The sequence below is a fragment of the Dyella sp. S184 genome, from assembly GCF_009766065.1.
Lineage (GTDB): Bacteria > Pseudomonadota > Gammaproteobacteria > Xanthomonadales > Rhodanobacteraceae > Rhodanobacter.
Genome location: NZ_LMUE01000003.1, coordinates 1 through 57671, shown reverse-complemented (window position 1 = coordinate 57671; position 57671 = coordinate 1). Strand labels below are relative to the sequence as shown.

49 protein-coding genes and 2 pseudogenes are annotated in these 57671 nt (G+C 60.6%); 25 read left to right on the top strand and 26 right to left on the bottom strand.

From position 1 onward, the window contains the following. Positions 1 to 145 precede the first annotated feature (145 nt). Together GSQ75_RS07780 and GSQ75_RS07775 are read left to right on the top strand one after the other, a co-directional pair. Positions 146 to 910 carry a DoxX family membrane protein gene (locus tag GSQ75_RS07780; protein ID WP_158753999.1) on the top strand — a complete coding sequence of 255 codons (765 nt, stop codon included), beginning with the start codon at positions 146 to 148 and terminating at the stop codon, positions 908 to 910. A 332-nt stretch (positions 911 to 1242) separates the two neighbouring features. Continuing rightward, a complete protein-coding gene (locus GSQ75_RS07775; RefSeq protein ID WP_158753998.1) occupies positions 1243 to 2460 on the top strand; it encodes an NAD(P)/FAD-dependent oxidoreductase in 1218 nt (405 codons plus the stop codon). Between the two features lie 149 nt (positions 2461 to 2609). Here GSQ75_RS07775 and GSQ75_RS19180 read toward each other — a convergent pair. Then, positions 2610 to 2747, bottom strand: a pseudogene (locus tag GSQ75_RS19180) (IS30 family transposase); the annotation flags it as partial. 74 nt (positions 2748 to 2821) lie between these two features. Between GSQ75_RS19180 and GSQ75_RS07770 the strand changes: the two are divergent. Continuing rightward, positions 2822 to 4264 carry an MFS transporter gene (locus tag GSQ75_RS07770; protein WP_158753997.1) on the top strand — a complete coding sequence of 481 codons (1443 nt, stop codon included), beginning with the start codon at positions 2822 to 2824 and terminating at the stop codon, positions 4262 to 4264. Further along, on the top strand, positions 4261 to 4701 hold the full coding sequence (locus GSQ75_RS07765; protein WP_158753996.1) for a MarR family transcriptional regulator: 441 nt from the start codon (positions 4261 to 4263) through the stop codon (positions 4699 to 4701). The genes GSQ75_RS07770 and GSQ75_RS07765 overlap by 4 nt, the downstream gene beginning before the upstream one ends. Positions 4702 to 4729: 28 nt before the next feature. Here the strand turns inward: GSQ75_RS07765 and GSQ75_RS07760 are convergent, their stop codons facing one another. After that, positions 4730 to 5488, bottom strand: coding sequence for a sulfite exporter TauE/SafE family protein (locus tag GSQ75_RS07760; RefSeq protein WP_158753995.1), 759 nt, complete (start codon positions 5486 to 5488; stop codon positions 4730 to 4732). Positions 5489 to 5659: 171 nt separating this feature from the next. Further along, entirely contained in the window at positions 5660 to 7810 is a 2151-nt protein-coding gene (locus GSQ75_RS07755; protein ID WP_158753994.1) for a sensor domain-containing diguanylate cyclase, read from the bottom strand. Positions 7811 to 8430: 620 nt separating this feature from the next. Between GSQ75_RS07755 and GSQ75_RS07750 the strand changes: the two genes are divergently transcribed. Beyond that, positions 8431 to 8724 (top strand): hypothetical protein, encoded by a 294-nt coding sequence (locus GSQ75_RS07750; protein WP_158753993.1) that lies wholly within the window; start codon positions 8431 to 8433, stop codon positions 8722 to 8724. Between the two features lie 679 nt (positions 8725 to 9403). On the opposite strand, the gene GSQ75_RS07745 is transcribed toward GSQ75_RS07750, so the two are convergent. The 4 genes from GSQ75_RS07745 to GSQ75_RS07730 form a co-directional block, all read right to left on the bottom strand. After that, positions 9404 to 12364, bottom strand: a complete 2961-nt coding sequence (locus GSQ75_RS07745) for an EAL domain-containing protein (protein WP_158753992.1) — start codon at positions 12362 to 12364, stop codon at positions 9404 to 9406. Then, positions 12364 to 12729 carry a hypothetical protein gene (locus tag GSQ75_RS07740; protein ID WP_158753991.1) on the bottom strand — a complete coding sequence of 122 codons (366 nt, stop codon included), beginning with the start codon at positions 12727 to 12729 and terminating at the stop codon, positions 12364 to 12366. The genes GSQ75_RS07745 and GSQ75_RS07740 overlap by 1 nt, the downstream gene beginning before the upstream one ends. Before the next feature lie 220 nt (positions 12730 to 12949). Further along, the gene (locus GSQ75_RS07735) at positions 12950 to 13264 is read right to left on the bottom strand and encodes a hypothetical protein (protein ID WP_158753990.1); all 315 of its coding nucleotides are present in this window, start codon (positions 13262 to 13264) and stop codon (positions 12950 to 12952) included. Between the two features lie 44 nt (positions 13265 to 13308). Beyond that, entirely contained in the window at positions 13309 to 14322 is a 1014-nt protein-coding gene (locus GSQ75_RS07730; RefSeq protein ID WP_158753989.1) for a retropepsin-like aspartic protease, read from the bottom strand. A 1126-nt stretch (positions 14323 to 15448) separates the two neighbouring features. Between GSQ75_RS07730 and GSQ75_RS07725 the strand changes: the two genes are divergently transcribed. After that, complete coding sequence (locus GSQ75_RS07725) at positions 15449 to 15988, top strand: VOC family protein (RefSeq protein WP_158753988.1); 540 nt, start codon at positions 15449 to 15451, stop codon at positions 15986 to 15988. Between the two features lie 57 nt (positions 15989 to 16045). Here GSQ75_RS07725 and GSQ75_RS07720 read toward each other — a convergent pair whose 3' ends face one another. The 6 genes from GSQ75_RS07720 to mvaD all read right to left on the bottom strand — a co-directional run bounded on the left by GSQ75_RS07720 (position 16046) and on the right by mvaD (position 23568). Further along, complete coding sequence (locus GSQ75_RS07720; RefSeq protein WP_158753987.1) at positions 16046 to 17170, bottom strand: glycosyltransferase; 1125 nt, start codon at positions 17168 to 17170, stop codon at positions 16046 to 16048. 5 nt (positions 17171 to 17175) lie between these two features. Beyond that, a complete protein-coding gene (gene hpnH, locus GSQ75_RS07715) occupies positions 17176 to 18318 on the bottom strand; it encodes an adenosyl-hopene transferase HpnH (RefSeq protein WP_158753986.1) in 1143 nt (380 codons plus the stop codon). Between the two features lie 135 nt (positions 18319 to 18453). Further along, the gene (idi, locus tag GSQ75_RS07710) at positions 18454 to 19062 is read right to left on the bottom strand and encodes an isopentenyl-diphosphate Delta-isomerase (RefSeq protein WP_254058493.1); all 609 of its coding nucleotides are present in this window, start codon (positions 19060 to 19062) and stop codon (positions 18454 to 18456) included. Then, positions 19055 to 21343 (bottom strand): hydroxymethylglutaryl-CoA reductase, degradative, encoded by a 2289-nt coding sequence (locus GSQ75_RS07705; RefSeq protein WP_158753985.1) that lies wholly within the window; start codon positions 21341 to 21343, stop codon positions 19055 to 19057. The genes idi and GSQ75_RS07705 overlap by 8 nt, the downstream gene beginning before the upstream one ends. A gap of 111 nt (positions 21344 to 21454) precedes the next feature. Next, on the bottom strand, positions 21455 to 22378 hold the full coding sequence (locus tag GSQ75_RS07700) for a hypothetical protein (protein ID WP_158753984.1): 924 nt from the start codon (positions 22376 to 22378) through the stop codon (positions 21455 to 21457). Between the two features lie 161 nt (positions 22379 to 22539). Then, a complete protein-coding gene (gene mvaD / locus GSQ75_RS07695; RefSeq protein ID WP_158753983.1) occupies positions 22540 to 23568 on the bottom strand; it encodes a diphosphomevalonate decarboxylase in 1029 nt (342 codons plus the stop codon). Positions 23569 to 23755: 187 nt separating this feature from the next. On the opposite strand from mvaD, the gene hpnI reads away from it, so the two are divergent. The 5 genes from hpnI (at position 23756) to GSQ75_RS07670 (ending at position 29263) form a co-directional block, all read left to right on the top strand. Then, on the top strand, positions 23756 to 24919 hold the full coding sequence (gene hpnI, locus GSQ75_RS07690) for a bacteriohopanetetrol glucosamine biosynthesis glycosyltransferase HpnI (RefSeq protein WP_158753982.1): 1164 nt from the start codon (positions 23756 to 23758) through the stop codon (positions 24917 to 24919). A 54-nt stretch (positions 24920 to 24973) separates the two neighbouring features. After that, positions 24974 to 26401, top strand: coding sequence for a hopanoid biosynthesis associated radical SAM protein HpnJ (gene hpnJ, locus GSQ75_RS07685; protein WP_158753981.1), 1428 nt, complete (start codon positions 24974 to 24976; stop codon positions 26399 to 26401). 61 nt (positions 26402 to 26462) lie between these two features. After that, positions 26463 to 27302: a hopanoid biosynthesis-associated protein HpnK gene (hpnK, locus tag GSQ75_RS07680; protein WP_216840649.1), complete on the top strand. Its 840-nt coding sequence runs from the start codon at positions 26463 to 26465 to the stop codon at positions 27300 to 27302. A gap of 2 nt (positions 27303 to 27304) precedes the next feature. Beyond that, a complete protein-coding gene (locus GSQ75_RS07675) occupies positions 27305 to 28330 on the top strand; it encodes a lysylphosphatidylglycerol synthase domain-containing protein (RefSeq protein WP_158753980.1) in 1026 nt (341 codons plus the stop codon). 39 nt (positions 28331 to 28369) lie between these two features. Next, positions 28370 to 29263, top strand: a complete 894-nt coding sequence (locus GSQ75_RS07670; RefSeq protein WP_158753979.1) for a ferritin-like domain-containing protein — start codon at positions 28370 to 28372, stop codon at positions 29261 to 29263. Positions 29264 to 29280: 17 nt separating this feature from the next. Here the strand turns inward: GSQ75_RS07670 and hpnA are convergent, their stop codons facing one another. Next, positions 29281 to 30258, bottom strand: coding sequence for a hopanoid-associated sugar epimerase (hpnA, locus tag GSQ75_RS07665; protein ID WP_158753978.1), 978 nt, complete (start codon positions 30256 to 30258; stop codon positions 29281 to 29283). Positions 30259 to 30544: 286 nt separating this feature from the next. Between hpnA and GSQ75_RS07660 the strand changes: the two genes are divergently transcribed. From GSQ75_RS07660 to GSQ75_RS07630, 7 genes are all read left to right on the top strand, one after another. Next, on the top strand, positions 30545 to 31711 hold the full coding sequence (locus GSQ75_RS07660) for a phytoene/squalene synthase family protein (protein ID WP_158753977.1): 1167 nt from the start codon (positions 30545 to 30547) through the stop codon (positions 31709 to 31711). Further along, the gene (gene shc / locus GSQ75_RS07655; protein ID WP_158753976.1) at positions 31708 to 33681 is read left to right on the top strand and encodes a squalene--hopene cyclase; all 1974 of its coding nucleotides are present in this window, start codon (positions 31708 to 31710) and stop codon (positions 33679 to 33681) included. Before GSQ75_RS07660 ends, shc begins: the two co-directional genes overlap by 4 nt. Continuing rightward, positions 33678 to 34442, top strand: coding sequence for a purine and other phosphorylase-like protein, family 1 (locus tag GSQ75_RS07650; protein WP_254058492.1), 765 nt, complete (start codon positions 33678 to 33680; stop codon positions 34440 to 34442). Before shc ends, GSQ75_RS07650 begins: the two co-directional genes overlap by 4 nt. An 11-nt stretch (positions 34443 to 34453) precedes the next feature. Further along, the gene (locus GSQ75_RS07645) at positions 34454 to 34900 is read left to right on the top strand and encodes a copper resistance CopC family protein (protein ID WP_158753975.1); all 447 of its coding nucleotides are present in this window, start codon (positions 34454 to 34456) and stop codon (positions 34898 to 34900) included. 61 nt (positions 34901 to 34961) lie between these two features. Further along, on the top strand, positions 34962 to 36617 hold the full coding sequence (locus GSQ75_RS07640; RefSeq protein WP_158753974.1) for a CopD family protein: 1656 nt from the start codon (positions 34962 to 34964) through the stop codon (positions 36615 to 36617). Positions 36618 to 36732: 115 nt separating this feature from the next. After that, entirely contained in the window at positions 36733 to 37632 is a 900-nt protein-coding gene (locus tag GSQ75_RS07635) for a polyprenyl synthetase family protein (RefSeq protein WP_158753973.1), read from the top strand. A 9-nt stretch (positions 37633 to 37641) separates the two neighbouring features. Beyond that, entirely contained in the window at positions 37642 to 38481 is an 840-nt protein-coding gene (locus GSQ75_RS07630; protein WP_158753972.1) for an NAD-dependent protein deacetylase, read from the top strand. A 7-nt stretch (positions 38482 to 38488) separates the two neighbouring features. Here GSQ75_RS07630 and tadA read toward each other — a convergent pair whose 3' ends face one another. The 4 genes from tadA to folD all read right to left on the bottom strand — a co-directional run bounded on the left by tadA (position 38489) and on the right by folD (position 43180). Continuing rightward, the gene (gene tadA, locus GSQ75_RS07625) at positions 38489 to 38977 is read right to left on the bottom strand and encodes a tRNA adenosine(34) deaminase TadA (RefSeq protein ID WP_158753971.1); all 489 of its coding nucleotides are present in this window, start codon (positions 38975 to 38977) and stop codon (positions 38489 to 38491) included. A 78-nt stretch (positions 38978 to 39055) separates the two neighbouring features. Beyond that, positions 39056 to 40633 carry a glutamine-hydrolyzing GMP synthase gene (gene guaA / locus GSQ75_RS07620; RefSeq protein ID WP_158753970.1) on the bottom strand — a complete coding sequence of 526 codons (1578 nt, stop codon included), beginning with the start codon at positions 40631 to 40633 and terminating at the stop codon, positions 39056 to 39058. A 137-nt stretch (positions 40634 to 40770) separates the two neighbouring features. Next, a complete protein-coding gene (gene guaB / locus GSQ75_RS07615) occupies positions 40771 to 42228 on the bottom strand; it encodes an IMP dehydrogenase (RefSeq protein WP_158753969.1) in 1458 nt (485 codons plus the stop codon). An 82-nt stretch (positions 42229 to 42310) separates the two neighbouring features. Continuing rightward, positions 42311 to 43180 carry a bifunctional methylenetetrahydrofolate dehydrogenase/methenyltetrahydrofolate cyclohydrolase FolD gene (folD, locus tag GSQ75_RS07610; protein WP_158753968.1) on the bottom strand — a complete coding sequence of 290 codons (870 nt, stop codon included), beginning with the start codon at positions 43178 to 43180 and terminating at the stop codon, positions 42311 to 42313. 66 nt (positions 43181 to 43246) lie between these two features. On the opposite strand from folD, the gene GSQ75_RS07605 reads away from it, so the two are divergent. Beyond that, positions 43247 to 43816, top strand: a complete 570-nt coding sequence (locus GSQ75_RS07605; protein WP_158753967.1) for a GNAT family protein — start codon at positions 43247 to 43249, stop codon at positions 43814 to 43816. Here GSQ75_RS07605 and moeB read toward each other — a convergent pair. The 8 genes from moeB to ndk all read right to left on the bottom strand — a co-directional run bounded on the left by moeB (position 43813) and on the right by ndk (position 51839). Continuing rightward, positions 43813 to 44982 (bottom strand): molybdopterin-synthase adenylyltransferase MoeB, encoded by a 1170-nt coding sequence (gene moeB, locus GSQ75_RS07600; protein WP_158753966.1) that lies wholly within the window; start codon positions 44980 to 44982, stop codon positions 43813 to 43815. The genes GSQ75_RS07605 and moeB overlap by 4 nt on opposite strands. A gap of 38 nt (positions 44983 to 45020) precedes the next feature. Then, positions 45021 to 46424, bottom strand: a complete 1404-nt coding sequence (gene der, locus GSQ75_RS07595) for a ribosome biogenesis GTPase Der (protein ID WP_158753965.1) — start codon at positions 46422 to 46424, stop codon at positions 45021 to 45023. A 26-nt stretch (positions 46425 to 46450) separates the two neighbouring features. Continuing rightward, a complete protein-coding gene (gene bamB, locus GSQ75_RS07590) occupies positions 46451 to 47662 on the bottom strand; it encodes an outer membrane protein assembly factor BamB (protein WP_254058491.1) in 1212 nt (403 codons plus the stop codon). After that, a complete protein-coding gene (locus GSQ75_RS07585) occupies positions 47659 to 48309 on the bottom strand; it encodes a tetratricopeptide repeat protein (RefSeq protein WP_158753964.1) in 651 nt (216 codons plus the stop codon). The genes bamB and GSQ75_RS07585 overlap by 4 nt, the downstream gene beginning before the upstream one ends. A 150-nt stretch (positions 48310 to 48459) precedes the next feature. Continuing rightward, positions 48460 to 49467: a RodZ domain-containing protein gene (locus GSQ75_RS07580; RefSeq protein ID WP_343160917.1), complete on the bottom strand. Its 1008-nt coding sequence runs from the start codon at positions 49465 to 49467 to the stop codon at positions 48460 to 48462. 5 nt (positions 49468 to 49472) lie between these two features. Beyond that, entirely contained in the window at positions 49473 to 50261 is a 789-nt protein-coding gene (pilW, locus tag GSQ75_RS07575) for a type IV pilus biogenesis/stability protein PilW (RefSeq protein ID WP_158753962.1), read from the bottom strand. Then, complete coding sequence (gene rlmN / locus GSQ75_RS07570; RefSeq protein WP_158753961.1) at positions 50251 to 51384, bottom strand: 23S rRNA (adenine(2503)-C(2))-methyltransferase RlmN; 1134 nt, start codon at positions 51382 to 51384, stop codon at positions 50251 to 50253. Before rlmN ends, pilW begins: the two co-directional genes overlap by 11 nt. 29 nt (positions 51385 to 51413) lie before the next feature. Next, on the bottom strand, positions 51414 to 51839 hold the full coding sequence (gene ndk / locus GSQ75_RS07565; RefSeq protein WP_158753960.1) for a nucleoside-diphosphate kinase: 426 nt from the start codon (positions 51837 to 51839) through the stop codon (positions 51414 to 51416). Between the two features lie 225 nt (positions 51840 to 52064). Between ndk and GSQ75_RS07560 the strand changes: the two genes are divergently transcribed. The 6 genes and pseudogenes from GSQ75_RS07560 to GSQ75_RS07535 form a co-directional block, all read left to right on the top strand. After that, positions 52065 to 52691: a TetR/AcrR family transcriptional regulator gene (locus GSQ75_RS07560; RefSeq protein WP_158753959.1), complete on the top strand. Its 627-nt coding sequence runs from the start codon at positions 52065 to 52067 to the stop codon at positions 52689 to 52691. Between the two features lie 78 nt (positions 52692 to 52769). Further along, entirely contained in the window at positions 52770 to 55157 is a 2388-nt protein-coding gene (locus tag GSQ75_RS07555; RefSeq protein WP_158753958.1) for a 3-hydroxyacyl-CoA dehydrogenase/enoyl-CoA hydratase family protein, read from the top strand. Positions 55158 to 55307: 150 nt separating this feature from the next. Beyond that, entirely contained in the window at positions 55308 to 56513 is a 1206-nt protein-coding gene (locus GSQ75_RS07550; protein ID WP_158753957.1) for an acetyl-CoA C-acyltransferase, read from the top strand. Between the two features lie 171 nt (positions 56514 to 56684). After that, positions 56685 to 56963: a type II toxin-antitoxin system RelE/ParE family toxin gene (locus GSQ75_RS07545; RefSeq protein ID WP_158753956.1), complete on the top strand. Its 279-nt coding sequence runs from the start codon at positions 56685 to 56687 to the stop codon at positions 56961 to 56963. Positions 56964 to 56971: 8 nt separating this feature from the next. Continuing rightward, the gene (locus GSQ75_RS07540) at positions 56972 to 57271 is read left to right on the top strand and encodes a HigA family addiction module antitoxin (RefSeq protein ID WP_158753955.1); all 300 of its coding nucleotides are present in this window, start codon (positions 56972 to 56974) and stop codon (positions 57269 to 57271) included. Between the two features lie 33 nt (positions 57272 to 57304). Then, positions 57305 to 57586, top strand: a pseudogene (locus GSQ75_RS07535) (acetyl-CoA C-acyltransferase); the annotation flags it as partial. Between the last annotated feature and the right edge of the window lie 85 nt (positions 57587 to 57671).

The following is a 57671-nucleotide window of genomic DNA, read 5'->3' as shown; positions in this document are numbered from 1 at the left end:
CGCCCCTTGAGACTTGCGATTGGCTCTATCGTTTAGTTAATTAGTGGACATTGCGGAGAGTGCATCAGAACGGCAAGCTTGGAACGCCCGCTACCCGTGTTTGCAGCACACTGGCCACGCACTCGCCATTGAAAGGTGGAAAGTCATGACTACGGAAAAAACAACACTAGTCTTCGGCTGGCGCATCTATGGCCTTGGCGTAATGGCGATTGCCATGCTCTGCCTGGCGTGGGGAACCTTCGACACGGGACAGCCGGTGCCCAAGGACTTTCCCTACCGCACTGCCCTGGCCTATGCCATCGCTGCGTTCATGCTCGTCGCTGGCGCTGCCGTCGAGTGGCGCCGCACCGTGGCCTGGGGCGCTGCGGCGCTTACCGCTTACTACACACTCATTGTCATCATCCTGATGAACGGTTACGCCGCGCTCGGCCATTTCACCGAATACGGCACGTACGAGGTCCTTGCAGAGCAGGTCGCGATCGCGGCAGGCGGGTTGATCGTCTACGCCGCCAACGCCAGGATCGATGCGCACCTGGCAGTACGCCTCACGCGGCTGGGTCAACTCGCGTTCGGAGTTTGTGCGCTGATATTCGGCGGAGCGCATTTTGCTTATATGAACCTCACCGCTCCACTGGTACCCAAATGGCTGCCACCTTCGCAAGAGTTCTGGGCTTATGCGACTGGGCTTGGCCATATCGCAGCAGGTGTTGCGATCCTTACGGGTGTGCGGGCACGCCTTGCCGCGATCCTACTGACAGCCATGTACGCGTCCTTCACCCTGCTGGTACACGGGCCGATGCTGGTGGCCAATCCCTCCAGCCATTGGATATTGAGTGAGAACGCGGTGAATATCGCCCTGATCGGCACCGCCTGGGTTGTGGCGGACTCGCTGGCGCGGCCACGTCGCTAGTGGAGCGACTCTAAAGCTTGGTTCAGCGCGTTGGTATGAAGGTGATCCGCTCCGCTTTCACTTGACAAGAACGGTTCTTTTGTCGGCAAGCGTGCTTGTTGCAACGCTAGCGACACATCGGGCGAAACCTGAATATTTCATTCGCTCTCGATAGGCGGCCATATTGACAGCGCACAAATTCGGGTTGGATCATGTGCACTCCGACGCGCAAAAGTCACTGCCTGGTCGGTAGTCTAGGCGACGCAGACCAAGCGTCCGTGCAAGTGCCTTCCCTCTTTATCCAGAGATAGGCCGCCGGTGCGTCTCTTACCATGTGAATGGAAGGGACGACTATGCCTACTCTCAATGTTCTGATCATCGGTGCTGGTCTTGGCGGCCTCACTTTGGCCCAATCCCTGCGCAGCGCAGGGATCGAATTCCAAATCTTCGAGCGTGACAAAAGCCCTTGGGATCGCCCCCAGGGTTATCGTTTGCATCTGGATGGCGATGCCATCAATTCGGCGCGTGAAGTCCTCACGCCTGAACTGTGTGCGGTGTTCAATGCAACCTCTCAACGCACAGCACCTTACACCACCATCCTGAAACCCGATTTGTCGGTGGTGAAACGTCTTTTTACCGATGACGATCTTGGTAAGGATGTCTGGCCACCACACGAGGGTGAGCCCGAGCACTTCAACGTCGATCGCGCCACGTTGCGTCAAATCCTGCTAGCCGGCGTGGAAGATCGCATCCAATTCGGCAAACGTCTCGTACGTTACGAAGAGCACGCCGGTGGTGTCGTCGCGTATTTCGAGGACGGCACTAAAGCCGAAGGTGACGTGCTCGTCGGTGCAGATGGCATTCGCTCGACTGTACGTGAGCAGCGTGCTCCACATGCCGAGACGATGAACTCTGGCGTCATCGCCATCTATGGTCGCATTCCGGTTCAAGCCGCCAAAGACATCGTTCCAGCCGAAACGCTAGGCGACATCTTCACCGTGGCCATGGACGAACGGAAAGTCTTCTTGGGCATGGGCTCGGTTCAATTTCCCGTCCCACCTGATCAGGCGGGGAAGATTGCCAACGTCGAACTTAAACAGCGGGACGACTATCTCGTGTCTATTGTCGGCGGTCGCCCTGAGTTTTTCCCCAAAGATCTCCCCGCATTGCGTATAGCATCCAGCAGCCAGCTTCGAGAGATCGCTCTAGAGACCATCGCTCAATGGCCCGAACACGCCGCGCGCATGCTTCGTCATGGCGATCCCACCTCGTTCTTCCTGGTGGAAATGTATACGAGCATTCCGTGTTCGCTCGATGCACCCGTCAATGTCACGCTGTTGGGCGATGCCATTCATGGGATGACGCCAACGCTTGGGCGCGGCGCCAACGTGGCCATGCGTGATGGCGTGACACTGGGACGTGCTTTGAAGCGCGCTGCTATGGGCGCAACGGCTCTTCAGGACGCGCTTGCATCCTACGAAAACGCGATGTTGAGTTACGGCTTCGATGTTGTTCGCGAAGCTGCTTTAACCGGACAGCAGCGCATGGCTCAAAACCCTCTACCTATTTAAATCACAAGGCATAGCTCTCGACGTCACGCACGTCGAGAGCTGTTGCTGGTTGACAACGGTTTTTCCAGAACCGGCGAAAGCGCCAGCATCAACCAGCTTAGGTGACCAGCTCAAACCGACACACTGTTCACTCCCAACCAGTACCCGCACTGGATGTCTGTCGCCAGAATGAAGCACCGGCGGTCGGCGATCTCCTTGCTGCGATCCGAGGTCAGTAACCTGTAGAGCTCCCGAGAGAGCTTGTGGGCATGGTTGATCAGTACATTGATGACCACCTGCGTATGCCGCCATCAATGAGTTCATGTGCATGACAACGCAGAGACCACTTGACGGTTTATAGTTGTTAATTCACAATTGTTGTATGAATACAACTATTGTCAACACCGGGCGGGCCCAGACCCATCCCAACCTTATTCTCGGTATTTGCTGCCTCAGCCTGTTGATGGTTGCGATGGATGTCACCATCGTCAACGTCGCGCTGCCTTCGATCCGGCACGATCTCGCCGCGTCGATATCGGGGCTGCAGTGGGTGATCGATGCCTACACCATGGTGGTGGCTAGCCTGCTGATGCTGGCCGGGTCGATGGCCGACCGCTTCGGGCGTCGTCGTGTGTTCCAGACAGGCATGGCGCTGTTCATGCTGGGTTCGCTGCTGTGCAGCATTGCCTCGGACATTCATAGCCTGATCGCGTTTCGCATTCTGCAGGCGCTGGGGGCGACGATGCTCAATCCGGTCGCCATGTCGATCATCGCCAACACGTTCCACGAACCAAAAGCACGCGCACGTGCCATCGGTGTCTGGGGTGCGGTCGCCGGCGTGGCAATGGCGCTGGGCCCCGTGATCGGCGGTGCGCTCACCGAAAGCATCGGCTGGCGCTCCATCTTCTGGGTGAACTTGCCCATCGGTGCCGCGGCGATGCTGCTCGCCGCGCGCTTCATTCCCGAGTCCAAGGCACCGCATCCGCGTCGCGTCGATCCGATTGGGCAACTGTTGGTGTTTGTCATCCTTGCTACGGTGACTTATGCGGTGATCGAAGGTCCCCACGACGGCTGGGACTCGACAACGATCATCGGCCTGTTCGTCGCCGCAGCGCTTGCGCTGATCGCGTTGCTTGTCTACGAACCTCGGCGCCACGAACCATTGATCGACGTGCGGTTCTTTCGCAGTGCGCCCTTCAGCAGCGCAACATTGATCGCCGTATGCAGTTTCTCGGCGTTTTCCGGCTTCCTGTTCCTCAATGCGTTGTACTTGCAGGAAGTGCGCGGTCTTTCGGCCTTCCATACCGGTTTGTGCACCTTGCCGCTCGCCTTGGCGACGATGCTCTGTTCGCCGCTCTCCGGGCGATGGGTCGGCACGTACGGCACACGCCCCTCGTTGCTGGCTTCCGGTACAGCCACGGTCGTCAGCGCGTTGATGATGACGCAGCTAACGGCCACGACACCGTTGCCACTATTGTTGTTGACCTATGTGATTTTCGGGATCGGTTTCGGCATGGTGAATGCGCCCATTACCAACACGGCTGTGTCCGGGATGCCTAAAGCACAGGCGGGTCTCGCCGCGGCGGTTGCCTCCACCAGCAGACAGATTGGCGCATCGCTCGGCGTCGCCCTTGCGGGCACCATCCTGGGCGCGCACATTCATAGCGGTTTCGCCGAGGCCTCGCATCCGTTCTGGTGGCTGATCACGGGCGGCGGCGTTACCGTGTTGTTGCTGGCGTGGTTGTCCAACACACGCTGGGCGCGTGACACCACCCGCCACGCGGCACACCTGCTGGAGGAAACATCGGCCGGAGCGACTGCATGATCGGTCACACTAACAGCGGCACCGAAGCCGATCGCATCTGGCAGATGATGGTCGACTTGGTATGGGAAACCCGCGGTGAATGGCGCCGAAAAGTCAGCGATGCCACCGGCCTGCCCTTCAGCCGTGCACGCCTGCTGTGGCGCCTGCTGGATGAGCCGAAGACCTTGAAGCAGTTGGCCTATATGACCAGCAGCGATGCACCCGCCACCACGGTAGCCGTGAACGATCTTGAAGATCGCGGTCTGGTCGAACGCAATCCCCACCCGGACAACCGACGCGCGAAACTGGTGTCGCTCACGCCCTCGGGTCGGCGGCTCCTCGAATTGGTACAACGCACCGTGCACGACGATGCACCAACCGCTGTCCAGCATCTTTCCAAGACCGACCTTGCACACCTTCGCCGCATCCTGGAGCGAATCAATAGCAGCGAGCATTAGGAAAGGATTCCGGTTTCACTTAAACCGCCTATTTCATCACGAACAAACCCACTGTCAGCGCCACACCGATACAGACGATAGCGATGCGTAGCACCTTCTCGTTGATCCTGTGCAATAAGTGGGCGCCAATCTGACCACCAACGATCGCAGGGACAGCCACGCAGGCGATCAACGACCAGGGAAGCACGCGAGCCTGCACCATGAAGATCACCACTGCTGAGGCATTCATCACCCCCGCCAACACGTTCTTGGTTGCACCAGCTACACGCAAGCCCAGGCCCGCCGCGGTGAGCGCTGCCAACATCAGAATGCCGATGCCACCACCGAAATAGCCGCCATAGATGGCGATGCAGAACTGCACAACCATCGCAGAGTTTCTGCCCAATGCCTGTTTGGCGCCTTTGCGAGGCGGCTTTCTGAAAAAGCTACCCCAGGCGAATACGATCGTGGCAAACAACACGAGGTACGGTACGAGCCGAGTAAACACGCTGACCGGCGTCACTAGTAGTAACACAGCCCCAAACGCGCCACCGACCAGGCTGATCCAAAGCAGCATGCGGAACGATAAGCCTTCAGCACCCGCAACGTCCGAGCGCCCGGCTAGTCCCGTAGTCACCTGGCCTGGAAACAGTGCGATGGTGGAGGCGATATTTGCCGCGCGCGGATCAAGGCCAGCGAACAACAGCGCCGGAAAGGTAAGAAAGGATCCCCCTCCGGCCAATGCGTTCTGCACTCCGGCAGCGAACGATGCAAGGATCAATACCAGCAAAGACCATGTCGGGTGCATATAAACTCATCTCTGAAGGCGCATCTAAATCGTTAACGTCCAACGGGCCCGCTCAACAAGTGTGCGTTGCGCAATTATCTTTCGAGCAAATGTGGCACTTCGCGATTGCGAGAAGCGCACCCGGATACCAGCAATGGGCATTCCCGTGAGAAAGCGGCGAGGTACGCCGCGCTACGCCGCCATATGGTAGGTATTGCGTCCATCGGCTTTGGCTTTGTATAACTCAGCATCTGCGAGCTGCATGACCGCATCGGGCGACGCGATGTTCTGGCAAAACGCTATACCTATGCTCAACGTGATCCGCAAGCGAACCGTTCCTACGACGATTTCTGGCTGCATTGCCGTCCATATTTTACGGGCCAACCCTTCTCCAACGGATGGCGCTTCAATATCCTCAACGAGAACAACGAACTCGTCGCCACCAATACGCGCCACCAGATCACTCCTGCGAAGGCAGGACTGAACGCGTTGACTGACATCCCTGAGTACTTCATCGCCGACTCCATGGCCCCACGAATCGTTGACGCGCTTGAAATGGTCGACATCAATCATCATCAGGAGAATGGGTGATCGCTGGCGATATTTACGCAACATCACAGCCGCTATGTGTTCATCGAAGTAGCGCCGGTTGGCAAGGCCGGTCAACGTATCAAAGCGTGCCAGTTTTATCAGTTCCTGCTCCACTTCCTTGATGTGCGTGATATCCGTAGTCAACGCATAGACACCACTTACATGTCCTCCCTGGTCTTGATCCGGCACGAAGTTAGTCTGGAAATATGTGTGCTTTCCTCTGTAGTCAGCCTCGTACTCAAACGTGACGGCATTGCCGCCCAAAGCCGTCGCGATATGTCCCTGAAGGCCACGATAGATTAGATCGCCGCGGACTTCACGCATGGTCTTTCCGATCATCTGTGTCGAGTCTTCACCCGAAACATGCTGAACGTAGGCATTGACGAACGTGTAACGTTCAGACGCATCCACATGGGCAATAACCGCCGGTATGTTATCCGTGATCGTACGAAGTCGCCGCTCGCTGTCAGCCAGCGCCTGCTCTGTCAGCACTCGTTGAGTGACGTCCCGTGCGGTGTAGATGATCTCCATGACACCCTCTACTTCGGGGCTTGGCACCAGCCGCGCCAAGGCTTCAAACCAGACGTAATGTCCATTCTTGTGACGTATCCGATACGTGGTGATCGCTGAACCAGCTTTTTCATGGAGATCGGTGACAGCCTTGGCCACACGTTCGCGGTCGTCGGGGTGGATCAGATCTGGGCGCGGCTCCATGAACTCTTCGACTTCCCAGCCGAGCCGATCCTTGATGGAAGGCGATACGTAGGATCGCTGGCCATCAGGTTTGATGCGCATCACCAGATCGCCGGCATAGTCGGCGAGGATCCGGTATCGAAGCTCACTCTCACGAACTCGAATCGCCAACTGCCGGCGCTCGGCAAGAATCAAGGCCAATGGCACGGTGATTAGACAGGCCGCACCGATGAATAGTTGGGCCAGGAGAGCTCGGTCGGTTCGCGATCCGTTAACAACCAGTTCGAAGGGCCCTACTCCCCAAGCTGTTGCGCTGGAGGCAATCGCGGCAACCAGCGCTATGCCCAACACCAAACCTGCGAAGCGATGCCGGAACACTACCAGCAGCAGCGGTGGGTATACCAAAAATAGCAATGGATATCGCGACTGCGCGAACACAGCGAGCGTCGTACCCGTCATCAAGGCCATATCGCGTAGGAATGGCCACCGCTTGCCAGGTACTCCCAGAAGCTTCCACTTTTCGGTGAGGGCCACGACCGTCATCGTCGCCGTGATCACCATGCCGAGCACGTGAGCGCGGTACCAACCGTTGATGTAGGTGAACAGCGGAGCACCTTGTATTGCATGTGCTAAAAATCCGGCGAATAACGCAGACAGCGCACACGCGATGAGCGTGCTCGTCAGGGCCACCCGACCCAATTCCAGATACGGTGTATTGCTGGTGATTTCCGGAAACTGCCGGCGTACGGCTCCGCTTACGATCAGGATCTCGAGGGTGTTGGCCATCGCTAGGCCCAGCGATACGAATAGCGAGTCATGCAGCAGGAACCGGGCTCCGGCATTTCCCGCCAAACCAAACAGCAAATACATGTACCAGTGGCGCGTTTGCAGGCGAACAAGGGCGCCCACGAGGATGCCATTGGCTATCCACAATGAGGTCGCGCTGCCAGTCGCGCGCGCCGACGCCAGCGAATAGGCGCAGCAAGCGAATACCAGGACGGCGAGCCCGATAGCCTTCCATATAACGTCGAGCGGCATGGTTGGAAGCAAGCGGCGCATGGTCCGTCCTGCGAAAGCGCGAGATGAATGGATACAGCCAGCGAAGGTCCTGATCCGTCGAACCAGTCCGTCAAGAGAGCCGACCGATGGCCACACAATCTGCTGTGAAATTCGCTTCACACGGAAACAGGCATAGACCGTTCCAAACAGGTTGATCAGTTACTGTGACCATCGCTACTGTGACCCACATCACAGAGAACCGTCATGTCCGAGCCCCAGATACTGCCAGCGTCCCTCGTTATACGTCGGCAACGACAGATTTCATCCACATTCGCTCTCTTATGGATGACGGGCTCTGACACAGGCCGTCGGTAAGTGCCTTTGAGCGCGGTTGTCAGCGTTCAAAGTGGTGTGTACGACCGACCGCGCCTATCCATACTGTCAAACCGGTCCACTCCCACAGTGTGCCCGACGTAGAACGTTACATCGGGGTGAAACTCAAGCGTCGTATCCGGGGCGGGTTGCGCTTCCCTTTTCTCTCACGGAGAAGCGAGTGTCAGATGATTCGAAGCCCCCGGCTGAGTACAACTTCCATTTTGCATTCGGCGACAACATATGCATGACACTGGCTTGACGCTCCCAGCACCAAGCTCGGTGTCCTAGGTGCCGCAGGAGCAAACATGGTGAATACTCGCGAAGAATTTGAGCGCAAGCTGGCGCAACCTTCACCGCTGACCCGAGAAGAACTTCAAAGCATGCTGGTGAAGTTGGAACAGGTCACGCCACAACTGATCACGCAGCACCCGGACGATGCCGATTTCATGCCGCTATTCGCTGACCGTGCAGATGCTATCGCACGCATGGCTGGCGCTGGGGATTACGAGTGGGTGATGGATCGCATCGACGCCATTCTCGACAAGAACGGCAAAATGGAAGGCGAATACCTGCCGCCCAACGATTCGCAAGCAACGTAGCAGCTGCCTATGCCGCGTCCGAAGCCCCAGAGGTCCCGCTGCTTACCATGTCAACCTGGACAGGGTCCCGCAATGGCTGGAGCTTAGACACACCGACCTCAGCATGCTCGGCCGCATTATCCAAATTAGTTTTGATCCCTGCGGTCGAAGCATTCGCGGCGATGAGTGGGATTCGGGCGATCGCGAAGAATGATTCACATGACCATGCTTGATTTGCTTCGAAGTGAAGCTGCAGGATCCCGGCAATCTAACTGAGTGAGCGTTTTGTAACGAGCCTGGCAAATTGACGCGAAACTAACAGTTACTTCCTGTTCCATTGTCGAAGCGCCCAATGACAACATGAGCGAGAAAATCCAATACCAGTTGAAGGCTTGGGTAGAGGGCTGTTACGCACGCTACTGTGGCGTGCCTCGTGACAGGTGCTTTTACGAGTGCAATACCGCCATGGCCATCGCGTGGCTTAAAGGGTGGTGTTACCAAGAGCAATCGTTCCACTGATAGCTTTCCCTGCACATTCCTGAAGCGGCCACCTCTACCAGACTGCACGAGGTCACTTCAGGGAAAGCTATGAACGTGACCCGTATGGTTTTCCAGGACGAATGGCTCGCCATACCTCACACAAACGCTTCGCTGCGAATTCGTTTTAGCGCCGCGACGTGCGCACCAAATACGCTCGCATTCACGCAACTAAAGAATGCCGTTCAAGCCAGTGTTCGATCGGTGCGGGGCGACCCAGCAGATAACCTTGCCCCATTTCACATCCCATCGCCAGCAGCACGTTGTGCTGTGCCTGGGTTTCGATGCCTTCGGCGATCACCTGGATGTTCAAGGCACGTGCCAGCGCAAGGATCGCTTCAACCACCATCGTGCTGTTGGTATTTCCCATCTTGTCCAACGACTGCACAAAAACTTGGTCGATCTTCAACATGCGCAATGGCAGCGAATGCAGATAGCTGAGTGATGAGTATCCTGTCCCGAAATCGTCGAGTGCAGCGCCCACACCAGCTGTACGCAGTCGTTCGAGAATGACACGTACGAGTTCTGGATTGTCCAGTAGCGCACCTTCGGTGACTTCTGCGATCAGTCGCGTGGGTGGCAATCCGGCGGACTCAAGCATATGGATCAAGCGCGTATCGAAATCTGCATGGCGCAAATGCCGCGCCGAGACGTTGAACGTCATGAACGTATCGCCCGAACCGTGCTGCGCAAGCAGGTCAAAGCTGAGTTCGAACATGCGCCAGTCGATCGTTTCGATCAATCCGCTGTCCTCAGCGATCTTGAGGAAATCTGATGGCTTAAGCAGCCCGCGCTGTGGATGGTTCCACCGGATCAATGCCTCGTAGCCCACTACCTCGCCACTATCGAGTCGACTGATGGGCTGGAAATACGGCTGAAACTGATCGTGCTGGAGTGCCTGGCGCAGTTCACCCTCTATCGTCAGCACATCAACCATGTCTTTCGCGAGCGTTTCATCAAACACCACAAAACGCTTGCGACCCAGTTGCTTGGCTTGGTAAAGCGCAATGTCCGCGTCGCGGAACAACTCGTCGACATCCAGATAATGGGCATCGCCGCAAGCAACGCCCACGCTGACTGACGGTTCCAGTTCCTTGCCGGCAATTCGCAACGGCATGCCCAAGGTCTGCAGCACACGTTGAGCCACATTCGTTGCAACAGAAGGAACCTCAATGTCCTCCAGCAGAATGGCAAATTCGTCACCTGACAATCTCGCCACCATGTCCGGCTCACGCACGCAGTGCTGCAAACGGGTGGCAATCGCTTTCAGAAACTCGTCGCCGGCAAGGTGTCCGAGGCTGTCGTTGATCACCTTGAAACGATCGACATCCAGATACAGCAGCGCACAACGCCGACTTGGCTCACGTTGTATCAAGGCAAGAACGCGGCCGAGTCGATCACGCATGAAACCGCGATTGGGGAGCCCGGTCAGCGTATCGTGCATCACTTGATGTTTCAGCTGGTGCTGGACCTTTTCGCGGTGTGCAATTTGTTGACGCAGCTCCAGCGTGCGCTGCTCTACACGCTGCTCCAGTTGCACATTGGCTTGATGCAGGAAGGCAGTCGCACGCCGTCGATAGATGCTGTTCGCGATCTGCAATGCGGCGAAGCTCAGTAGCTCCTGATCGGCTGGACTGTAAACAATGGCTTCGGTATAACTCTGTACAGCCACCAAGCCGATGACCTCATCACCCACCATCAGCGGTACACCAAGCCAGCACACAGCAGGCTGGCCAACACCCTTCAGCGATATCTCACCTTGCCGATCAAGCTCGAATATTTCAGCAAGTCCAGCCCTCAGCGATTCACCGCGGCGTAAGACATACTCTGTGAGGCCTCGCCCCAACGTTCGCCGTTCCATGTACGGCTCGGCACCATCGACGAAATAGGGAAACTCCAGAGCCTCTCGGTCCTCCACAAGCAACGCGATAAAGAAATTTTCTGCATTGAGCAGTTCACCGACAGCCGCATGCACACGCTTGTAAAATTCGCCCTCATCAATGTCGGCGGTCGCCAACTGAGCGAGATGAAACAGCGTCGCCTGTAACCGAGCGGCCCATTGACGTTCCAGTATTTCCTTTTGCAGGCCCTGATTGGCCTCGGCCAGCTCCAGCGTCCGCGTTTGTACCCGCTGCTCCAGCTCGTCCTTGGTCTGCTTGCGTTCCAGGGCGGTAAGGATGTGACTGCCGACGAACTCCAGTAGGGCACGATCCTCCTCTGTGAAGGCGATACCTTTCTTGTAGCTCTGAACTACCAATGCACCGTGCACCCGACCATCGCGCAACATCGGCACACCAAGCCAGTCGACACTATCGGGGCCGCTCGTCAAAAGCGATCCGTTGATCTGTTCGCGCAATTGCTCATTGCTCCCCATCAATGGCTTGCCACGGGTGAGGAGATGCCAGGTCAGCGTGTCCCGGCGGGCTTCCAGCCACTCTTCCCCCGCAGCGTCGGGGCTTTCAGTATCTTCTGCATCCACGAAATAGAGAAAGCGCATCGTGCCGCGCTCGGGATCGTGCCGCACAATGAAAAAGTTCTCGGCATACATCAGCCGGCTAACGATCATGTGAATGCTACGCAGAAGCTCCGGCATGTCGAGATCGGAACCGGAAAGATCTGCGATTGCAAATAACGCGCGCTGCAGGTTTTCGGAATGTTCCAACTGATTGTGTGAATCGTTCAAAGCAGCCAGTTTCATCGCATGAAGCAGGTGATGTGTGGCCAATTGGAGACACTGTTTGATGTTGGCGAGCAGTTCTTTGCCGGAGGCCCCAGGCGCCAACGTCAGCAACAACACCACCCGCTCTTGCCTCAATAGGCATAGCGCCAGCTGCTGACCATCGGGCGATTTCTGCCAGCCGTTGATCGATTGCAAAGCAGCGTGAGCCTGGGTCAACTGACGCATATTCGGAGCAGCAAGCGTCGCAGTGTGGACAGGGCTTCCATCGACGGCCAACCAAACCACCATTGCCTTTTCGCAGCCATGCTGTGCTTTGACCCGATCCACGATAACCGCACCTACTTCCTCCGGCGTGGTGGCATCAATCAGGCGCGCAAGCCACCCTATCTGGCCTCTATCGCCAAATGATTCGTGGTCAAAAGCAACGACGGCTCGCTGCGACATCAGTCGTAAGCCTGCGTCAGCAACACCGGGTCCGCCGCACCGGGACGCTCTGCCTTAACGTAGGTGTCGAAGTATTTCAGTACTCGATCTGGTACCAAACTCGACAAGCGAACGACGGTCAGTGCATAACTCTGGGGCATAGTGAGACTTGCATTGGCCGACGTGGCACAAGTCAATTGCCGCGTCTCATTTACTGCGCTCGGTACATCGGCAGCCATGGCTATGACGGGAGTGGCAATGCTGCAGGTGGGTGTAACAACCGCGCCTGAGAACGCGATTCGCCCTTCCTGCGCATCGGCAATGAAGGGAACAAACGTCGAAGCGCCTAGGCACCCTGCGACGATAAGGAGCAGTGTGATTGTCATGATCGGTGTTACCTCAAGACCCGCTAATTCGGACCGTTGGAGGCAGGCTCTACCGAACCGAATGCCAATAATGCGTGCTGGGTCTCGCTTCTAGTGTGAGGTAGTCGTGAGATTCGTAGATAGATGAATTACGAGTGATCGTATGGCGATGATCTTGCTTGAACACCCTCACACGAGCCCCTTCGGTATACGGACCGTCCTTGCAGTAGCTTTCCTGCTCTCACGATGCATTGGGTTTCCGATCGCTGCGCAAACCGTTGCGATCAAGCTTTCTAGCTAGCTTTGCAACAATCAACAGCGCCCCCTCAAACTGTGTCCCACTCCGCGACAGGCGCACAGCACTCTTTTGATAAACGGTTACACCCGCTGCTATAGCGCTGGTTCGCATTCCGTTTCTGATCAGCGTGTGGATAGCGATCAGCGAGGCGGCGGCTTTGTTCTGACACCACGTGGCGATGGTGGAAACATAAAGCACGCGGTCGACGGTACGTTGTTGCCTGGCCATCCCGAATCCGTCCGGATCGTCATGCTCCATACTATGTGCCATAGCAATGCACGCGCGAGCGGTAGTGGCGTTACTCAGGGAGCGCAGTCGCCGTAGAAGGAAACCTGCTTCGCTGGGTAGTCGAGCAAGAGCTTCACCTTCATTGCTGCGAACGTCATGTTGCCGATGTTCGCCATGCGTGAGTCGGCCGAGCCCCTGGACGACATGACGACGACGGGTTCACCTGCCGGCAACTGGAAGGGTCCCATTCCGACGGGGACATTCAAGGTCGCGGTATCACTGGTGAAAGTGCCGCGCGCACCGGCGCCATGAGCCTTGCCCGTGACTTTCAGCGCGCCACGTATGCCTTTCACATTCAGCGCCACCTGATACAGCGCGATGCCTCGGTTTGAACCAGTGTCCAGCGTGATTGGCACCTTTGCATCGCCAAGTTGAAAATCCGGAATCACCGGTATCTGCTCATCGGCGAATGAACGCAGCGGCGTGCCGTAATGCTTCCTGCACTGCCGAACGAACACTTCGGCCTCCTTGGTGCCGGAAAAGATCGTGACGGTGCTGGCCGTATAGTCGATCAGTACGACCTTGTCCTTCAGGAAGCTATAACCCAGGACCCCATCGACAGGACGCCCGTAGGTTTTCGAGAGCGTTCCCATGTCCGCGGCCAGCGTCACCACGTCGCCGAAGGCGTGACCGCCGATCTCGAGGTCCTTGATCGTTGCCGGAAACACAGTGGTGCTGCCCGTACCTTCGCCGTCGGCTTGCCCACTGGTCTTGCGATCCACGGGCAATGCGAGTGCATCGGCACGTTTGATGTCGATGACTGAAGGGTCGACGCCGGTATCCAGCAGAACGTAGAGCGGTACTCCCTTGACGGTCACGTTTAAGGCAATGGCGTGTTTCGAGAAGTCGAAGGGAGTCGTGACAGCTGCCTGATTCGAGTTGGCAGCGAAGAGCACGGTCGTCATGGCGACAACCAGCAGCGGGCGCGACGGGAAAACCATGTGATCGCTCTCTAAGGTTCGATCCCTCAGCTTACGCGTCGAGCATGCGCCTGCGACACCGCTATTTGTCACCCTGACTTTCGGCATGCACCGGCTCGGTAGCTCTCACGGAACACAACACCAGCTGCTGCGTTGGGCAACGCCACGCCTGTCGGATCACCACCAGCCACTAGCGGGAGCTATCGGCGACAGGAAATTTTTACGCTATCTATATGGCGAACCGATTCTTCCATATCGCATCTTTATGGAACGCAGTCGCACAATAACTGCATGCGGAACTTTTCCAAGCAATTGCCTCTCGAATACCTCGTGCGAAACGTTTGCCTGATCGCAACAGGATTGATCTTCTTGTTCTCAGTGTCGGAGCTTGTCCTTGGTACCGGTGGCAAGGTCAGTATCTGGCGCAGCCTGGCATTAAGCTCGTTGTATCTAAGCATCTGCTTGATGAAGAGGAGGCTGTTCGTTCCGTCATCGAAAACGGCCATCCGATCCAAACGGCGTACCCAACACGTCAACTAGCAAGCTAGGTGTATTGGGCTGTAAAGCTTGGTGGCTGGCGCGGCTCGTCATTTCCACCGCGTTGTTCAAATAAATCCAAGATGTTCAGAAGGCTTGCGGCCGGAGGCCGTGAGCCAGGTGAGCGAGCAGCGCCCTTATGCTCACGGCTCCGGCTGCAAACCTTCTGGACAACTTTTACTTTGACGGCAGGCTGTGAAAATCCAGCCAGCTGTAACCACGACTCACGCGTAGACAGGTCGCTTCGACCTCAGCCCCGTGCCAATGCCCGAGTCGCCTGCACACCCTTGATCATCGCCAGCCAGTCATAGCCATCCTTCAATTGAACAGCGACCGCTTCATCAATCGAGGCGAGCGACCTGAGTCTTGAGCACCTTCGAATTCGGTGTGCTTGCGTTGCAGCAGCGAGTTGAGATGACGCTTCATCCTGGCAATCCTGTGTCTATAGGGTTTGACCGGATTAGCTACCTACTTGCCGGTCTGTTTGTGGTGTAAAGATGGTGACGACAAAGGCCGCGATAAAGCGCTTTTGCGCGACCGTTGTGTTTCCGCCTTTGAACGATAAACGGGGCATCTGCCATTTGCGTTGACTCAAGGCCATCGTTCACGCAGGGAAACGCGGTGACCACCCAGCGGTACTTCAGCTTGAAATAGCCATGCCCATATAGGCCACCAGTACGGTTACTGGTGCAAACTCATGCGCAAGTCCTTCCTTTCGATACTGGTCTTCGGTTTCCTGGCCGCCATGGCCGGCGTGCCTTTCAACAGCCATGCCACCGGCGTCCATGACAGCGGCTACGTGACCATCGGTGTACCCAATCTGCAGCAGGCCACCGCATTCTTTCGCAACATCCTGGACTGCGAACCGGTCAGCCCGGTCAATACAGACGGACCGACAACAGGTACTGCATCCCGGCACCCCGCCCCGCCTGCATCCCGACTGCTGCTCTGCGATTCGGGCACCATCGTCGAATTGTTCGATGAGCATGGAGCACGTTCACTTTCCTCAGCGCGCTACTCAATCGATCAGGGCAACGAGCCGATCCAGTTCTCCGCTGACGATGTGGCGCATGCCGACCAGTGGCTGCGGCGCGAAGGCGTACAAGTGATCGGGACATCGGTGACCATGAAAACCGGACCATACGCCGGTCAGACCGTGGTGAACTTCGTTACGCCGTGGGGACTGCAACTGCAGTTGGTCGGCTGGAACAAGAGCCAGCTCGCCACGGCACCGTGACGATTGCTGGCCATCTGTACATAAGGCGCTTTGGTGTCGTCGCATCGGACGGGAATATCAGGTGCCGTAGGTCCGGCCCTTCCAGCGTGAGCGTACCCCGCCCCAATACCGTATCGCCGAACCCCAGGTCATGCCCAGGTACAGCGTTGCGCTGAGCGGCAACAGGAGGGCCCATAACGGCGACATCCGGTAATAGCGCAACATCGGCAGGTAGCCCAGTGTCATGGCCGACCAGGCAGTTACCCCCAAGGGCCACGTATGCGGCGAATCAAGCAGCGCAAACGGCAAACCATAGGCAAGAGCGAATACAACAGTCACCGCCAACAGCAGCAACGTGGAGTAGCCAAGCTGGGTGAAAGCCGAGCGCGCCACCATGTCGTGGATGGAGCGTAAGGTTCCGTAGGACCGCAGACTCACGACCCCACAACTCAAACCCAGCCAGATACGGTAACCGGCATTTTTCACCTGGCGTGCCAGCGTGCAGTCGTCGATCAATGCATTGCGCAGGCTGGCGAAGGCACCTATCTGCCGCAGCACCTCCGTATCCACCAGTACGCAACCGCCCGCCGCTGCGGCGACATGGCGGCTGCTCGAATTCGACAATGAAAATGGATACAGCAATTTGAAGTAGTACACGAATACCGGTAGCAGCAGCCGGTCCCAGAAACTGGTACGGCGCAGATCTGCCATCAACGAGACCAGATGCAGACCCTCGCGCTGCTTGTGTGCCAACAGGGTCCCGAGCAAGCCCGGCTGCAACTGGATATCGGCATCGAGCAACAGTGTCATCGGGGTGCGCACATGGACCATGCCCTGCTCCAGGGCCCACAGCTTGCCAGCCCAGCCATCCGGCAACGGCTGGCCGTTGATGATGCGTGTATTCGGATACGCAGTGGCAATCTGCACCGTGGCATCGTTCGATTGATCGTCGATCACCAGCACTTGCAAACCCACTCCCTGAGCCCGCAAAGCGGCCAGGGCGGTGCCTATCACCTCGGCTTCGTTACGTGCCGGGATAAGTACAGTGATCTTGCCAAGGTCGGCTGCGGGCATGGCTTGCAAATCGGCTTCGATATGCTCGCGCGTGCTCCATGGCCGCCAGGGCACCAGCAGCAAGCCAACCCACATCAATGCCGGAATCGATGCGACCACCCAACCCAAGGTGCCCAGGTCAGCGAACATCCGGGTCAGCGGCCGGCATCAGCACCCGTATTGCTGTTACGGCGCTGGATGGCACTGATCGGGATATGCACGGCGGTAGCAGCGGCCCGATCGCCGTACAGTACCGGCAGATCAGGAGCCATCGCGCCTTCGGTGCGCGGGCCGAACAGTGATACGCGCAAAGCCCTCAACGGGTGCGCGAAGGTGTCGTTCACGGCCGTGCCTTCGAAACCGCAATGGGCCATGCAGTTGTCGCATTTCGGATTGATGCCGACGCCGTACTTTTCCCACTCGGTTTCTTCCATCAATACCTTGTAGGTCGGCGCATACCCTTCATCGACAAGCAGGTAACAGGGCTTCTGCCAACCGAAGATGTTGTAGGTCGGGTTGGCCCAAGGAGTGCACTGGTAGGCCTGATTGCCGGCGATGAAATCGAGGAACATCGACGACTGGTTGAAGACCCACTTGCTCTTGCGCTCCTTGCCGAGCCTGAACACGTCGCGGAACAACTGCTTGCTCTGGCTGCGCCCGAGGAAAACATCCTGGCGCGGCGCATGCTGATAGCTGTAACCCGGCGACACGGTGATGCCTTCGACGCCCAGGTCCATCGCGTAGTCGAAGAACTCGGCGACCTCCGCCGGCGGCTCCTGGTTGAACAAGGTGCAGTTGACCGTGACGCGATAGCCGCGCGAAAGCACCAGCTTAATCGCGGTGATGGCCTTCTCGAAGATGCCGTCCATGCACACCGATGCGTCGTGGCGCTTTTCCAGGCCGTCCAGGTGGATCGACCAGGTGAAGTACGGTGAGGGCTGGTATTCGTCGATGTGTTTGGGCAACAGGATGGCGTTGGTACACAAGTAAACGAACTTCTTGCGCGCAATGATGCCTTGCACGATCTGCGGCAGTTCCTTGTGGATCAACGGTTCGCCGCCAGGGATGGAAACGACCGGCGCATCGCACTCGTCCACCGCATGCAGAGCATCTTCGACGCTCATGCGCTTCTGCAGGATTTCCTTGGGATGGTCGATCTTGCCGCATCCAGCGCAAGCCAGATTGCACTGGAACAACGGCTCCAGCATCATCGCCAGCGGGTAGCGCTTCTGGCCGCTGAGCTTCTTGCCGAGAATATAGCGCGCGATCGTGGTCTGCTGGATAAGTGGAATGCCCAATGGAGCCTCCGGGATCTCAGTGTGACTTTTGCAAAGCCATCGCCATGCAAACAGTTCGGTGGCATTTCACCTGCGTGACGCCGAACCTGATTGGCTGATTCGAAATATAAGCCATTTGCTTCGCGACGACCATTTTCATGCTGACTGGATGGTGAGCGGCGCAAATGCCTGGGCATGCTCACGGCGCAAGCGCTCCCATTCGATCTTGAACCAGGGCGTGAAGGTTTGCGGCTGTTGTGCCATTTCGGCATCGAGCGCGTCCGGCGATATATAGCGCAGCGCCGAAATTTCGTTGATATTCACGGTGGGTGTTGCGGCGCTGCGCCCGGCGTAGACCCAACACAGTTCATGCTCGGCGCCTTCGGCATCGAATTGAGCCTGGTACTCGAATTTGAACAGGAATTGCAGTGGGCAATGCAGGCCCAACTCTTCGTGCAGACGCCGGTGGACCGCCGTCTCCAGCGTTTCGCCGCGACGTGGATGACTGCAGCAGGTATTGGACCAATAACCTGGCCACAGACGCTTGCCCGGCGCGCGTTGCTGCAACAGCAACTCGCCCTGCGGATTGAACACGAACAACGAAAAAGCCCGGTGCAGCACACCGTGCCCAAGATGTGCCGAAGCTTTGTCGAGATAACCGATCTCGCGGTCGTGTTCGTCGACCAGGATCAAGGGCTCGTCATCGAAGGAAACCACATCCCTGGAATCCCGCCATTCCTGACGATTCAATTCGCGATTATCCAATGTCTACCTCCATCGCCTGATAGCCGGCTTCACGCATCGCAGCGATCACCGTGTCGCGATTCTGTGGGCACAGGGCGATGATCGAGCCGCCGCCACCGCCGCCGGTAAGCTTGGCGCCGAGTGCACCGTGTTCGCGCGCAATCTGCACCAGCTCTTCCAGTTCCCGACTGGACACGCGCAAGGCGTTCAGCAGGCCATGGCAGATGTTCATCAGATCGCCCAGACGCTCCAGATCATGCTGCTGCATGGCGTCCACGCCTTGCAGCGTGAGCTGGTCGATCTGCTGGAAGATGCCTTCGTAAAGCGCCGGGTTGCGCTGCCAGGCGCTGCGCACGTTGCCGACGGTCCTGGCAGTGAGGCTCTCCTTGCCACTGATGCCGATCACGAGTGGAACAGGCTTGGTCAGTGCCAATTCGTGTATGGCCGGTGCCTCTTCCAGCTGCCGGCCGCGCTTGTAGAGCACCAGCTTGCCGTAGGTCGCCACCGTGTTGTCCACGCCCGAAGGCGCGCCATGTGCCACCTCTTCGCAGCGATAAGCCAAGGCGTTGACCTGCACATCACTCAAGTCCAGCCGGAAATGCTGATTGAGGGCACGGATCACCGCCACCGCCATCGCTGCCGAACCGCCCAGGCCCATGGCCCTGGGCACGTTGGGGAATACTTCGATGCGAATCGAGCGTTCGGTCAATTCCAGCGTGTCGAAAATAATACCAAGCGAGCGTTGGAACGAATCACGGTGCGCCGGATCACGGTGAAGTCGATACTCCACGCCCCAGCGCGGAATAAGCATGTCGACACTGCCGGAAGCGGTGTCCTGCACGGTCGCGCGCACGGCCAGCGGCACGGGTGCGGCAATCGCGTGGCTGCCGTAGACCACAGCATGTTCGCCAAGCAGGATGACCTTGCCGTGGCCACAGGCACGCAGATCGGGCACCCGCTGTTCGGACAGCTTCGGGGCGATCGCCACACCGCGCGCCTCCTTGCGCACCTGCAGCACGATTTCCTGCGCTTTCCATATCTTGATCTCACCGCTCTCCACCAGCCGCTCGACCACCGTGTCAAAGATTTCCGCGGTGGCGCCGGCCGTGATGGCGACACTGCGTGCATGCAATGTCATGTGACCTTGCTGGATACCGTCGGTGACCAGGGCACGCAGCGCCGAGAAATTCTGCGCGAGACCGACCGCGCCCATTACTTCGGCCAGTTCGCGTGCCGACTTCACCCCGAGCAGGCGCAGGTCGAGCGCCACGGTGGCATTGGATTGCAGCGACCCGCCGACGATGCCGACCTTCATCGGCATCTCCAGCTCGCCCACCAATTCACCCTGCTCGCCTTTGTACCAGCGCGTCAGCGAGGTATAGCGGCCGCCGCGTGCGGCGTAGGCATGTGCAGCCGCCTCGATGGCACGCCAGTCGTTGCCGGTAGCCAGCGCGACTGCGTCGACGCCGTTCATGATGCCCTTGTTATGCGTGGCGGCGCGATAGGGATCGATGCTGGCGAATTCGTTGGCGAGCACCACGCCGTCGCGCACTTCCTCGCCGGGATGCCCCTTGGTGGTGAGATCTTCGATCGGGATGACACAACGCGCACGTACCATCGCGCGATCGGCGAGGTTGGACAGGATGCGCAGAAACACGCGACCACCGGTCATGGATTCCACCAGCGAGGCGATACCCTCGCACATGGTATTGACCAGGTTGGCCCCCATCGCATCGCGTGTATCGACCAGCAGGTGCACCACCAGCATATCGCTGCCTTCGGCACGTGTATGCAGGTGCACCTCGACATCCTGTGCGCCACCGCCACGCGCCACCATCTGCGGGTGCAGGCTGTTCGCGAGATTTAGCAATTCGTCTTTGCGCTGCAGCAGGATTGCCTTGGCTTGCGCCGGATGTGGCACGTCCACCACCTGGACCTGGCCGATCAGCACCGGCTCGGTACTCTCCACCGTGAAGCCGCCTGCACCTCGCACCACTTTCGCTGCTGACGACAGCGCGGCCACGATCGAAGGTTCCTCAACCACCAGTGGGACGATGTAATCGCGTCCGTTGACCAGGAAGTTCAGGCCGAGACCGACCGGCAAGCCCATCACGCCGACGACGTTCTCGATCATCTTGTCGGCTTTGTGGACCTTCAGCGTATGCTCGCCGGAAACGAGCGTCTGGTAATCCTCGGCGGACAGCCAGCCGCGCTCGTGAATGATCCGTACGCGATCGGACACCGACAATTTGTAGAACGCTGGAAACCGCGACCGCTCCGCACTGGATTGTTCGATGCTCATACCGTGGCCACTCCGCTCAGGTTTGCACGTTCAAGCCACGTCTCTCAGCATCGGCTCGACATGTCGACAACAGCGTCCAAGTGTTCTCACATCCTCACTGGAAACCTTGCATTACGAACAATCTGAAGTCAAATGTATAGCGCAGGTGAACCCCTGCGTATCACTCTTAAGAGGCATGTCGTGCATGTCTGCATCGATTATGTGTTGCCTGATGCTGACCAGACGGTCTGCATCCTCGCTGAAGACCACGCCGAAATCGCCACCAGCGCCGCATGGCTTATAGCTGACCCCGGCATCCGCTGCGATGTCCGCGAAACGTTGCTGCGCGGGAGAAAAAATTTCCAAACCGCAGGCGACGCCGAAGTTTCGCAATGCGGTCGCATAGACAGCCGCAAGCTCCACGAAAGCTGCCGCGCGCTCCTGCTGCAGGGCTTCTGCCGCTGCCTCGGCCAGGGCACCGAGTTCTTGCATATGCAGCGCATACTCCGCGCGGTGACTCTGGCGCCACTCTGCCAAATGTAGCAAGTAATTCGCCGTTGAGACGGCCTGACCGGACCAGATGAACAGGCAGTGCACACCAGCCATTGGCCATCCCAGGGGCACGAAGGATGGTTGCGGGTCCTGCCCGGTCAGTCGGTAGGCGATCAAGCCCCCAGCCACACCGGCGGCCACATCGACGCCACTGCCGCGTCCCCCTTGCCAGGTGCCATGCATCCGAAACAGGCGGCGCAACCATCGCGTGCGCTCGGCCGTCGCTTCGCCCTGGCCCGCGAACGTCGCCAGTGCGGAAGCCAGCGCCACCGTCAGGGCCGCACTGGAACCCAACCCCAGCTTGACGCGTCCAGTGCCATTGGCGTGAAAAAAACACGAGGTGTCCAGGTGCAGATTGAACCCATCGCCCGAGCGCGGGGCCAGGCCTTCGTGCAGCAAGCCCTGCCATATGTGATCGACCAGGCTCAACTTGTCCGCATCGCGGTCGGCGCATTGCCAGTGCAACCCACCATCAGCGTCGATGGACATGCGCGCACCGGCCACGTCGAGCTCCGGTGCGTTCACTTCGCAGATGCCATCCGTGCGTGCCGCAATACGCACATTGGCGCGGCGATTCACCGCCAGCACCAAGGCAGGCGCACTTTCCAGTACGGCGTATTCACCCAGTAACACGAGTTTGCCAGGTGCGCTGGCAGTCAGTTCCATCATGCCTCCAGCGCCCCCAGGGCAATGGCGTGCGCGCCTGCGCCAAGTCCGGAGTCGAGTACATCGAGTACGCCAGGAACCTCACGCAGGGCTGCTTTAACCTTCTCGATCGCCGACGGTGCGCAAACGGCCTTCAACTGCGGTCCCGCATCGACGGTGAAGAACACGGGCAGTCCCTGCTGACGCAACGTGCGCACACGGTGCATGCATTCCACCGTGGCTCCATTCCAGTACAGCAGCCCTGGCTGGGCCGCCATGGCCAGCGCATGCATCTTGAGGCAGCTATGCTCGGAAACAAGCGCCAGGGCATCGAAATCGCACGTCAGGATAGCGCTGCGCGCCGCAGCCAGATCGGTTTCCTGCGTCGCGATCCAGGCTGCCTGGAACGGGGATGTCTGCGCAGTGCGACGCATCCCTTCGCTGGAGCCCACCTGCTTGGCCGCGGTAGAAGTAATCGCTACCGCCACGCGCAAGGGCCATGCATCCGCTGCCAGCATGGGATGCGCGGCCGAGTCGCTGCCGTCCGCCAGCTGTCCGCGTGTCCACTCGACATAGCCACCCAATACCGAACGCGCTGCCGATCCAGAGCAGCGACGCGCCAATATCGATAGTTCAGCCTCGCTTAGCTCCAGACCCAGTGCCCGCCCGCCCGCGTATACCAGCGCGGCGAACCCGGAGGCGGAGGAAGCCAGACCCGCAGCCGTGGGAAAATTGTTGCGACTGTCGACCACCGCGCCCCAGTCGATATGTGCGCGCTGACGCAGCAGATCGAGGCAGGCAACCACCCGCTTCGTCACGGACTCATCGCTGCGGCCATTGAGACTGACCCGATCCTGTACCGCCCCCGGCACGAAGCGCACTTCGGTTCGCGTCCACAAACTGTCCAGCGTGATGGAGATGGAGCCGACGACCGGCAAATTTAGTTCAGCATCGCGCTTGCCCCAGTATTTGACCAGGGCAATATTGGGCTGAGCTTGTGCTGCGGCATGGTATTCACCGAGCGCGACCGCATGCGGTTCAGGATTCATGGGCATGGCTGCGGCAAGAGTCGGTTACATGCGCTGCGCCGACCAAGCGTTGCCCGCACGAGGCAGATGTATCGGGCTCCGCTCCGGCAATGTCGCAACCAACCGGTTAGACGATGCCCAGGCTGTGCTTTCGCTTGGCTCACCGGCCGACTTTAAGCCAAATATTTCGGCTATACCATAAGCAGGCATGACTACAGGCGCACTTATGGATGGCATTTACTGGCTCGGTACTGGACTGAGCACGGCCGCAGCCGGTTACGCCTGCGCTGCCTTGTGTGCCGTACTGAAAAGCCCCCGTGCTCGGTCTTCATCGTCCGGCGACAACAGCATTCCCCACCTGTTGCCCGTAAGCGTACTCAAACCGTTGCATGGGGCCGAACCGCGGCTGTATGAAAACCTGCGCGACTTCTGCCTGCAGGCGCACCCCGATTACGAACTGGTATTAGGCGTGCGCGAGCCGGAAGATCCGGCCATCACTGTCGTGCGGCAGCTACGCACGGAATTCCCGCGGCTCGTCATCACCCTTGTGGTCGATCCGCGCATATACGGCGCAAACCTGAAAGTAAGCAACCTCATGAACATGCTGCCGCATGCCAGGCACGACTGGCTGGTGCTCGCTGACAGCGACATCAGCGTACCGGCGGATTATCTGGTGCGCGTGACTGGCCCTCTGGCGGAACCTGACGTGGGCATCGTCACCTGTCTTTACCGTGGTATCGCGCAACACGGAATCTGGGCAAGCGTTGGCCGTCTATTCATCGACGACTGGTTCGCGCCATCGGTCCGGCTGGCACACGCCTTCGGTTCGACGCGTTTCGCCTTCGGCTCGACCATCGCATTGCGCCGCGATACCTTGCAAGCCATCGGCGGCTTTGAGGCGCTGCGGGATACGCTGGCGGACGATTTCTGGCTGGGCGAACTGACTCGACAACTCCGACTGCGCACGGTGCTCTCGGATATGGTTGTTGGCACCGATGTCAGCGAAACGCATCTGCCCGCGCTGTGGGCGCACGAGTTACGCTGGCTGCGCACGATACGGGCGATAGCCCCGCTGGGCTTTGCCATGAGCTTTGTCTGCTTTACGTCGCCGATGCTTTTGCTGGGCGTGGTCCTGGCACCCGGCGCATGGACCGCAGGCCTTGCGGTGGTGGGTGGCTGCGCCAGGATCTTGCTGAATATTTCGCAACGGCCATCCAGTCATGCGGCCTTGCCATGGTACGAAGTTCTGCTGATTCCCCTTCGCGATGGTCTATCGTTGCTGGAGTGGGCTGCAGCCCTGACCGGTTGGCGCGTAAGATGGCATGGTCAGGTGCTGCATGCGCGGGGCGACGGTCCCGCGTCGTCTTCCTGAGTAATTCGATGTAGATGGGTATTGGTCCGTGTTTCCGCAGGAGCTTCCAGTCCTATGAAAACGCTTTTTCTGCAGGCCCCTTCCTTCGACGGCTTTGACGGTGGCGCCGGTTCGCGCTACCAGGCCAAGCGCGAGATCAAGAGTTTCTGGTATCCAACCTGGCTGGCGCAGCCGGCCGCACTGGTGCCGGATTCGCGTGTGCTCGATGCTCCTGCGGATGAACTCACGGTCGAAGAAAGTCTGCGCATCGCCGAAGGCTACGAGCTGGTGATCATCCACACCAGCACGCCGTCCTTCCCTACCGATGCGAAGTTTGCCGAGTTGCTGAAGGCCCGCAAACCGGACATGCTGATCGGCATGGTCGGCGCCAAGGTGGCGGTAAATCCAACCGAATCACTGACCGCCTCGGCGGCGATCGATTTCGTCGCCCGCGAAGAATTCGACTACACCTGCAAGGAAGTCGCCGAAGGCCGCCCGCTCAAGGACATCAACGGCTTGAGCTACAAACTCCTCGATGGCAGCGTGCAACACAACCCTTCGCGCGCGATGATCGAGAACATGGATGATCTGCCCTTCGTGGCGCCGATCTACAAGCGCGATCTGAAGGTCGACAACTACTTCATCGGTTATCTCAAGCATCCGTACGTATCAATCTACACCGGGCGCGGCTGCCGTTCGAAGTGCACCTTCTGCCTGTGGCCGCAGACCGTGGGTGGCCATCGCTACCGCGTGCGTTCGGCCGAGAACGTCATCGCCGAGGTGAAGTGGATCAAGGAGAACATGCCTGAGGTCAAGGAGATCATGTTCGACGACGACACCTTCACCGACAGTTCCAACATGGAGCGCGTGCACGAGATAGCGCGAGGTCTCAACAAGCTCGGCATGACCTGGTCCTGCAACGCCAAGGCAAATGTGCCGTACGAATCGCTGAAGATCATGAAAGACAACGGCCTGCGCCTGCTGCTGGTGGGCTACGAGTCCGGCGACGACCAGATCCTGCACAACATCAAGAAGGGCCTGCGCACCGACATCGCGCGCCGTTTCACCGAGGACTGCCGCAAACTCGGCATCACCATCCACGGCACCTTCATCCTCGGCTTGCCCGGCGAGACCAAGGAAACGATCGACAAGACGATCCAGTTCGCCAAGGAAATCAACCCGCACACGATCCAGGTGTCGCTAGCGGCGCCCTACCCCGGCACCACGCTGTACAAGCAGGCGATCGAGAGCGGCTGGCTGCAGGAGAACGAAGCGGTGCATCTGGTCAACGACAAGGGCGTGCAGCTCGCGCTGATCAGCTACCCGCACCTGTCCAAAGAAGACATCTACCACGGCGTGGAGAAGTTCTATAGGAGCTTCTATTTCCGTCCGTCGAAGATCTGGGAGATCGTCAAGGAAATGCTGGCGAGCTGGGACATGATGAAACGCCGCTTGCGCGAGGGCGTGGAATTCTTCCGCTTCCTGCGCGCACACGAGGCTTGAGCGGACCGGCGCGGTGAGTTCGCCATCCGGCCTATCGTTCGCTCTGCGGGTGTAGACGACCGTGCAGCCCCGGCGTGCCACGACGATCCGTCCGCGCCTGATCGTCACCGCGGACGACTACGGGCTGCATGAAGCCGTCAACGAAGCCGTCGAACGCGGCTATCGGGAGGGCGTGCTGCGCGCGGCCAGCCTGATGGTCGCGGCGCCTGCAGTGACCGACGCTGTTGAGCGGGCCCGACGACTTCCCGGCTTGGCCGTCGGCCTGCATCTGGTGCTCGCCGACGGCCAGGCGGTACTGCCGCCCACGCGCATTCCCGATCTGGTCGATGTGCGCGGCCGCTTTAATGACGCCATGGTGCGCAATGGCTTCCGTTTCTTTTTCCTGCCTCGCGTGCGGCGTCAGTTGGCCGCCGAGATACGTGCCCAGTTCGAGGCATTTGCCGCAACAGGCCTGCCGCTCGACCACGTCAATGCGCACAAGCACTTCCACATGCATCCCACCATTTTTTCGCTGTTGCTATCCATCGGCCGGGAATTCGGCCTGCGGGCGGTACGATTGCCCGCGGAGCCCGGCATGGGGCCATGGCTGCGACCCTGGCTGGCACTGATGCGTCGACGCATGGATAAAGCCGGCATCGTCTACAACGATCACGTCTTTGGCATCCGGCATAGCGGCGGCATGGATGAAGCCGCACTGCTCGATATTTTGCGCGCTCTGCCGGACGGCCTTTCGGAGTTGTATCTGCACCCGGCGACGCACGTGGGACTGGTCGCCAGCATGGCCGATTACCGGCACGCCGACGAACTGGCCGCCCTGCTGTCGCTGCGCGTACGCGACACGATCGCCGAGCGCTACCTGCTCTGTCGTGGCTTCGCCGATCCAGCGGCGATACCCGTATGAACATGAAACGGCTCAGTTACCTCGCTGGCCTGCTGGGTCTGGCCGCCGCCATTGCGCTGGTGGTGCACGAGGGCTGGTCCACGATTTGCAGCACGATCGATCACGCGGGCTGGACCTTGCTGTGGCTGCTGCCGTTTCATGCGCTGCCGCTGCTGCTCGATGTGTTCGGCTGGCGTGTGCTGCTGGCGCCGCGCGATCCGGAGCGGCAAGCCACCATCCCGATACTGTTCTGGATTGCGGCGATACGCGAAGCGAGCAATCGCCTGTTGCCGGTGGCCAACATCGGGGGCGAGATCATCGGCATCCGCCTGGTCAAATGGCGCGGCATCAATGGCGCCGCCGTTGCCGCGAGTGTGATCATCGAAGTGCTGCTGACCCTGATCAATCAGTACTTGTTCACGGCGCTTGGCATCGTGCTATTGATCGAAATGACGGAGAACATCGGCACCCTGAGTTCGGTGCTGACCGCGCTGATCGCCAGCCTGCCGCTGCCCATCTTCCTGATCGTGCTGCTGCGTCACGGCAAAGTGTTCACACGGCTGGAATCCTTGGCAGAGAAACTGCTGGGCGGCCGCTCGCGGCTGACCGAGCTGATCGACGGCACGCGACTGGATCTGGAGGTCCGCGCGCTCTACGCTCAGCCATTGCGCCTGCTTGCCGCCGGCGCCTGGCAGTTTCTTGGTTTCCTGGTCGGCAGCTTCGAAAGCTGGCTGGCGCTGCGGCTGCTGGGCTATCCGATCAGCGTATGGGACGCCATCGCCATCGAGGCAGTGACCCAAGCCTTGCGCCACATCATCTTTGTGGTACCGGCCGGATTGGGCGTGCAGGAAGGAGGCCTGGTCCTGTTCGGCCATATGATCGGCCTGCCTGCCGAGGCGAGCATCGCGCTATCCCTGGTCAAGCGCATGCGCGAGGTGGCATTCGGCATACCTGCCCTGATTTCCTGGCAGTGGGCCGAAGCGCGCAGACTGCGGGCCGGGTGGCGAAACGGAACATCGTCCGGGCTGTCCAATACCCGCGACGTATGACGCAACGCATGGCCATGCATTGAAGAGACGAGGTTTCCGATGTCGAACCAAGACGCCGTAGCTGCCGCGGACTACTCCATGCGTAACTGGCTGGGTGCCGAACCCGGTCGTATCAAGATCGGTTCGGACGCACATAAACAGCTGTTCTGTCGCATGCTGCTGGATACGCATAACCCCTACAAACCGGCGGTTCTGGTGTGGCCCAAGTTGAGTCCGGAGACCCTGCAGCGCATCACCTCATTGCCGATCTGGGATATCGCTGTACAGACCGAGGGGCGCGCCATGCTGCGCGTCGAAACCTATGCCAACAAGGTAACCGACCCGATGCTGCACGAAGCACTTATCATGGACGGCGGCGAAGAAGCGCGTCACAAGGTCGTGCTCAGCAAGCTGGTCGAAGCTTACGGTATAGCGCTAGCACCCGAGCCGGCATACGAGGTGCCCAAGGATCCCGAGTGGGGCTGGATGGTCACCGGCTACAGCGAATGCATCGACAGTTTCTTTGCCTTCGGCCTGTTCGAATCGGCCAAGCGCACCGGCTATTTTCCGGCGGAGCTGGTGGAAACTTTCGAGCCGGTGATCCAGGAGGAGGCTCGCCACATTCTGTTCTTCGCCAACTGGACGGCATGGTATCGCCGGCAATTACCCTGGTGGCGGCGTCCACTTTACTCGCTCAAGGTTCTGCGGGTATGGGCCTTCCTGATCTGGGAGCGCATCGGTATCGCCAAGGGCCTGGACAGCAAGGGCGAGATGCAGGATGCGAATTTCGCCATCACCGGCCATCAGCAAATCGGCCTGGACCTCAAACTCGGCGAACTGCTGGAACTGTGCCTCGTCGAAGACCAGCGTCGCATGCACGGCTACGATCCACGCCTGTTGCGCCCCACGTTCGTGCCACGCATGGCCCGCCTGGCGCACTTCTTTGTGCGCTGAGCGTCAGCGGCGATCAGTCATCGCTGTTGTCTGAACCATTGCACGGCATCTTCCAGCGCCAGGCGCGCCGGACGCGGTGCGTAACCGAGTTCGCGCACGGCCTTGGCACTGGAGAAGAACATACGCTTTTTCGACATGCGCACCTCCTCCACCGTGGCGATCGGATTCGTTCCGGTCAATCGCGCCCATGCCTCGGCCGCATACGCCACCGGCATCACGGCCGCATGCGGCAAGCGTATTTTTGGCGGTGAACGTCCGGCGAGATCCGCGATCTCGATCAGCACGTCGCGCAGGCCCAGATTGAATCCGCCAAGGATGTAGCGCTCGCCGACCCTGCCACGCTGGAACGCCAGCCAATGCCCTTCGGCCACATCGTCCACGTGCACGATGTTGAGGCCGGTTTCGACATAGGCCGGCAGGCGGCCGGCGATCGCGTCACGCACGATCCGCCCGGTAGGCGTGGGCTTGATGTCGTGCGGACCCAGTGGTGTCGAAGGATTGACGATCACGATCGGCAAGCCTTCGGCGGCGAAGGTTCTGGCCACTTCCTCCGCGAGAAATTTCGAACGCTTGTAGTGTCCGATCATGTCGCCCAGCGCCACTGCCGTGCTCTCGTCCCCCAAGCTGCCGTCCTTGGGAATGCCCAAGGTAGCCACGCTACTGGTATAGACGATGCGCGGCACCCCGACCCGCCTGGCTGCTTCCAGAATGGCGCGGGTGCCCTCGACATTGGTGCGATAGAGCTCCTCGGGGACAGGCGCCCACAGCCGATAATCGGCTGCTACATGGAACAACGCATCGCAACCATCGCACGCCGGCAGCAACGAGGCAGTCTGGCCAAGGTCACCTTCGATCACTTCCACATCGAGGCCTTGCAGATTGCGGCGATCCGATATCGCTCGCACCAACACGCGAACTTGGTGTCCATCAAACAATAGTCGGCGCATCACCGCCGAGCCGACAAAACCGGTGGCGCCGGTAACCAGTGCTTTCACGGCAACTTCATCCGAGAGATGGTTGCCGACTCGTACTCGTACGTCGAGACTGGCCAGATATTTGAGTAAGCAGTCATAATGCAATTATGTACTAAGCACTCGCAATGCTGATGATGAACGAAGCTATCGTCACCACTGAAGCACGGCAGCCATGCTTGTTACCATCTGCCAGCTGCGTGCCCATCCACCTGGCATGGCGTGCATCCCGCACGCCTTCCTCCCTGTACATGCATTCTCCGTTCGCCCATTTTCGGTATGAAACAACCAGGCAGGCCGAGGCACGCCCATGACCGAATTTCGCCATGTCACCGCGGCACTGCAAAACGATGCTTTTGCCTATCAGGACAGCATCCTGCCGAAGGTGTCCAGGACATTCGCATTGACCATCCCGCAATTGCCGCCGGCACTGCGCGTTGCGGTAACCAATGCCTATCTGTTGTGTCGCATCGCCGACACCATCGAGGACGAACCCACGCTCTCGGCCGAAGACAAGCGCCATCACGAGGACGCTTTCGTCGATGCAGTGACTGGCCGCATTGATCCACAGCGCTTCGCTGCAGAATTGAGTCCGCTGCTTTCGGCGCAGACGCTGGAAGCCGAGCACGATCTGGTACGCGGGCTGCCATGGGTACTCCAGGTAACCCGGACCTTGAAGCCGGTGCAGCAAGCCGCCATCGTAAATTGCCTGAAAGTGATGTCCCACGGCATGTACGATTTCCAGCGTGGTGTCGGCCTGCAAGGCTTGGACACATTGCGCGACATGGATCGCTATTGCTATTGCGTCGCCGGTGTCGTGGGCGAAATGCTGACCGAGCTGTTCATCGACTTCGAACCGACCTTGGCAATGCACCGCGAGAGCATGATGCGGTTGGCGGTTTCCTTTGGTCAGGGCCTGCAGATGACCAACATCCTCAAGGATCAGTGGGAGGACCGCAGCCACGGCGCCTGCTGGCTGCCGCAGGATGTATTCGCGAAGCGTAACGTGCGCCTTGTGGAACTGCAGGCCGGCCAGCAGGACACCAACTACGCCGGTGCGTTGAGCGAACTCATCGGCGTGGCGCATTCGCATCTGCAGCGCGCACTTGAGTACACACTGCTCATCCCTGCCCGGCATGCCGGAATACGCCGTTTCTGCCTGTGGTCCGTAGGCCTGGCGGTACTTACGCTGCGCAATCTGCAGGACAACCTCGACTTTTCCTCCGGCACCCAGGTAAAGGTTTCGCACAACGCGGTGGCCGGTACCATCGTGCTCATCAAACTGGCCAGCAAATACAATTCGAGTTTGCGTTGGATGTTTGCCATGGCCGCGCGCCAATTGCCGCTTACGCCACTGGCTGCGGAATGGAGCGAACCAGCAAGTGCCGGTCTGGCGTGGCCAAAAAGCAATATCCCTTATCTCACTGAAGCCACCTGGTACGAGCTCGAGGACGTCAAAGACGTACAACAGCGATGAACCCGTCTTCACCCAGCGCTTCGGCCGCCCGCATCAGCTTCATTCGGGAAACCGAAGCTGCGCGTCTGAACCAGGCTGTTGAACGCGCACGCGTAGCTTTGCTGGCGCAGCAACGGCAGGACGGACACTGGTGCTTCGAGCTGGAGTCGGACTGCACGATCACCGCCGAATACATCCTGATGATGCATTACATGGATGAAATCGACGGCCTGCTGCAGGAAAAGATGGCACGTTATCTGCGTGCCATCCAGGCAACGGACGGCCACGGCGGCTGGTCGCAGTACCACGGCGGGGCGCTCGATCTCTCGTGCACAGTGAAAGCCTATTACGCGCTCAAGGCTGCTGGCGACGATCCCGCCGCAGAGCATATGCGTCGAGCGTGTGAGGTCGTGCTGGCACATGGCGGTGCGGCCAGGTGCAACGTGTTCACCCGGATTCTGCTGGCCTTGTTCGAGCAGGTGCCGTGGCGCGCGGTACCCTACGTTCCGGTCGAGATCATGCTGCTCCCGCGCTGGGCGCCTTTCCATATCGACAAGATCTCCTACTGGGCACGCACGACCACCGTACCGCTGACGATTTTGTGTACGCTCAAGGCGAAAGCGATCAATCCGCACAAGGTTGGCGTGCGCGAACTGTTCGTCACGCCGCCGGAGCAGGAGCGGCACTATTTTCTCCGCGGCGGCGCACTGAATCGCGCGTTCCTGGCGCTGGACAAAGTCGGTCGCGCACTTGATCGATGGATGCCGAAGCGTTTGCGGCAACGCGCGGTTCGCGAGGCCGAGGCATGGTTCCTGCCACGCGTAAACGGCGAGGATGGCGTTGGCGCGATTTTCCCGCCAATGGTCAACTGCTACGAGGCGATGGCCTTGCTCGGCTATCCCAAGGATCATCCGGCGCGGCAAGCCTGTCTGCGCTCGCTGCAGAAGCTGGTCGTCCATCGCAACGATGGCTCAGCCTATTGCCAGCCTTGCGTTTCGCCGATATGGGACACCGGCTGGAGCGTGCTTGCACTGATGCACACCAGCAACGATGCATCGACGCAGATGGCCATCGCGCGCGCGTGCGATTGGCTGACCGCCAAACAAGAACTCGAACACAAAGGCGACTGGGTGGCACGCGCGCCGGACGTAGCTCCCGGTGGCTGGGCCTTCCAGTACGCCAATGCGTTTTACCCGGACATCGACGACACGGCCGTGATCGCCGCCTTGCTGCACATACAGGACCGTCATCGCGCGGAACCCGATCGCCACCGCATCAACACCGATCGCGCCGCCGACTGGATGATCGCGCTGCAGTCGAAGAACGGCGGCTTCGCCGCTTTCGATGCCGACAATACCCATTACTACCTCAACGCCATTCCGTTCGCCGATCACGGTGCGTTGCTGGACCCGCCGACCGAGGACGTTTCCGGCCGCGTGCTGGCCAGCCTGTGCGTACTCGCACGCGAGCAGGATCGTGACAGTATCCGTCGCTGCATCGACTATCTGCGCGCGACCCAGCAAGCCGACGGCTGCTGGTGGGGTCGCTGGGGCAGCAACTACATCTATGGTACGTGGAGCGTACTCGGTGGCCTTGCTCTGGCCGGCGAGGATCCGCAGCAGCCGTATATCCGCAAAGCGATCGATTGGCTGCGCTCGCGACAGCACGATGATGGCGGCTGGGGCGAGACCAACGACAGCTACATCGATCCAGCCTTGCGCGGCACCAACGACAACGTCAGCACGCCTCATTCCACCGCATGGGCGGTACTGGGCCAACTCGCCATGGGTGAGGTGCATTCCGACTCGGTGCGGCGCGGCATCGCTTTCCTGCTCGCGGATCAGCAAGCCCATGGCCTGTGGTCGCACCCCTCGCACAACGCACCAGGGTTTCCGCGCGTGTACTACCTCAAGTACCACGGCTACGCGGCGTATTTCCCGCTATGGACACTGGCTCGCTATCGACAACTATTACGGCTGGCTGAGCCTTGAACGAACCGACGCTGGTCAGCTCGGTAGGTATCGTCGTGGCGCTGGCGTCCGAAGCCAGGGCGCTGACGACGCGCAAGGTACATTCCGGGCGCATCATTCCGCTCGCAGGCGGTGCGGGTCTGTGGCTAAGCGGCATGGGACCGGCTGCCGCGCGGAACGCAGCACAAGCTCTCGCCAATAGTGGTGCAACGGCCCTGGCGGTGTTCGGTGTCGCTGGCGCACTGGATTCCGGCTTGCGCAGCGGAACGCTGTTTTGCCCGGAGCGGATTCTCGACGACAACGGCCAAGGCTACGCACCCGATCCCACCTGGCGCCTCAGCCTGCTGCAACAGCTGGGCGCAGCGACGCTGCCCATACTGGAAACCGGGAAGCTGCTCAGTATGCCGATGCCCTTGCTGACGACAGCGGCGAAAACGGCGGCACGCGACCGCTATGCAGCGGCTGCTGTAGATATGGAAAGTGCTGCCGTCGCCGAAATCGCCAGAGATCACGGTCTGCCGTTTGTGGTGCTGCGTGTGATCATCGACGAACTGCATGACACGGTTCCCGCCGCGCTGCATGCGAGCGTCGATGCGTGGGGGCGCCCACGACTGCTCAGATTGATGGCGAGCCTGGGCCGTCATCCGTCGCTATTAGCCCACCTGCCTGACCTGCATAAACGCATGTCACAAGCCCTACGAACATTGCGCGCTGCAGGCGAAGCTGCATCGCCCGCATTGGGCTGGGATAAATGGCTCGCCGTCACACCACGTTCAACGTGAAAACGTAAGGCATGACATTCAATGCCTATAATGAGCTAACCGTTTGCATCGCCACCCTTAGCAGCCATGCTTCAGCGGAGAACAGCCTCATGTTCATTCGTCATCGGTTCGGAATTTTGTTGTTCATTGCGGCTTGCGCCTTCACCAGCATGTCCGTATCCGCGCATGCCATCCTGGTCGACAGCACACCGAAGCCTAACGGCACGTTGCCCGCGGGCCATGTGGCGCTGACCTTCAAGTACAACAGCAAGATCGACCAGAGTCGTTCGCGACTGACGCTGATACGACCCGACCATAGCGAAACGGTCTTGCCCATTGCTTCCGACAGCAGGCTCAACGAACTGGACAGCGGCGCCGAACTTGCACCGGGCGCCTATGTGATCCGCTGGCAGGCGCTTGCGCTGGATGGCCACATCACCCGTGGCGATGTGCCTTTCACTGTCATCGCGAAGCCTTGACCCGGCGGCGCCTTCGAACGGATTACCCGCGTATTCGTAGTTCTAGCCAGAGCGATTCTTCGTGACCCTTCTCGTCGATATCTTCGGCTACCTCAGCATCATCCTGCACGGCCTGGTCATCGTTGCCCAATCGATGAGCCTGGGTGGCGTGATGTTCCTGGTTTTCCTGCTGCGCCCGTTCGCTGGTGTGCTGTCGCAAGGCAAGGATCTGGAACGACGCGTAGCGCGCCTGACCATGTTCAGCGCGCTCGGCCTGATTCTGGCCGAGCTTGCCGGCAACGCGCTGCAGATTGCGGTGCTGATGGCCACGGTGGATCTGCCTTTCAGCAACGTGATCCAGGCCTCCTTTGCCATCGCAGGTGCGGTCAAGATTCTCTGTGCATTACTGCTGATTCCCTGCCTGAGCGCACGTTTTTCGACCTCGCGCGCGGCAGCGCTGCTTGCGTTGCTGCTATGCGCAGTGGAACTGACGGCCGCCACGTTCACCACGCATGCTTATGCGCGCTTGAGTGACAACACCCTGCTGCTGTTGGTGGAAGGGATGCACCAATTCGGCGCGGCGATATGGATCGGCGGCATTCCATGCTTTGTGATGGCGCTCGGTCGACTGCATGACGCCGACGGCTGGCGACGGGTCGGCTCGCGTTTTTCGCGGATGTCGATGATCGGCGTGGGTTGCATCGTGGTTTCCGGCGCCACCATGAGTGTGTTCTACATCGGCAGCCTGCAGGGTTTCTATGGCACCGCCTACGGTGTCATGGTGGGCGCCAAGATCGCCATGTTCCTCGCCCTGCTCGCACTCGGCTTCAGCAATTTCCTGGTCACCGAGCGGCTGCGCAAGCAGCAGGACGCGCCAGTAATTCGCTTGCGCCGCTTCGCCGAGATCGAGATCGGCATCGGCTTCACGATCTTTTTCGCCGCCGCGTCGCTGACGTCTGTACCACCGGCCGTCGATCTCACGACTGATCGTGTCAGCCTGCACGAGATCGCGGTACGCAACGCACCAGCGTGGCCACGGCTCAGCTCGCCTGACCACGATCAGCTTGCCGTTTCGCAATTGCAAGCGCAATTGGACAGCGAAGCAACGCACTCCCACCAAGCCGCCGCACTCGCCATCGTGCCGGGTTCCGGCATCCTGGCACCGCGCAATGCGCAGGACATCGCCTGGTCGGAATACAACCACCACTGGGCCGGCATTTTCGTCCTGCTGATCGGCTTGCTGGCCCTGCTCAATCGCGCCGGAGTCGGATGGGCAAAGCACTGGCCATTGCTGTTCCTCGCCTTGGCCGCCTTTCTGCTGGTGCGTTCGGACCCCGAAGTATGGCCACTAGGCAATGAGGGATTCTGGGTGGCATGGCGCGATGTGGAGGTCGCGCAGCATCGGTTCTTCGTGCTGTTGATCCTGCTGTTCGGCGTGTTCGAGTGGGCCGTGCGTACGGGACGGCTGCGCAACCCCAAGGCGGCCCTGGTGTTTCCGTTGCTGGTTTCCGTCGGTGGCGCGATGCTGTTGACACATACGCACCAGATCTCCAACGTCAAGGATCAACTGTTGATCGAACTGACGCATACGCCGCTGGCTCTGTCCGGCGTGGCGGCGGGGTGGGCTCGCTGGCTGGAGCTGCGCTTGCCGGGACGCGGTGGGCGGATCGCCGGTTGGGTCTGGCCGATGTGCTTTTTGTTGGTCGGCATCATCCTGCTTTGGTATCGCGAAGCATGAAGGTCAAAGCCAGATCTGCAATGATAAAGTTGTACGACGGTTGTCCAACCAGACTCTTCCCCATCGTGATTCATGCAGTGATGCCCATCACCTCGACGCCTACCTCGAGTGCACCATGAGCCTGATTTCCGAAGTTTCCGCTTTCGACACTCGTGTGCCTGCCTATCTGCAACGGCTGGAACACGTCATGGATACCTATCTGCCGTCAGTTGATACTGATCCTGATCGGCTCCATCAAGCAATGCGTTATGCCTGCAACGGCGGCAAGCACCTGCGCGCGCTGCTGGTCTATGCCAGCGGCGAAGCATTGAGAGTGGAGCCCGAACGACTCGACCCGCCAGCTTGCGCCATCGAATTCATCCACGCTTATTCACTGGTGCACGATGATTTGCCCGGCATGGACAACGACGACCTGCGCCGCGGACATCCGACGGTGCACAAAGCTTACGACGAAGCGACCGCGATCCTGGTCGGCGATGCCCTGCAGACGCTCGCTTTCGGCGCACTGGCCAATGCCAATGCGCTCGACGCGGAACAGAAAGTCGGCATGGTCAGCGGCCTGGCGCTCGCCGCCGGCTCGCTGGGTATGGCCGGTGGCCAGGCTGTGGACATGGCCTCGGAAGGCTGCACGCTGAGTATTGGACAGCTGGAATCGTTGCATGGCCGCAAGACTGGCGCGCTCATTCGCGCCGCCTGCCAGTTGGCCGGTATTGCAGCGAAGGCACCTGCCCCCGCTCGGCAGGCGCTTGACCAGTACGGGAAATGCCTTGGTCTGGCTTTCCAGATCCAGGACGACGTGCTGGATTTGATCGCCGACACGATCACGTTGGGCAAGACTGCAGGCAAGGACCAGGCCCAGCACAAATCCACCTTCCCCTCCGTGCTTGGCCTGGAACAGGCACAGCATCGTGCCGCCGCCTTGTTCAATGAAGCACGCAGCGCCGCCCGCCATGTTTCCAGCGATCCAGAACCTTTGCTGTGGCTCGCCGATTACATCCAGCAGCGCGATCACTAGCCCCCTCACATGTCGGCCATCGTCGTTCCTACATCCGAGACAGTGACAGATAGTGCGCAGCTATCCGATTTTGTGGCTGCCCATCATCGTCTGTTTGTGCTGACGGGTGCAGGCTGCAGCACGGATTCGGGTATCCCCGACTACCGTGATGCCAGGGGCGACTGGAAGCGTTCTCCGCCGGTGACATACCAGGCATTCGTCGGTGCACTGGCTACGCGCCAGCGCTACTGGGCACGCAGCCTCATCGGCTGGCGTCGGTTTGGACGTGCCATACCCAATGCCGCACATCATGCCTTGGCCCGGCTCGAGCAGCAGGGAAAACTCGCACTTCTATTGACGCAGAATGTGGATCGACTGCATCAAGCCGCCGGCAGCCACCATGTGATCGACCTGCATGGCCGGATGGATGTGGTGCGTTGCCTGGGCTGCGAACAACGGCTGTCGCGTGACGTTTTCCAAGCCGAACTGTTGCAGATGAATCCCGCCTGGGCGGATCTGGAAGCGGCGGATGCACCGGATGGCGATGCCGACCTGGAAGTGCAGGATTTCTCCAGCTTTGAAATCCCTGCCTGTCGCCATTGCGGCGGACTGCAGAAGCCGGACGTGGTGTTCTTCGGAGAAAATGTGCCGCGCGATCGAGTGGATGCCAGCATGCAGGCATTGTACGCCGCCGATGCCGTGCTGGTAGTCGGTTCATCGCTGATGGTGTTTTCAGGCTACCGTTTTGTGCATGCCGCCGCGCGCGCCGGCAAGCCCATCGCTGCAGTGAACATCGGGCATACCCGCGCCGATACGCTACTGAGCCTCAAGGTCGAGCAATCCTGTGCGCAGGCGCTGGCCTTCCTGTAGCGGCGACTCAGCGACGAGCGCGGAAGAAATCGCGCAGCAGGCTGGCAGACTCCTCGACGAGCAAGCCACCAGCCACTTCGATGCGGTGGTTGTGGCGCTCGTCGGTCAGGGTGTTGAACACACTTCCGGCCGCACCGGTCTTGGGGTCAGACGCTGCATAGACCACGCGGCCGAGACGGGCGTGGATCATCGCCATCGCGCACATCGCGCAAGGTTCCAGCGTGACGTAAAGCGTGGCGCCGGACAGACGGTGATTGGTCAATTTTTCGCCAGCCGCGCGCAACGCCATGATCTCGGCGTGCGCGGTTGGATCGTGCAAGGTGATGTTGCGATTCCAGCCCAGGCCGACGATCTCGCCATCCAGCACCAGCACGGCACCGACTGGCACCTCGTTCTCGGCGTCACGTGCATGCGCGGCGAGCTGCAGTGCGCGCTGCATGTACTGCACGTCTGCGGTCGAGAATGCTCCGGATACCTCGGTAGTTTCGTCAGTCATTTCAATGAATTGTGATCTGAATATGAGAAAGCCGGCAACTTGCCGGCCCTCCTGGATGCACGCAAGTAGCTGATTTTGTTATTCCCACTCGATCGTGGCAGGTGGCTTGCCGCTGATGTCATAAACGACACGAGAAACACCACGTAACTCATTGATTATTCGGTTTGAAACTTTGCCAAGAAACTCGTACGGCAGGTGTGCCCAGTGCGCCGTCATGAAATCGATGGTCTCCACGGCGCGCAGTGCGATCACCCATTCATAGGCACGCGCATCACCGACCACGCCCACCGACTTCACCGGCAGGAATACTGCGAACGCCTGGCTGGTCTTGTCGTACAGGTCGGCCTTGCGCAATTCGTCGATGAAGATCGCATCGGCCTGGGCCAGCAGTTCGGCGTATTCGCGCTTCACTTCGCCCAGGATGCGCACACCCAAACCCGGACCAGGGAACGGATGGCGATAGACCATCGCGCGCGGCAGGCCGAGTTCCACGCCGATACGGCGCACCTCGTCCTTGAACAGTTCGCGCAACGGCTCGACCAGTTTGAGCTTCATGTGCGCCGGCAGGCCGCCGACGTTGTGGTGGCTTTTGATGACGTGGGCCTTGCCGGTCTTGCTGCCGGCCGACTCGATCACGTCGGGGTAAATGGTGCCTTGCGCCAGCCACTTCACGTTGCTGCCGTCGGCGGTGATCTTGCTCGACTCCTCGTCGAAGATCTCCACGAACAGGCCGCCGATGATCTTGCGCTTGGCTTCCGGGTCAGCCACGCCTTCGAGTGCCTTGAAGTAACGATCCGCCGCGTTGACCCGGATGACCTTGACGCCCATGTGCTCGGCCATGGTGGCCATCACCTGGTCGCCTTCCTGCCAGCGCAGCAGGCCGGTGTCGACGAAGACGCAGGTGAGCCGATCGCCGATCGCCTTGTGCAGCAGGGCGGCGACCACTGAGGAATCGACACCACCGGACAGACCCAGCAGCACGTGATCGTCGCAGACCTGTTCGCGCACACGGGCGATCTGGTCGTCGATGATGTTGGCGGCGGTCCACAACGTGGCGCAACCGCAGATCTCGGCGATGAAGCGCTTGAGCAGCGCCCCGCCCTGCTTGGTGTGTGTCACTTCCGGGTGGAACTGCACGCCGTACCAGCGCTTGGCCTCGTTCTCCATCACAGCGACCGGGATGCGGTCGGTGGTGCCGGTGATTGCGAAGCCGGGCGGCGCCTTGGCGACGTGGTCGCCGTGGCTCATCCAGACGTCGAGCTTGTGCGCGCCGGCATGATCACTGAGTTTGTCGAATAGACGGCTCGTCGCCACGATGTCGACTTCGGCGTGACCGAACTCGCGCGCATCAGCGGCCTCGGTAGCGCCACCGAGCTGGGCGGCCATCGTCTGCATGCCGTAGCAGATGCCGAGGAGCGGCACACCGGAGTCGAATACCTGCTGCGGTGCTTTCGGTGCACCTTCGAGCGTGGTCGATTCCGGGCCACCCGAGAGGATGATGCCCTTCGCCCCGAACGCGGCGATCTCGGCCGGCTCGTGATCCCAGGCCCAGATTTCGCAATACACGCCAAGCTCGCGGATACGACGGGCGATCAGCTGCGTGTACTGCGCGCCGAAATCGAGGATCAGGATCTTGTCGCTATGGATGTTGGTCATCGGGGAGCCGGGAATCGGGAATGGAAAATCGGGAATGGAAAAGCCGGTTCGCTGTATCCGGCGCGCGCGGGAAAATCAGGAAACGGGGGTGTCGCTTTTCAACGATTCCCCACTCCCGATTCCCCATTCCCGGCTCATCAGGAATTGAGCCGGTAATTCGGCGCTTCCTTGGTGATCTGGATATCGTGTGGATGTGCCTCTGTGACGCCGGCGGAAGTCACCTTGACGAACTGCGCCTTGTGACGCACGTCATCGATGGTGGCTGCACCCAGATAGCCCATCGAGGCGCGCAGGCCGCCGATCAGCTGGTGGATGATGTTGCGCAGCGGACCACGGTACGGCACGCGACCTTCGATGCCTTCCGGCACCAGCTTGTCGGCATCGGCTTCGTCCTGGAAGTAACGATCCTTTGAGCCGAGCTGCATCGCGCCGATCGAGCCCATGCCGCGATAGCTCTTGTACGAACGGCCCTGGAACAACTCGACCTCGCCCGGCGATTCCTCGGTACCGGCGAACATCGAGCCGAGCATCACGGTGGATGCGCCGGCGGCGAGTGCCTTCGGGATATCGCCGGAATAGCGGATGCCGCCATCGGCAATCAGCGGGATCTCGTCCTTCAGCGCAGTGGCGACCATGTCGATCGCAGTGATCTGCGGCACACCGACACCGGCGACCACTCGCGTGGTGCAGATCGAACCGGGACCCACGCCGACCTTGACGGCATCGACACCGACATCGAGCAGCGCACGCGCCGCTTCACCGGTAACGATGTTGCCCGCGATCACCTGCACCTGTGGGTAGTGCTTCTTGACCCAGCCGGCACGTTCGATCACGCCTTGCGAATGACCGTGTGCGGTATCCACCACCAGCACATCCACACCGGCATCGACCAGCGCGGCAACGCGCTGCTCGGTATCGCCACCGACGCCTACCGCGGCGCCGACCAGCAAGGCTTCGTGGCGATCCTTGGCGGCGTGCGGGTTGTCGCGCGCTTTCTGGATGTCCTTGACGGTAATCAACCCGCGCAACTCGAACGCATCGTTGACCACCAGCACCTTCTCGATGCGGTGCTTGTGCAACAACTGCAGCACTTCGTCCTGGCTGGCACCCTCGCGCACCGTTACAAGCTTGTCGTGGCGGGTCATGATGTTGCGCACCGGGTCGTCGTGCTTGCGCTCGAAGCGCAGGTCACGGCTGGTGACGATGCCGACCAGCTTGCCGCCATCGACCACCGGTACGCCGGAAATGTTGTGCGCATGGGTCAGCCGCAACACTTCGCGGATCGAGGTGTGCGGTTCCACGCTGATCGGGTTGCGGATCACGCCGGCTTCGAACTTCTTCACCAGCCGCACTTCCGCCGCCTGCTGCTCGGCCGTCATGTTCTTGTGGATGATGCCGATGCCGCCGTTCTGGGCCATGGTGATGGCGAGGCGGGCTTCGGTGACCGTGTCCATGGCAGCGGAGACGATCGGGATGTTCAGGCGCAGGTTGCGGGTGAACCGCGTGGAGGTGTCCACATCGCGCGGCAACACGATGGAGTGGCCCGGAACTAGGTAGACGTCGTCGTAGGTCAGGGCCTCGGCGATGATGCGCATGCGAAAAGTCCCGCTGCAAAGAGGGAATTATACGCGCCTCGCCATGATGCTCGCCAGATGTTGGCTGAACGCTGCCCGTGGATCAGGCGATTTTGTGTGGCGTGGAGCGCGCGTCAGCGGCTTCCAGCGTGTTTTCCATCAAGGTGGCCACGGTCATCGGGCCGACGCCGCCAGGGACAGGCGTGATCCAGCTGGCCTGCGCTGCTGCCGTCTCGAAATCCACGTCGCCGACCAGCCGGCCGTCGTCGAGGCGGTTGATGCCCACGTCGATCACCACCGCACCCGGCTTGATCCACTCACCCTTGACCAGACCCGGTTTGCCGACGGCCACGACCAGGATATCGGCCTGCCGTACGAAGCTTTCCAGATCGCGGGTGAAGCGATGGCAGCAGGTGGTGGTGCAGCCGGCGATCATCAACTCCAGCACCAGCGGACGGCCTACATGGTTGGACACACCGACAACCACTGCATGCTGACCACGCACCGGGCGATCGGTATGTCCCAGCAGGGTCATCACGCCCTTGGGTGTGCATGGGCGCAGGCCGAAGCGACGCAGCGCGAGGCGCCCTACGTTGACTGCCTGGAAGCCGTCCACATCCTTGTCGGGATCGATGCGATCGACCAGCGCATCCTCGTCGATGTGCTCTGGCAGCGGCGACTGCACCAGGATGCCGTGCACGGTTGGATCCGCATTGAGGCGGTCGATCAGGGCGAACAGCTCGTCCTGCGTGGTGCTTGACGGCAGGTCATAGTCGAACGAGCGAAAGCCGACCTGGTGACAGGCCTTGCGCTTGTTGCGTACGTAAACCGACGAAGCCGCGTCGTCGCCCACCAACACCACCGCCAGCCCGGGCTCGGGCAGGCCCTTCGCCACGCGATCGGCGACGCGCAGGCGTAACCGCTCCAGCAATTCCTGTGCGATGCGTTTGCCGTCGAGGATGCGTGCGCTCATGTTGATGCCTGGCAGGAAGTTGCCCATTATCGCGGCTCGACCTGATGCGCACAAACGCAGGCACGCATGGACACACACGAGACTCCCCTTCCAGTGCTGGAGCTTACCGACGGACGGCTACGCCTGCGCCCGTGGCAGGACCACGATGCTGCCGAGCTATATCGCGCGGTCCACGAATCACTGGCGAGTGTCGGCCAGTGGCTGCCCTGGTGCCGTGCGGAGTATGGACACGACGATGCGACTGCCTGGGTGGAACATTGCCAGGCCGGTTGGCACGCGGGCGAGCATTTTGCACTTCCGATTTTCGACGCGTCCACCGGCGAGCTGCTGGGTGGTACCGGCCTCAATCAGCTTGATCGACTGCATCGCAGTGCCAATCTTGGTTACTGGGTTCGTCAGTCGCGTCAGCGCGAAGGCATTGCCGCGGCAGCAGCCGTGCTCGTGGCGCGTTTCGGATTCGAACAACTGGGTCTGATCCGGATCGAGATCATCATCCAGCCCGACAACCATCCGAGCAGACGTACGGCTGAAAAGGTGGGAGCGAAGTTCGAGGGAATTGCACGCCATCGTCTATGGGTGCATGAGCAGCCGCGCGATGCGGCGGTGTATGCGCTGGTGCCGGACGACCTGCACTAACCCGCAGCCGAGCAAAGCCCTGCGATCTGCCGATACCCCATGAATGGAGCGTCAGCGGCGCAGCCCGGACAGGTCGGATCCCGCGGCAAGCGCGTCTCGCGGAAGTGCATGCCGAGCGCATCGAAACTCAGCAGGCGACCGACCAGCGGCTCGCCCAACTCCAATATCAGCTTCAATGCTTCGGTCGCCTGCAGCAGCCCGACGATGCCGGGCAGCACGCCGAGCACACCGGCCTCGCTGCAATTCGGCGCATCGGCGGCGGCAGGCGGTTCGGGGAACAGGCAGCGGTAACACGGCGAATCGTCGCGGCGCGGATCGAATACGCTGAGCTGGCCGGTGAAACGCTCGACGGCGCCGTACACCATCGGCAGTTTCAATCGGAGTGACGCCGCGGCCAGCAGGTAGCGCGCAGGGAAATTGTCGGCACCGTCGATCAGCACGTCATGATCGGCCAGCAGTCGTTCCACGTTATCGGGCTGCAGTCGCTCGGTGCGGGTTTCGATATGGATGCGTGGATTGAGCGCCTGCAGCGCGATCCGTGCCGATTCGGTCTTGGCCATGCCGACGCGGGCATCGGCGTGGATGATCTGGCGATGCAGGTTGGAACGCTCGACCTTGTCGTCATCGATCAGGGTGAGCTGGCCCACACCGGCAGCAGCGAGATACAGCGCTGCCGGTGCACCGAGGCCGCCGGCACCCAGGACGACTACTTTCGCTGTTGCCAGTCTGCCCTGCCCTGCTTCGCCCACCTGCGGCAGGCGCAACTGACGCGCGTAGCGTTCGGTGGTATCCGCATCCAGCGCACTGGCGGATATCGGCAGACCCTCGGCCTTCCAGCGGTTGAATCCGCCGGTTACCGAGCACACCTGGCGATAACCCATACGCTGCAATGCCTCGGCGGCGAGCAGCGAACGCTGGCCGCTGCCGCAGAACACCAACAGCGGGCGATCACGATTTGCTTCGAGTTGTTCGATGCGCAGCTCGAGGAAGCCGCGCGAAAGGCCCAGCGCATTGGACGGCGTGCCAGTGACACGTTCGGCGTCTTCGCGCACGTCGATCAGCAGGGCGCCACGGGCCTGCCGTGCCAAAGCCTCGGCCGGGGAAATTTCAGGCACGCGGCGGCGCAGTTCGTCCAGCCAGGATTCGCGATTCAGGGGCTCGCTCATTCGCGTAGCCTAATACGAGATGCGGGAGCGCCGACGGATCAGCGCGTGCGCTTGATCAGGTCGCTGACCCGGCGCCGGGCTTTTTGCTCCTGCTCCTTGGTCAGCACCTTCTTGCGACCCGCGAACGGGTTTTCGCCTTCGCGGAAGGCAATCCGGACCGGGGTGCCTTCCAGCTTGTAGCGCTTGCGGAAGAAGTTCTCCAGATAGCGCTGATAGGCCGGTGCAATATGCTTGGTGCGGGTACCGTGGATCACGATGGTCGGCGGATTGTTGCCGCCCGGATGCGCAAAGCGCAGCTTCGGCGAGTGGCCATGCACCAACGGCGGCTGGTAGCTCTCGTAGGCCTTTTCCAGCGTCTTGGTGAGGTCGGACGACACCAGCACCTTGGTCGCAGATGCATGTGCGCGCACTATGGCGCGCATCAGTTCGCGCAAACCGGAACCGTGCAGCGCTGAGATATGTACCTGCTTGGCCCAGTCGACGAACACCAGTCGACGATCCAGTGCACGCATGCACTCGTCGCGTTGATACTGGTCCAAGCCATCCCACTTGTTGATCGCGATCACCAGCGCCCGGCCCTCGTCCATCGCGTAGCCGATCAGGGTGAGATCCTGGTCGGCCAGATTCTCGCGGGCATCGATCATCACCACCACGACCTGGGCGGCGGCAATCGACTGCAGTGTCTTGATGACACTGAATTTCTCGACGGCTTCCTCGACTCGTGCCTTGCGGCGGATGCCGGCGGTGTCGATCAGCGTGTAGCGCTTGCCGTCACGTTCCAGTGGCACGCGAATCGGGTCGCGGGTGGTGCCGGCGACGTCGGAGACGATTAGTCGCTCCTCACCCAGCAGGCGATTGATCAGGGTTGATTTACCGGCATTCGGGCGACCGACAATGGCCACGCGGATGCTGCCATCCTCGCCTTCCGCCTCAGTCGTGCTTTCCTCGTCGGCCGGCAGCAGCGGCAGAATCAGCTCGATCAGGTCCGACGTGCCGCGATTATGCGCGGCAGATAACGGCAGGATCTTGCCGACACCGAAGGCAGAGAACTCCGCCAGCACGGCCTCTTCTTCCAACCCGTCAGTCTTGTTGACCGCCGCGATGATGGTCTTGCCACTGCGGCGCAGCTCATTGAGGATGATGTAGTCCTGCGGCAGCAGGCCTTCACGGGCATCGACTACGAACACCAGCACGTTCGCCTCTTCGATCGCGAGGCGTACCTGCTTGGCAGTCAGGACATCCATCGCCTCCTCGACGCCGGACAGACCGCCGGTATCGACCACCACGAATGGCCGCTCGCCACTGCGGCATACACCATAGTGGCGATCACGGGTGACGCCCGGCATGTCAGCTACCAGGGCGTCACGGCTGCGCGTCAGTACATTGAAAAGGGTCGATTTACCGACATTGGGACGACCAACTAGCGCGACGACGGGCAGCATGGGATTTCATCGACTCCGAAGGTCGATCAATGCGCGGTCAGACGGTAAGCGCCGATGCGGCCCTTCACATCTTCGACGTAGACGATGTCACCCACCACCAGCGGCTGGGCGCGGATTACTTTCTTCGACAGCCGTTCACGGGCGGCCAGCGCACCATCGCCGACCTGCAGCCAGTGCACATAGCCTTCCATGTCACCGACGACGACGTAGTCGCCCTGCACAGCCGGCCCGGTGAGCCAGCGGTATTTCAGCGCGACATTCTTCCAGGTATCGGCGCCGCCGCTCTTGTCGAATGCCCACACTTCTGAATCTTCATTGACGCCGTACAACGCATTGCCGGTAGCGGCGAGCGAGGTGAAGGTGGAGAACGGATGCCCCCACACTGGCCGGCCGCTGGGACCGTCCACCGCCATCAGGTTGCCGTGAAAGGCTGCGGCATAGAGGGTGCTGCCATCAAGCAGGATCGAGCCATCGGCATCATTCAGACGCTCGATATCGGTGCGGCCCGCGCCGCTGGACAGTTTTTGTTCCCACAGCTTCGCGCCGTTGTCCTGGCGCAACGCGATCAGCTTGCCGTCGTCGCTGCCGAAGAACACCACGCCATTGGCTGCCAGCAGGCTGCCGTTGCCGCGCAGACTCAGCAGCGGCACGTTGCCCTGGTCGTATACCCAGCGACGCTTGCCGGTTGCCCGATCCAGACCATAGACGCGACCGTCCTCGGTGCGAGCCAGCACCAGGTCACCCGCAATCGCCGGTGATGCCAATACTTCGGAATCCAGCTCGGCATCCCAGCGCGGACTGCCGTCTTTGGCATTCACGGCATAGACATGGCCGGCCAGTGTACCGACCACCACCAGGTCGCCATCCACGGCGGGACCACCGGCATACAGGGCATCTTGACGCTTCTTGTCGCCCCAGCCGAACCAACCGTGGGTCCGTGTGCTCTTCGACCACAGGGTCTTGCCGCTGGTGGCATCGATCGCAGCCAGCTTACCGTCCGTGCTGTCGGCGTAGAGCACGCCGTCGACCACGGTCGGGCGCAGACGTGCGCCACTTTTGCCAGCACCATCACCTACGCTGGTAGTCCACAACTTGGTCACCTGGACCGTGGGCTTGAAGTCCTTGGCCAACGGGGTCGGCGGTTCGACGTTTGCCTTCTTGTAGGAATGGCAGCCAGCAAGGGCTACCAGTGAAGTCAGTGAGATCAGCAAGACGCGTTTCATCATTTCAGCTTTCATGCACCCTGCTTCCCGGCCGTAGCCAAATCATCAAGTTTCATCTGCAAGGCACCGCGTTGCGGCGCTTCCTCGCTCAACGCCGACAAGGCCGTCTGGTAGGCCTTGCGCGCATCGTCAGAGCGCCCAAGCTTGACCAGCACATCGCCGCGGAGTTCCTGTGCCAGGCCCCGATAGCTGTTGGCCGGAATACGATCGAGCGTTGCCAGCGCTGCCGCGCCGTTGTCACGGGCCAGTTCCACCTGCGCCATGCGCAACTGGGTCAACGACTTCAGTGCCGGGTCACCAGCGTGACCTTCTGCCCATTCCAGCGAGATCTCGGCCTTGTCCAGTTGCTTGTCCTGCACCTGTTGCCTGGCGCGGTCGCTCACGGCAAACACAGCGTACAGCGACTTGGCGTAATCGGTCATCAAGCGGTCGACGAGTGGCGTAGCGATATCCGGCTTGCCTGACGCCAGGGCAATCTGAACCTGCTGATACAGCTGGGCAGCCTCAGCCTCATGGTTCGCCTGGTGACCGCGCCACTGCTGCCAGCCAAAGATACCGACGAGGCCGATCGCCACGCCGACGACGATGGACAGGCCATTCTCGCGCAACCACTTCTGAACCAATTCGCTTTGTTCGTACTTGTCGTATTCTTCAAATGCCATGCAATCACCAATCAGAAGGCCGCGCACCCGCAGGCGCGTGCATAGGCCGGCGCGGTAAAAAAGGAAAAGCCGATCACGTCCGCTCGGTACTCGAACGGACAATGAGCAAGCATAACCGAAATGGATTGTCCGAGGCGCCTGGAGCGGCGATCAGAGGCTGGCCGCGGAGGCCTTGCCGTCCTGTAGCTGTACGCGGAAATGCGCCACATTGGCATGCCGGAAATCGTCCAGCCCCACCGGCTGGCCATCGATATTCACCTGCGCTCCACTGGCATTGCCAATGCGCACATCCAGCGGATAGTCGCTGTGATAGATCTTGTTGCTACCGGCAGGCAGCAAGCCGTATTCCAGCCGCGTACCGTCAGCATCGATCACCTCGACCCAGCTGGCAGCAGCAAGATTGAGGTTCAGGGTATGACTACCCGCACCGACATCGGCAGTCGGTACTGCCGGCTGGGGCGAAGCCGGCAGGCTGTTGCCGCTATCCATGCTCGGGAACGGCGCCATTGACGCCATCAAAGGCTGATCTTGCGCCGGCGCCTGTACTGGAGCGGTCTTTGTTGGCACTGGCGTCACCTGTGCCAGGCCATGGCTGGCAAGCAACGCAGCACCTGCACTGCTGGTCGCAGCGGGTGCATCCTGCTGCGCCACCGGGGCGGCGTCCAGCGGAGCAAGATGGGTCAGGTCACGATCGAGCGTGCCGCGCACGCCCAACCAGATCATCGGCACCACGATCACGGCGGTCAGCACGACGTAAGTGGCTGCGGTCGCGTAGCGATCAAGCAGGAAACGCGAATGCGAGATGCCACCCGTCGCCACCAAGGTAGGCTCGACCTGTTTGATGCGATCCATCTCGACCTGGATCGACACCTCGTTGATACCAAGGTAGCGGCCGTATTTGCCGACATAGCTCGCCAAATAGACCTTCGAGTCGGTGTCGTCGTACGTGTCGTGCTCGAGCTGGCGCAGTACGCGAGCCGGCAGCTTCAGCGTATGCGCACAAGTCTCGATATCCAGCCCGCGCGCTTCACGTGCCGCATGCAACCGACTGCCGAAACTGACAGCATGGGAATCTGTGGCTGGCCCGTCCAAGTTGAGCAGGTTGATGCCGAACAGATCGGGCTCGCTCGAACCCTGTTCTGACTGGGTTGGCTGCATGGAGGTCATTGGCGGGCAGTAGGGTTGAGGGCGTGCGCCTGTTCCGAATCCGGGAACTGGCTCTGCAATCGCGTGCTGTAGGTTTGGGCAGCTTCCTGGTTACCCAGACGAGATTCAATGTCGTGGCCGAGCTTGAGCGCCGCCGGTGTCGGGTTGCCCAGCGCGTCGAAACGCTGGATGAAGGCCCGAGCCCGGAACGCATCATTATTTATGTAAAGCGTGTTCGCAAGTTGAAAGAGTGCCTCTGCGTTGTTCGGATTTCGCGCGATGGCGTCACGAAAACTCGCTTCGGCCCCCGGAACGTCATTCGCGCGCAGCTGGCATACGCCAGCATTCGTCAGGGCCACGTCAGGGGTCTGATAGAACGGGTCGGCCACCGCCCTGCGGAAATACTGGTTGGACTCCGCCACTTTCCCCGTATGGCACAGGAACACCCCGAGATTGTTGTTCGGATCACCCTTGGCCGGCTCCAGCTCGACCGCCTTGCGGTAGTGCACCTCGGCTTCGGGAAGATTATTGATCTTCTCGTACAGCACCGCGATCACCGTGTGTGCCGGCGCATAGTTGGGGTCGTACTTCAGCGCCATGGTCAATTTTTCAAGCGCACCCTGCAGGTCGCCGTTGGCCATATAGGTCTGACCCAGCGCAGTGTGGGCCTTTGCCGCCTCAAGCGCCTGATCGGCCTTGCTGGTCGGCGGCAGGTTCTTGCTGAGCGAGTTGCTGTCGGTGCGCGTGGTGATGCAGCCGGCCAGCGGCAGCAACAGACAGAAAATCAGTGCACGCTCAAATCGCATGGATGACGCCCTCGTCCTGCCGTTTGCGAATATCGGCGCTACGCCGGGTGCGATCGGTCACCTGCCCAGCCAGCTGGCCGCAGGCAGCATCGATATCGTCACCACGGGTACGCCGCAACATGGTCAGCACACCGGCATTCAGCAGCTGCGTCTGGAAGTCGCGAATGTCATTCGCGTTCGAACGCTCGTACTGGGTGCCCGGGAATGGATTGAACGGGATCAGGTTGACCTTGCAGGTCGGCAGCTTGCGCATCAGCTTGATCAGCTGGCGGGCATGCTCGGGCTGGTCGTTGACGCCCTTCATCAAGGTGTATTCGAAGGTGATCGAGGTGCGCGGCTTGCGCGCGACCCAGCGCTGGCAAGCGGCGAGCAGGTCGGCAATCGGATAGCGCTTGTTGAGCGGTACTAGTTCGGTGCGCAGATCGTCGTTGGCCGCATGCAGCGATACCGCCAGCGACACATCAATGGCATCCGACAGCTGGTCGATCAGCGGCACCATGCCGGCGGTGGACAGCGTGACGCGCTTGGCGGCCAGGCCGAAGCCGAGGTCGTCGCGCATCAGGCGCATCGCCTTTACCACATTCTCGAAATTGGCCAGCGGCTCACCCATGCCCATCATCACCACGTTGGTGATACGACGGTTCTGGTGGGTGATGTTGCCCAGGTACTTCGCCGCCACCCACACCTGGCCGATGATCTCGGCGGTGGACAGGTTGCGGTTGAAGCCCTGCGCACCGGTGGAGCAGAAACTGCAATTCAGCGCGCAACCGATCTGCGAGGACACGCACAAAGTGCCGCGGGTGGGCTCGGGGATGTACACGGTCTCGACCGCGTTGCCCTTGTCCATGCTGAGCAGCCATTTGTGCGTACCATCATTGGCGGCCTTGTCCAGCATCGTCTTCGGCGCGCCGATGTAGCACACCTCGGTGAGCTTGGTGCGCAGCGCCTTGCCCACGTCGGTCATGTTCTCGAAGTCATCTTCCAGGTCGTGGTAGATCCACTTCATCACCTGCTCGGCGCGATACGGTTTCTCGCCGATCTGCGTGAAGAAATCACGCAGGCCCTGGCGATCGAAGTCGAGCAGATTGACCTTTGCAGGTGGATTCACAACGACCTGGTTCACAACTTTTGCCTCACAACTTATTTGATCGCTCAGCGCGAAAGCACGTCCGTTGCAGCGAAGAAATACGCAATCTCCACCTTGGCGGCATCGACTGCATCGGAGCCATGCACGGCATTGGCGTCGATGGAATCGGCGAAGTCGGCGCGGATCGTACCCGGCGCGGCTTCCTTCGGATTGGTAGCGCCCATCAGGTCACGATGCTTGAGCACGGCGTTCTCACCTTCCAGCGCCTGGATCATCACCGGACCGGAGATCATGAACTCGACCAGCGCGTTGAAGAACGGGCGCTCGCGGTGCACGGCGTAGAAGCCTTCGGCTTCCTTGCGCGACAGCTGCTTCATCTTGGCAGCAATGACTTTCAGGCCAGCCTTTTCGAAACGGGCGTAGATTTCACCGATGACGTTCTTGGCAACGGCGTCGGGCTTGATGATGGAAAGGGTGCGCTCCAGCGCCATACGGGTGTGCTCCGGAAAAACGGATTTAGGGAATGGGATGACTGCCGGCTCCCAAGCCGACAAAGCGCTAAACCTGACAGGCGGTGCGGATTTAGCTCACGAAAGTTTGACAGATTCTAGCTCATACGCAAAGAACCTGCTGTTTGCAACAAACGATCGTTTGACGGCCGGCGAGCTGTCCGCGTATGCTCAAACGATCGTTTGAACCAGCCTAATGGCCGATGCATGACCCAGCTCGTGAACAGCTCCGGTTCGACCAAGGAACGGATACTCGGCGCCGCCGAGGTCCTGTTTGCCCAGCGTGGTTTCGATGGCGCCTCGTTGCGCCAGCTGACCGCAGCAGCCGGCGTCAACCTGGCCGCGGTCAACTACCACTTCGGTTCCAAGGAAAAACTGGTCGAACAGGTGTTCCGGCGTCGCCTGGACGCGCTGAATGCCCACCGGCTGGCCGCTCTGGCCAAGATCGCCGGCCATCCCGACACTACCCTGGAAGACGTGCTGGCCGCCTATATCCGCCCCGCCCTGGACCTGTCCCACGACGACAGCGGCGCGCTGTTCATGCGCGTGCTGGCACGAGCTTTCGCCGAGCATGACGACACCCTGCGCCAGTTCCTGTCCGAGCACTATGGCCACGTGATGCGTCAGTTCACCGCCGAATTCGCCCGCCTGCTGCCGCAACTGAGCAAGTCCGAGCTGTATTGGCGGATCGATCTGGTCACCGGCGCGCTGACCCACGCCATGTCCGGCTTCGGCATCATCCAGCGCAAACATGACGTCAGCGAACAGGTGCACCGCGAGCAGACCGCCCAGCACCTGATCCGCTTCAGTCTCGCCGGACTGAGCCACCCCTAGTTTCGTGTCACCGGCCGGCAACGGTCGTGCTGTTCCATTCCATCCAAAAGTTTTGTGTTCGTACCTCCGGAGAAGCCAATGACTGCTGCATCCTCAACCAAATCAGCACTACGCATCCGCAAGGCTGCCGTGCTGGGCGCTGGCGTCATGGGCGCGCAGATCGCTGCGCACCTGACCAATGCCGGCGTCGAGACCGTGCTGTTCGACCTGCCCGCGAAGGACGGCCCGAAGAGCGGCATCGCGCTCAAGGCCATCGCCAACCTCGCCAAGCTCTCGCCTGCCCCGTTGGCTGACAAGAACCTCGCTGCTGCGATCATCCCGGCGAACTACGACGAGGACATGGCGCATCTGAAGGACGTCGACCTGGTGATCGAGGCGATCGCCGAGCGGATGGACTGGAAGCTCGATCTGTACAAGAAGATCGCGCCGCATCTGTCGAAGACCGCGATCCTTGCCTCCAATACCTCGGGCCTCTCGATCAACGGCCTCGCCGAGGCGCTGCCGGAAGAAATGCGCCACCGCTTCACCGGCGTGCACTTCTTCAATCCGCCACGCTACATGCACCTGGTTGAGCTGATCCCGACCAAACTTACCGACCCGTCCGTGATCGAAGGCCTCGAAGCCTTCCTGGTCACCACCGTCGGCAAGGGCGTGGTGATCGCCAAGGACACCCCGAACTTCATTGGCAACCGCATCGGCGTGTTCTCGATGCTGTCGGCGATGTATCACACCGACCAGTTCAAGCTGGGCTTCGACACTGTCGACGCGCTGACCGGTCCGGCGCTGGGTCGTCCGAAGAGTGCGACCTACCGCACCGCGGACGTGGTCGGCCTGGACACCATGGCGCATGTGATCAAGACCATGGCCGATACGCTGCCGGACGATCCGTGGCACCAGTACTTCAAGGCACCGGTGTGGCTGCAGGGATTGATTGATAAAGGCGCGCTTGGGCAGAAGACAGGCGGTGGTTTCTACAAGAAGGCCGGCAAAGATATCGTGGTGTTGGATGTCGCCAAGCAGGATTACCGCGCCTCCGAGCAGAAGCCGTCCGACGAAGTCGCCGCGATTCTGGCGATCAAGGACCCGGCCGAGAAGTTCGGCAAGCTGCGTGCGTCGAGCGACCCGCAGGCACAGTTCCTATGGGCCAGCTTCCGCGACCTGTTCCATTACACCGCCTATCACCTGGCCGATATCGCCGACACCGCGCGCGATGTGGATTTCGCGATCCGCTGGGGCTACGGCTGGAAGCTCGGTCCATTCGAGACCTGGCAAGGCGCTGGCTGGCAGCAGATCGCCGGCTGGATCAACGAGGACATTGCTGCCGGCAAGGCGATGAGCAAGGCGCCGCTGCCGGCGTGGGTCACCGATGGCCGTAAAGGCGTCCACGGCAAGGACGGTTCGTACTCGGCCAGCGCCAACGCTGACAAGCCGCGTTCGCAGCATCCGGTCTACAAGCGCCAGCTGTTCCCCGATCCGCTGATCGGCGAAAAGTTCGACCAGGGCACCACGCTGTGGGAGAACGAGGGCGTGCGCCTGTGGACGCTGGGCGACGATGGCGTCGGCATCCTCTCGTTCAAGACCAAGATGAATACGGTCAACGACTTCGTGCTCGACGGCGTGCAGCACGCGATCAAGCTGGCCGAAGAGAAGCTCAAGGCCGTGGTGATCTGGCAGACCGGCGAGCCGTTCTCCGCCGGTGCGGACCTCAAGGGTGCCCTCGGCCTGCTCAAGGAAGGCAAGATCGCCGACTTCGAGAAGATGGTGGAGAACTTCCAGCGCACCAGCATGGCGATCAAGTACTCCCTGGTACCGGTGGTCTCCGCCGTGCGCGGCATGGCCTTCGGTGGCGGCTGCGAGTTCCAGATGCATTCGGCACGCACCGTCGCAGCGCTTGAGAGCTACATCGGTCTGGTCGAGGCTGGCGTTGGCCTGCTGCCGGCTGGCGGTGGTCTGCATGAACTGGCCGTGCGCGCCGCCAAGGCGAACCCGGGCGACCCGTTCGAGGAACTGAAGAAAGTGTTCGAGACCGTGGCGATGGCCAAGGTTTCCGCCAGCGCGTTCGAAGCGAAGCAGCTTGGTCTACTGCGCGACAGCGACGTGGTGGTGTTCAACGCCTACGAGCTGCTCTACGTGGCCAAGCAGGTGGCGAACGCGCTGGCCGAAAGCGGCTACCGCCCGCCGCTGCCGGCCCGTGCGATCCCGGTCGCCGGCGACGTCGGCACTGCCACGTTCAAGGCGTCGCTGGCCAACCTGCAGGCCGGCTACTTCGCCTCCGAGCACGACGTGGACATCGCCACGCGCATCGCCGACACCATGTGCGGCGGCGTGATCGAGCGTGGCTCGACGGTCGACGAGGAATGGCTGCTGGCGCTGGAGCGCAAGCATTTCGTGGAACTGGCGCAGACCGAGAAAACCCAGGCCCGCATCGCCCACACCATGACTACCGGCAAACCGCTTAGAAACTGAGAATCGGGAATAGAGAATCGGGAATGGTCAAAAGCTATTCCTGGCAATGCCAACCATTTCGAAACAATGGCCGGACTCGCTAGGGGCCGTGGGAATCGCAAACCGATTCCCGACTCCCCACTCCCGATTCCCGGCTTTCGGAGAAAGCTAATGACCAAGCAAGTGCAAGACGCCTACATCGTCGCCGCCACCCGCACCCCGGTCGGCAAGGCGCCGCGCGGCGTATTCCGCAACACCCGTCCGGACGACATGCTCGCCCACGTGATCCGCAGCGTGATGGCGCAATACCCCGGCATCGACCCGCACCGCATCGGCGACGCCATCATCGGCTGCGCCATGCCCGAGGCCGAGCAAGGCATGAACGTGGCGCGCATCGGCGTGCTGCTGGCCGGCCTGCCCGACACCGTGCCCGGCGTCACCATCAACCGCTTCTGCTCGTCCGGCCTGCAGGCCGTGGCGATGGCGGCCAACCGCATCCGCCTCGGCGAAGATGACCTGATGCTCGCCGGCGGCACCGAGAGCATGAGCATGGTGCCGATGATGGGCCACAAGATCGCGATGAACCCGGCGATCTTCACCAACGAGCACATCGGCATCGCCTACGGCATGGGCATCACCGCCGAGAACGTGGCCAAGCAGTGGAAGGTCAGCCGCGAGCAGCAGGACGAGTTCGCGGTGGAAAGCCACCGCCGCGCACTCGCTGCCCAGGCCGCTGGCGAATTCAACGACGAGATCAGCCCGTTCGCGCTGGACGACCATTACCCCAACCTCGCCACCCGCGGCATCATCACCGACAGCCGCAGCATCGGCACCGACGAGGGCCCGCGCGCCGGCACCACGCTGGAAGTGCTGAGCAAGCTCAAGACCGTGTTCCGCAACGGCCAGTTCGGCGGCAGCGTCACCGCCGGCAACTCCTCGCAGATGTCCGACGGCGCCGGCGCCGTGCTGCTCGCCAGCGAAAAGGCGATCAAGGAATACAACCTGCAGCCGCTGGCCCGCTTCGTCGGCTTCTCCGTCGCCGGCGTACGCCCGGAGATCATGGGCATCGGCCCGAAGGAAGCGATCCCCAAGGCCCTCAAGCAGACCGGCATCACCCAGGATCAGCTGGACTGGATCGAACTCAACGAAGCCTTCGCCGCCCAGGCCCTCGCCGTGATGGGTGACCTCAAACTCGACCCCAGCAAGGTCAACCCGCTCGGTGGTGCCATCGCGCTCGGCCATCCGCTCGGCGCGACCGGTGCAGTACGTATCGCCACGCTCGTGCACGGCATGCGCCGCAGGAAGCAGAAGTACGGCATGGTGACGATGTGCATTGGTACGGGTATGGGTGCGGCGGGGATTTTCGAGGCACTCTAAAGCTTGTCATTCCGGCGAACCCCACAAAAAGGGGCGAGGGCCGGAATCGCTTTTCAACAGCGAAGCTGGTTATCGCTTCACCAACGGCGCCGCAGCAATGCGGCGCCGTTGCTCATTAGGGCATGCCGCACTCTCTTTGACGTATTACGCTGAACGTAATATTCTCAACCCATGATACGGAGCTTCCACTGCAAGGATACGCAGGCGTTGTTCGAGGGCGGTGATCCGCGGCGATTCCGCGCGATCAAAGATGCGGCCATTCGCAAGCTGTCCCAACTCGACGCCGCGCATACGCTGGAGTTCCTGCGCTCACCGCCGGGCAACCAGCTGGAAGCGCTGAAACACGACCGCGCCGGCCAGCACAGCATCCGCGTCAATCGACAATGGCGCGTGTGTTTTGTCTGGACAGCCGCCGGCCCGGAAGACGTCGAAATCGTGGACTACCACTGAGAATCGCCATGAAACCACCCGTCAATCACATGCGCCCCGTCCACCCCGGCGAAATCCTGCGCGAGGACTACCTCGCACCGCTCGACATGAGTGCCAACGCACTGGCTGTTGCACTCAGCGTTCCTGCTACACGCATCCATGAAATCGTCAACGAACGGCGTGGCATCAGCACCGATACCGCCGAACGCCTGGCTCGCTACTTCGGCGGTGATGCCATGTCATGGCTGAACCTGCAGGCCATGTACGACCTCAAGACGCTGCCTACACGCAAGGAGATCATGCGTCGGGTGGAACCGCGGGCGGCGTGAATCGCGTGGTGCCGGGCAACGTCGCGATCCACGATCCCCAAGGCCCTCAAGCAGACCGGCATCCCCCAGGATTAACTGGACTGGATCGAACTCAACGAAGCGTTCGCCGCCCAGGCCCTCGCCGTGATGGGCGACCTCAAGCTCGACCCCAGCAAGGTCAACCCGCTCGGCGCCATTGTGCTGGACGGCGCAACCGGCGTAGTGCGCGTCGCCATGCTGGTGCACGGCATGCACCGTAGGAAGCAGAAGTACAGCATGGTGACGATGTGGATCGGCACTGGTATGGGTGCGGCGGGGATTTTCGAGCCATTGTAATCGCGCAGCCATTAAGGCTCGTAGCATCAAGTTTGAACTGCACAGTTGATCAGTCTTCATCGAAGCACTCCTGGGGTGTTTGGTA

Bases quoted from the DNA above. Each gene is read 5' to 3' on its own strand.
- GSQ75_RS07755 (WP_158753994.1), bottom strand. From the start codon at position 7,810: ATGCGCCGCTTGCTTCCAACCATGCCGCTCGACGTTATATGGAAGGCT.
- GSQ75_RS07725 (WP_158753988.1), top strand. From the start codon at position 15,449: ATGCGCAAGTCCTTCCTTTCGATACTGGTCTTCGGTTTCCTGGCCGCC.
- GSQ75_RS07735 (WP_158753990.1), bottom strand. From the start codon at position 13,264: ATGGAGCATGACGATCCGGACGGATTCGGGATGGCCAGGCAACAACGT.
- der (WP_158753965.1), bottom strand. From the start codon at position 46,424: ATGCTGCCCGTCGTCGCGCTAGTTGGTCGTCCCAATGTCGGTAAATCG.
- GSQ75_RS07765 (WP_158753996.1), top strand. From the start codon at position 4,261: ATGATCGGTCACACTAACAGCGGCACCGAAGCCGATCGCATCTGGCAG.
- GSQ75_RS07770 (WP_158753997.1), top strand. From the start codon at position 2,822: ATGAATACAACTATTGTCAACACCGGGCGGGCCCAGACCCATCCCAAC.
- mvaD (WP_158753983.1), bottom strand. From the start codon at position 23,568: ATGAATCCTGAACCGCATGCGGTCGCGCTCGGTGAATACCATGCCGCA.
- GSQ75_RS07775 (WP_158753998.1), top strand. From the start codon at position 1,243: ATGCCTACTCTCAATGTTCTGATCATCGGTGCTGGTCTTGGCGGCCTC.
- shc (WP_158753976.1), top strand. From the start codon at position 31,708: ATGAACCCGTCTTCACCCAGCGCTTCGGCCGCCCGCATCAGCTTCATT.
- GSQ75_RS07705 (WP_158753985.1), bottom strand. From the start codon at position 21,343: ATGAGCATCGAACAATCCAGTGCGGAGCGGTCGCGGTTTCCAGCGTTC.
- GSQ75_RS07645 (WP_158753975.1), top strand. From the start codon at position 34,454: ATGACATTCAATGCCTATAATGAGCTAACCGTTTGCATCGCCACCCTT.
- GSQ75_RS07560 (WP_158753959.1), top strand. From the start codon at position 52,065: ATGACCCAGCTCGTGAACAGCTCCGGTTCGACCAAGGAACGGATACTC.
- tadA (WP_158753971.1), bottom strand. From the start codon at position 38,977: ATGACTGACGAAACTACCGAGGTATCCGGAGCATTCTCGACCGCAGAC.
- GSQ75_RS07585 (WP_158753964.1), bottom strand. From the start codon at position 48,309: ATGGCATTTGAAGAATACGACAAGTACGAACAAAGCGAATTGGTTCAG.
- GSQ75_RS07740 (WP_158753991.1), bottom strand. From the start codon at position 12,729: ATGACAATCACACTGCTCCTTATCGTCGCAGGGTGCCTAGGCGCTTCG.
- GSQ75_RS07760 (WP_158753995.1), bottom strand. From the start codon at position 5,488: ATGCACCCGACATGGTCTTTGCTGGTATTGATCCTTGCATCGTTCGCT.
- GSQ75_RS07605 (WP_158753967.1), top strand. From the start codon at position 43,247: ATGGACACACACGAGACTCCCCTTCCAGTGCTGGAGCTTACCGACGGA.
- hpnI (WP_158753982.1), top strand. From the start codon at position 23,756: ATGACTACAGGCGCACTTATGGATGGCATTTACTGGCTCGGTACTGGA.
- ndk (WP_158753960.1), bottom strand. From the start codon at position 51,839: ATGGCGCTGGAGCGCACCCTTTCCATCATCAAGCCCGACGCCGTTGCC.
- GSQ75_RS07580 (WP_343160917.1), bottom strand. From the start codon at position 49,467: ATGCAGCCAACCCAGTCAGAACAGGGTTCGAGCGAGCCCGATCTGTTC.
- guaB (WP_158753969.1), bottom strand. From the start codon at position 42,228: ATGCGCATCATCGCCGAGGCCCTGACCTACGACGACGTCTACCTAGTT.
- GSQ75_RS07780 (WP_158753999.1), top strand. From the start codon at position 146: ATGACTACGGAAAAAACAACACTAGTCTTCGGCTGGCGCATCTATGGC.
- hpnJ (WP_158753981.1), top strand. From the start codon at position 24,974: ATGAAAACGCTTTTTCTGCAGGCCCCTTCCTTCGACGGCTTTGACGGT.
- GSQ75_RS07555 (WP_158753958.1), top strand. From the start codon at position 52,770: ATGACTGCTGCATCCTCAACCAAATCAGCACTACGCATCCGCAAGGCT.
- GSQ75_RS07540 (WP_158753955.1), top strand. From the start codon at position 56,972: ATGAAACCACCCGTCAATCACATGCGCCCCGTCCACCCCGGCGAAATC.
- GSQ75_RS07545 (WP_158753956.1), top strand. From the start codon at position 56,685: ATGATACGGAGCTTCCACTGCAAGGATACGCAGGCGTTGTTCGAGGGC.
- guaA (WP_158753970.1), bottom strand. From the start codon at position 40,633: ATGACCAACATCCATAGCGACAAGATCCTGATCCTCGATTTCGGCGCG.
- GSQ75_RS07660 (WP_158753977.1), top strand. From the start codon at position 30,545: ATGACCGAATTTCGCCATGTCACCGCGGCACTGCAAAACGATGCTTTT.
- moeB (WP_158753966.1), bottom strand. From the start codon at position 44,982: ATGAGCGAGCCCCTGAATCGCGAATCCTGGCTGGACGAACTGCGCCGC.
- GSQ75_RS07670 (WP_158753979.1), top strand. From the start codon at position 28,370: ATGTCGAACCAAGACGCCGTAGCTGCCGCGGACTACTCCATGCGTAAC.
- GSQ75_RS07745 (WP_158753992.1), bottom strand. From the start codon at position 12,364: ATGTCGCAGCGAGCCGTCGTTGCTTTTGACCACGAATCATTTGGCGAT.
- GSQ75_RS07750 (WP_158753993.1), top strand. From the start codon at position 8,431: ATGGTGAATACTCGCGAAGAATTTGAGCGCAAGCTGGCGCAACCTTCA.
- pilW (WP_158753962.1), bottom strand. From the start codon at position 50,261: ATGCGATTTGAGCGTGCACTGATTTTCTGTCTGTTGCTGCCGCTGGCC.
- GSQ75_RS07635 (WP_158753973.1), top strand. From the start codon at position 36,733: ATGAGCCTGATTTCCGAAGTTTCCGCTTTCGACACTCGTGTGCCTGCC.
- folD (WP_158753968.1), bottom strand. From the start codon at position 43,180: ATGAGCGCACGCATCCTCGACGGCAAACGCATCGCACAGGAATTGCTG.
- GSQ75_RS07630 (WP_158753972.1), top strand. From the start codon at position 37,642: ATGTCGGCCATCGTCGTTCCTACATCCGAGACAGTGACAGATAGTGCG.
- GSQ75_RS07720 (WP_158753987.1), bottom strand. From the start codon at position 17,170: ATGTTCGCTGACCTGGGCACCTTGGGTTGGGTGGTCGCATCGATTCCG.
- GSQ75_RS07675 (WP_158753980.1), top strand. From the start codon at position 27,305: ATGAAACGGCTCAGTTACCTCGCTGGCCTGCTGGGTCTGGCCGCCGCC.
- GSQ75_RS07730 (WP_158753989.1), bottom strand. From the start codon at position 14,322: ATGCCGAAAGTCAGGGTGACAAATAGCGGTGTCGCAGGCGCATGCTCG.
- bamB (WP_254058491.1), bottom strand. From the start codon at position 47,662: ATGAAAGCTGAAATGATGAAACGCGTCTTGCTGATCTCACTGACTTCA.
- GSQ75_RS07550 (WP_158753957.1), top strand. From the start codon at position 55,308: ATGACCAAGCAAGTGCAAGACGCCTACATCGTCGCCGCCACCCGCACC.